This is a genomic window from Pseudoalteromonas sp. SG43-6, assembly GCF_014164365.1.
Lineage (GTDB): Bacteria > Pseudomonadota > Gammaproteobacteria > Enterobacterales > Alteromonadaceae > Pseudoalteromonas > Pseudoalteromonas rhizosphaerae.
In genome coordinates this window covers 57,672-115,342 of sequence record NZ_JACJEZ010000009.1, presented here as the reverse complement: position 1 = coordinate 115,342, position 57,671 = coordinate 57,672, and the positions used below count along the sequence as shown (strand labels likewise).

The following is a 57,671-nucleotide window of genomic DNA, read 5'->3' as shown; positions in this document are numbered from 1 at the left end:
CCCACTCACCTACCAGCTGTTCAGCTAATAATGAAATGGTTTTATTTTTATATATTAGATTCGTCGTATATGTTTCATCATCTTCAGTCGTCATTGTAACTGAACCGCTGTTGCTATTAACAACCGTTCGCTCTGTTGAACGCGTCACTTCGATGGTTCTAAACACATCGTTTTCAGCCAATACAGTAAAGCTGAATCCAGTTAAAACTACAGACTCTGAACTTTCTGCATCTGAATTTTGATAAATCGTAACTTTTTCAGCAAAGTCTAATGTATAAACGCCTGCATTTTCAGCCCAAGAGATCGCACTACTGGTATTAGAGCTAAACTGCCCGCTTCCATCAGCCCTTAAGCTAAGGTGGAATGCTGTATTGGTATGATAACGAGGTGAGTTAATAATATAATTACCCTCGAGCGTACCTGTTGCGCCGGTTACTAGAGCATCATCTTCTTTAATTTCTTTTTTGGTTTTTTCGATGATTTCAGGATCTTTCTCTATCACTTCTTCTTCAAACTGCTTCGCGACTTGTTCATTCGCAACAAGCTCCAGCGTGCTATTAATACCTTCAGGTAATTGATAATCTGGATTATCAACAACAATCTTAATAAGTGTTGCTAGCTGAATCTTCTCATCCGCATCAACATTTAACAGTGCGCTATTAAGCTCTTCTTCACTCGCAGGCTCTGTACCATCACGTGTTAAAAGTGCAAATTCAGCAGTGGTAACATTAGTGATATTGACACCAAAATTATCATTACTATCAAGCGTATTATCCTCGCCCGCTTGTGCTAAAAGCTTTTCAACTGAACTTAGCTGCGATACAAACTCAACACCTGGGTTTAAGGTATCTAGTCCTTTCGCTTTTACTCTTACCAACTTTTTAGTTGATGACTCATCGATATTTAAAACCGCTGTATAACGACCACTATCATTTGCTTGAACCTGGAACGATTCACCACCAACAACAATTTCAAGTTCAGCATTTGCAATTGGCTCATCAGTAACAAGCCCTGTTATGGTTACATTGGATACTTTACGCTTGATGAGCACCGCTTGAGAGGATGATGCTGAAGCACCATCATTATCAGTAACCGTTACAGTAAAATTAACCGTAATGTCTTCACTGATATCGGGGGAAGTAAAGCTCACTTCAGCACTGGAAAGACCATCACTGATAAAGTCAAAGCTCGCATCGTGGCTCCAACTATATGACGAAATTTCACCATCAGTATCATTTGCTGTCGCTTTAAGAGTGAATGTTTCTTGTTCTATTTGTTCATCTGCAGCCGTTAGTGTAACTATTGGGCCTTGGTTAACTGGGTCAACAGGTTTTGGCGTTGTACTACCGCTATCATCACCTCCGCCTCCACAGCCAGTTAAAAATAGCGCACTGGCTAGTAAGCCTATGCGTAGCTTTATTTCAAAAAAACCCATTTTATTCCCCTTTTAAATGGATGCTATTGAGGGAGCTGTGTTTAAATCATTTCCCTTTAATAATTTAAAAAAGCCTTAGCTTAATGTGGCTTTAAAATTTTGTTTTCGGTTCTTATAACTTTTTATATTTATACTTTAAGAATTACACCTCAGAAGCCTCAAGCTCGAATCATCATTCTCAAGTTATTAAATCTCCCAATCCCCTGATTCTCATAGGCTAATTATTCTTTCGTACACTAAAGATATTGATGCTGCGTAATTTGATGTGGTAAATGAAATTGAAATTAGCTAAGGAGTTTACGATGGTGCCTTTCATTGCTGATTAATTATTTTAATAGCATGAAGGAAGTTATCGCCTTTTCCATGGCAACTAATAACATATGTTAATTTTTTATTGGTAAGATTCTAGACTAAGAAAACTTTTCGTCAAGTGAAAATGAACAAAGGCTTAACAAAAACCCACATATTGTGGGTTTTTTTGCAACAAGTAGACTTTTAAACAGCTTGTTGAATAATCACGTTGTCTGCTTTTTTAGTGTAAGCAGGCATGCGATGGAAGTTCAAGTAACGGTATGTATCTGATGCTGTTGCATTGATCTTCGCAGCATATTCTTGATACTCAGCAGATGTTGGTAACCTACCTAAAATTGCAGCGATTGCAGCAAGTTCAGATGAAGCTAAAAATACGTTTGCGCCATTACCTAAACGGTTCGGGAAATTACGTGTAGAGGTAGACACAACTGTTGCTTGATCTGCAACACGTGCTTGGTTACCCATACATAGTGAACAACCTGGAGTTTCGATACGTGCGCCAACACGACCAAAAATACCGTAATAACCTTCTTCTGTAAGTTGGTCTTTATCCATCTTAGTTGGTGGAGCAACCCAAAGCTGAGTCGGTAATTGACCTTTAAAGCCATCAAGCAACTTACCAGCAGCACGGAAGTGACCAATGTTAGTCATACAAGAGCCGATGAATACTTCATCAATTTTCTCGCCTGCAACATCAGAAAGAAGACGCGCATCATCTGGATCATTTGGTGCACAAAGAACTGGCTCTTTAATTTCGGCTAAATCGATATCAACTATATGAGCGTACTCAGCGTCTTTATCAGCTTCCATAAGTTCTGGGTTAGCTAACCACTCTTGCATTGCTGTAACACGACGTTCAATCGTACGTACATCACCGTAACCTTCAGAGATCATCCACTTCAGCATCACAATGTTTGATTCTAGGTATTCAGAAATAGATTCTTTAGATAACTTAACAGTACAACCTGCCGCCGAACGCTCTGCAGATGCATCAGATAATTCAAATGCTTGCTCAACAGTTAGGTGCTCAACGCCTTCAATTTCTAGTACACGACCAGAGAATTCGTTAATTTTTCCTTTTTTCTCAACGGTTAATAAGCCTTGCTTAATACCGTAGTAAGGGATTGCATGTACTAGGTCACGTAATGTGATACCAGGCTGCATTTCGCCTTTAAAACGGACTAAAATTGATTCAGGCATATCAAGTGGCATTACACCAGTTGCTGCTGCGAATGCTACTGCACCCGACCCAGCTGGGAATGAAATACCTAATGGGAAACGTGTATGTGAATCACCACCAGTACCGACGGTATCTGGTAATAACATGCGGTTTAACCATGAGTGGATAATACCGTCACCTGGGCGAAGTGAAACACCGCCACGGTTCATGATGAAATCAGGAAGCGTATGGTGAGTATTTACATCAATAGGTTTAGGGTAAGCTGATGTATGACAGAAAGACTGCATTGTTAAATCTGCAGAGAAACCTAAACAGGCTAAATCTTTAAGTTCATCACGCGTCATAGGACCGGTTGTATCTTGCGAACCAACAGTTGTCATTTTAGGCTCACAGTATTGACCTGGGCGAATACCAGCAACGTTACATGCTTTACCAACCATTTTTTGCGCTAGTGTGAAGCCTTTATCAGAAACTTCTGTTGCTGTTGGTACTTTAAATACATCTGTTGCACCCAAGCCAAGAGATGTACGCGCTTTGTCAGTTAAACCACGACCAATGATTAGTGGGATACGACCACCAGCACGAACTTCATCTAAAATTACCTCAGATTTAAGTTCAAAAGTAGAAATAATTTCATCAGTACCGTGACGCTTAACAACACCTTCGTAAGGGAAGATATCGATTTGCTCACCCATGTTAAGTTCATCAACATTTAATTCGATTGGTAATGCGCCTGAATCTTCCATTGTGTTGAAGAAGATTGGCGCAATTTTATTACCTAAACATACACCGCCAACACGCTTGTTTGGTACAAACGGGATATCATCGCCCATAAACCAAAGTACAGAGTTAGTTGCTGACTTACGAGAAGAGCCAGTACCAACAACATCACCTACGTAGGCAAGTGGTAAGCCTTTCGTTTTTAGTTCTTCAAGTTGTGTAATTGGACCAACTTCACCAGCTTTATCAGGTGTAATACCGTCACGTTCAATTTTTAGCATTGCTAAAGCATGCAATGGAATATCAGGACGTGACCAGGCGTCTGGCGCTGGTGATAAATCATCAGTATTTGTTTCGCCTGTTACTTTGAATACCGTAACTGAGATTTTTTCAGCAACCGCAGGTTTATTGGTAAACCATTCTGCAGCAGCCCAAGATTCAATAATTTGCTTAGCGTATTCATTACCCGCTTTTGCTTTTTCTTCAACGTCATAAAATGCATCAAACATTAATAACGTATTTGCAAGACCTTTAACAACGATTGGCGCAAGCGCTTCTTCGTCAAGTAGCTCAATCATGGGGGCGATGTTGTAACCGCCAAGCATTGTGCCTAATAGTTCAGCTGCTTTTTCTTTTGAAATTAGTGGTGAAGTTGCCTCACCTTTAGCAACTGCGGCTAAAAAGCCAGCTTTGATGTAAGCTGCGTCATCCACACCTGGCGGCACGCGATTTACTAATAAGTCTAAAATAAACTCTTCTTCACCTGCAGGTGGTGTTTTAACTAGCTCGATAAGATCAGCCGTTTGCTGAGCATCCAATGGCGCTGGTACGATACCTAACGCGGCACGTTCTTCTACGTGTTTACGATAATCTTCTAGCACAATATTGCCCTCTTGGTGACGTGAAAGTATTCAGTAATACACATTCTCGCGAAAAATTACTCAATACTTATAGTATTCTGACGATTAATTATAAAGCTTTTAAATATAGATGAAAATCCGTGCAATCAAGCAAAATTCTATACTCATTATAAATACTGTGAATAACCAATTAGGAAAAAACCATTCACATGAATGTTAATTAACTGCGAATTATTGCTATTTTTTAGGCATAAAAAAACCCAGCATCTTGCTGGGTTTTTAATAAATCAAATGCTATTAACGCTTAACTTTCACGCGCTCAATTGACTTAAGGTGTGCTTCTACACGACGGTTTTCCGCGTGTGCAGCAGGTGTGTTGTCTGTATTTTTAAGACGCTCTTCGCCTAGACCAACAGTAGTAATACGATCTTCAGCAATGCCATCAGCAATTAGCTTAGCAGCAACTGCATCAGCACGCTTTTTCGATAACCACTTGTTATACTCAGCTTTACCAACAGCTGAAGAATGACCTTCAAGTAATACTGTTGTGTCTGTATGCTCTTTTAAGAAGCTAGCAACTTGGTCAATACCGCTGTCATATTTACCAGCAACTTTTGAGGCGTTGTTAGGGAATGTTACTAACAAGCTTTTAGTTACTTCACGGTCTTCATATAAAGTACAACCTGTACCATCAACAGCATCTGTCATTGGTGTGTTTGCACATTGGTCATCTGCATCAGGGATGTTATCACCATCGCTATCTACCGGGGCAACTGCTACAGGTACTACTGTAGCTGGAGCTGGAGCAGCTTTAACTGGCTCAGCAGCTGAACTTTGCTTGCCAAATAAATAGCTAAGACCAAGTTTAGCACCTACATCTGTGTAACCACGGTCAAGGCCTTGGTAAATAGATGTTTCAGCATTAAATGCAAAATTATCAGTGAAGTAATGTTGGTAACCAGCACCCACATTAGCAAAAGTTAGGTTTTCTGTAATATCGATTTTTTTAAGACCGAAAATACCATAGAAAGGGCCGCCGTTGATGTGATAAAGACCATCAATACCTAAACGGTCGCCGTCCATGCTTGTTGCGTTCATGGCAGGATTTGCATTTGAAATGTCAAAATCCATATCAGCATATTCTAGACGTGCACTCCAGTAATCGTTAAAACGATAACCAATTTCTGCACCCCAACCAGTTGAATCATCAACGTTGGTACCTGCGCTTCCACGGACATTTTCCCATGAAGCATCGTAATAATCGCCAAAAGCACCGATAAAGAAACCTTCTTTTTCAGCAGCGAAACTTGAAGCGCTAGTTGCAGCTAGTGCTAAAGCAATAGTAAGTGATTTTAATTTCATTGTTTCCTTCCCATTTTCACAATTAAAATTGTAGCTAAGAGACCCTAGCTCAATAAGTTTAACCATAGAGTACCGTATCTTTAGTTAATCATTACTTAACGAAAATATTTAAATGCATATTTTGCAATTTAACTATTTATTAAAATAAAGCGCCCTACATTATAGTTCAGATAAAAAACTTTACCTAACTTGCACATCTATCGATTGTCAGCATTGTAATTGCTATCACTGCAATTTCAGCCACAACGTTTCTAATATCTTTGGCTTTAATAATTTAAATGCTTAAGCTAATGAGTGCATTATATTGGTTAATTTTAAATCAACAAGTAGTTAAGCATATTTATTTCTTATAATTATTAATAAATAACAGCTTTTAACTAAAGATCTGGATGTATAAGTCACATCAATTCATTAATCGTCGCTCAATTTACGAACAATACGCCTAACAATCAGCACTGCGTTATTATGTTCCGCAGAATGTTTGGTAATTAGTATCCCCATCAACAGGCGGGGAGTACCAAAATGCAGGGCTTGCCAACAATTGGTAAGGCGACCTCAAGGCCGTTAAATATTCATCTAACATGCTGCTTTCACCAGTACTTTCATACTGCTGTATTATGCTTTCAACAATATGATTACGCGGGATCAAGCGTGGGTTGGCTTGGCGCATCAGCTGATAGCTTTGCGTATTTGTTCTGGCTAACCACTTAATAGACCAACCAGCCAAGTCACTCGGAATGGCAGTCTGACCTTGCAATGATTCTGTTAAGGAGTCAAAAGTATTGGTGTAATCAAGCTGATGGGTTTTCAGTAAAGTTAATAACTCGGATACTAATTCAGCATCGCCATCTTGATGACCATCAAAGCCCAGTTTTTTCGCCCACATCTGTGTAAAGGCTTGATGAAACTGCTCAGCAAAACCATTTATTAATGGGCTTAATAGCTCAACAGCCTGCTCTTCGTCATCGCTAATTAAAGGAATTAAACTTTCAGCTAAACGTGCACAATTCCAATTAGCAATATTAGGTTGATTGCCAAAAGCATAGCGACCTTGGCGATCAATAGAACTAAATACAGTATCAAAATCAAACTGATTCATCATTGCACAAGGGCCATAATCGATGGTCTCACCACTGACGAGCGTATTATCAGTATTCATTACTCCATGAATAAAACCAACGCGCATCCAGCTAACAATCAGGCTAACTTGCTTTTCAATTACCGCACTTAAAAATGCCAAATAACGCGCAGAGCCCGTAGACTTTATCTCAGGATAATGACGCTCAATAGCTAAATCAGCTAAGGCTTTTAAACCAGTCTCGTCACCTTGCGCAGCTAAATACTGAAACGAACCGACACGTATATGACTACTAGCAACGCGGGTAACAATGGCTCCTTGTTGTGGTGGTTGACGGTAAACTGTTTCACCACTGGCAACAACTGCCAAACAACGTGTCGTCGCTATGCCAAGCCCGTGCATTGCCTCACTCATTATATATTCACGTACCGCAGGACCGATTGCACAACGGCCATCACCTCCACGTGAAAATGGCGTAGCACCAGAACCTTTGAGTTGAATGTCCCAAAGCTGTTGCTGCTGATCAGTGACAGCCCCTAATAAATGTGCTCGCCCATCACCTAAACGCGGTGAAAAATGTCCAAATTGATGCCCTGAGTAACCTAATGCCACAGCAGCAACATCGCTGTTATTAAGATTACCAGAAAAAATTACCGCACGTTCTGATGTGACAACCTCAATATTAAGCTGCCTAGCTAACGTATCGTTCCACAGCAGTAAGTTTGGAGCAATAACAGCACTTGGCTGATCAGCCACAGCAAAATCATCAGCAATCTGGGTGTAACGAGCAACTAATTTCATAGTATTCCTTAAGCTTGGGTTGTTTGTATACCAACGCGATTATCGCCCACGCTGTATGCAACTAACAGACTGAGCTCTTGTAGGCTTAATCCGCTTTGTTGCTGCAATTCATTAAAAAAATGTTGAGCGCTGGTAAGTGACTTTTTAGTTTGTAAACCGCCATCAATTATCTTATGAGCACGGAGATAACTTTCTACATCACGCGATAATAAAAAAGTGTCTTTCCCTAAGGTTCGCAATGCATAAGGGCCGGTGTTACCACCTAAACGCGCCCCATGCTTTTTTAAATACCCCCACAAACCAATAATATCGTCGCTCGGCCAATCTGCAATAAACTGACTAAAACTGCCATGTTCACTTGCCACTTCATGGATCATATACGCATTTTCTGGGATCGTTTGCACTTTTTTAAAGTTACGAACGATTCGCTCATCGGTGGCTTTTTGCTCAAGCATATCTGGCGGCATCATTAATAATTTAGCCACACTAAAATCCCAAAATACTTCCCGAAAACCTGGCCATTTATTGTTGATCACTGACCAATAAAAACCACTTTGAAAAATTTTGCGGGTAAACTCTTCAAGCCATGCATCATCAGGTAAAGCAGTTAATTGCTTTGCATTTTGAGGGGCAACAAGTAAGTGCTGTAACATTACTTCGCTACCTTTTCGCTGTGCCGCTCGTTGATATATATCTTGAAATTTTTCCATTACTCACTACCACTACTTGTTATTACGCTTACTGTAACGCTATTTACGTTGTAAAAAAATGTCAGGAGCACATTGCAGCTAAAAATAAACTTAAAAATATCCAGCCTTGACACCTAGACGGCTAAAATGCTTTAATCTTTCGTATTACCCCTATTTAAGGTGTGAGTTTTAAACGATAAAACTTGCACCATGGGCTAGAAGAGGTGCGTTATTCAGGTAACGTATGTGAGGAGCACACACTCCAGTGATCATACGTGAGGGGAATTAACGCCGAGAAGTAACACTTTTTGTGAAGTTTTACTTCGGGCGACTGGGTTGAATCCCAGCGACTGTCACCAATAACAGCTTGGCTGTTAAAATATTTGGTGGAGAGCTTCTGGTCTTAGCGTAATAAGGCCATAGCGCCCTATTATATTAAGCCCATTCGCTCTTCGAATTATTCGTTCGAACGACGTTAATGTGGCTCCAATCATAAAAGCTTATTAACTCCTCGAATCACTTATAAGTTCGTGAGAGATGATCAATAACTTCAATTTAAATGACTACCCTTTGTGGACGGCACTCGTCACGCCATTTACTGACGCTGGTGAAGTCGACTATGCCACTCTTGATCAGTTAGTTGCACAGCAGCAAGTGACTAACAATGGTATTTTATTACTTGGTAGCACTGGCGAAGGCCTCGCACTAACACTCAAAGAGCAACAAGCGATTGTTGAACACGTGTGCCAATTAACGCCAACAGTACCACTGATGGTTGCAGTAGGCGGTATAAACCTAAAGCAACAAATTGCCTGGGTTGAATACTGTAATCAGTTACCCATTCATAGCTATTTACTGGGCACTCCCCTATACGCTAAGCCCGGCGTGGTAGGCCAAACACATTGGTTTGAAAGCTTACTTAATACCAGTAAACATCCTTGCATGCTTTATAACGTACCAGGGCGCAGTGCTGTTGATATTCCATCGGCCGTAATTAGCAACTTGAAAGACCATAAAAACTTGTGGGCACTCAAAGAAGCCAGTGGCGACATTGCTAAATTTGAAGGTTTTAGAAAAGTCGCACCTAATTTAGCTATTTTTAGCGGTGACGATGCACTGATGCCTTACTTTGCCCAGGCTGGCGCAAAAGGTTTAGTCTCTGTGGCTGCTAATGCATGGCCTGTGCAAACCCATGAGTTTGTAAAACGAAGTCTCAGCGGTCAACACCCCAATTTATTTGCCGACTGGTCACAAGCCATTCAAAGCTTGTTTGCTGTCGCAAACCCTATCCCCGTCAAAGTATTGATGCATTTACAAGGGCGAATTAACAGCCCGTACTTACGCCCACCTTTGACGCATCTTGAGTTAACGCAAACTGATTGTATTAACAACGCAAACAACACCATTTTATCTTGGCATTAAATACAGGTTTTTATAATGAGCTGGTTAGAACTACTAAATAATTTAGAATCGGGCGCAGTGCGCGCAGCAACACAAGACGACAACGGCCAATGGCATGCTAACGTTGCAGTAAAACAAGGTATTTTAGAAGCGTTTAAAAATGGCACTAATACCGAATTTCCAGGTGGCTTTGTTGATAAACACAATTTAGCACCACAAGGTTTTGCAGCCGATGCTGGAGTGCGTATGGTACCTGGTGGCTCAAGCGTTCGCCGTGGCGCACACGTTGCTAAGGGCACGATTATTATGCCACCAGCATATGTAAACATTGGTGCCTTTATCGACGAAGGCACTATGGTTGATAGCCACGCGTTAGTGGGGTCGTGTGCGCAAGTAGGTAAAAATGTACATTTAAGCGCTGCAGTACAACTAGGCGGTGTACTTGAACCTATTGGTGCAAGCCCGGTGGTGGTAGAAGACGATGCATTCATCGGTGCAGGTTGCGTGATTGTTGAAGGCGTAGTAGTGAAAAAAGGCGCGGTGCTCGCACCAGGTGTACGCTTATCAGCAACTATTCCTGTTTATGACTGTGTTAATGAGCGCCAGCTGGCTAAAGGCGAGCCTATTCCTGAATACGCGATTGTTATTCCAGGTTCTCGCCCAGCTTCTAATACTTGGGCTCGCGAGCAAGGATTAAGTATGTCGTGTGCATTAATTGTAAAATACCGTGATGAACAAAGTGATGCATCATTGCTGCTTGAAGAGGTTTTACGTTAATGAGCTTTTTGAGCACGCCAGTTAAAACCGCCATTGATGAGCTATCAACTGCGCTTGATACACCCTTTTTTATTTACGACCTTGATACATTAAACGCACACTTAACGCGGTTAGTGACGCAAACTGAGGTAAAACTGTGGTATGCCGTAAAAGCTAACCCATTATCTAAAGTCATTCAAAGCTTAGATAACGCGGGTTTTAACTTTGATGTGGCAAGCAAGGGCGAACTTGAGCAAGTACTTGCTCAAGGTATTAACAGCGAGCGCGTGCTCAATACAGGGCCTGCCAAAAGCCCAAAACAAATTAAACACTTTATTGCGCGCGGCGTACGTACCTTTGTTGCCGAAAGCCTTAATCAAGTACGCTGGCTTAACGAGCAAGCAAGCTTACAAAACTGTCAGTTACAGGTATTACTGCGAGTGCAATTACGCTGGCCTGAAGGGGAAAAAAACCCACTTGGTGGCGATAGCCTTACTCCATTTGGTTTAGGTTGCGATGAATGGCAAGCGCTAAATACTAGCGACTACCCAGCGCTTAATTTTGACGGTCTGCATATTTTTCAGTGGGGCAACATGCTTAGCAGCGACAAACTCGCTGAGCTGTGGACACAAATGATTACGCCGTTAACAAAGCTTGCCAACGACTTAGGTATTCACTTAAAAGTACTCGACTTAGGCGGTGGTTTAGGTATTCCTTACACTCTTGATGCACCAACCTTAAGTTGGGATGCGCTCATTGATGCATTAGCTAACATTAAACATGCCGCAGGCGTACAAGAACTCTGGATGGAGCTTGGCCGTTATGCTGTGGGCGAATGCGGTCATTACGCAACGCCTGTCGTTGAGCGAAAACTTAACTATGCCCAACAACAAGTGATCTTAAGCGGCGGTATTAATCATTTATTGCGCCCTGCAGTCACCAGCCAAGATTTCCCAGCACGATTATTACGAGACTCAACTGCTGCATACAAAACTATGAGCTTATATGGGCCATTATGTACAGCACTTGATTGCTTAGGTGAACACCAATTACCTAGTGATTTAAATGAGCAAGACTGGTTGGTGTTTAGCCAATGTGGCGCGTACGGCTTTACCGAAAGTATGCCGTATTTTTTATGTCATGAGCTAGCCGCTGAATACACATTACAAAATGGCGAGCTTAACTGTATTCGCACAGCTGAAGATGCCAACTACTACTTAAGGTAATTGAGATGAGTACGACTAAAGCTATAAGCCAAGAAAACATAGTAGTTGGTGAAGTTGCCAACGGCCTACCGCTCACAATTCCTGTCTATCGTTTAAAAGGCGATGGCACTGGGCCAAGTGTGTATGTGCAAGCTAATATGCACGGTGCAGAAGTACAAGGCAATGCGGTTATTTACCAATTACTTGAGCAGCTTAAGCATCTTGAACTCAAAGGCGATATCACCCTGGTGCCTTACGCGAACCCAATTGGTTGCAATCAAAAATCGGGCGAATTCACCCTTGGTCGTTTTGATCCAATCACCGGCACCAACTGGAACCGCATGTATCACTGCAATAGTAAGCTCGCGAGCCAATTTGCTGAGCAATATAGTGATGCCGATGAGCAAACCTTAAAAAGTGAGTTTAAAGCCGCACTGATTGATGAAGTAGACCAACAACTAAGCGGTCCAGCTTATCGCCTAACTACAGGCAAACGCATTGCACTTAACTTGCAAAAGTTGGCACACCAAGCTGATATCGTGCTCGACTTACACACAGGCCCCATTTCGAGTCAGCATTTATATTGCCCAGATTATGCCAAGGCCAGTGCCAACTACTTTAATATTCCTCATGTATTAATCATCCCTAATGATTTTGCAGGAGCAATGGATGAAGCAAGTTTTTGCCCATGGTGGCAATTAACCGAGGCATTAGCTCAACAAGGGCGTGAATTTAATGTTCAAGTTGAAGCTTTTACGGTCGAACTCGGCAGCCAAGAAAAAATCGATTTAACTGCGGCCCTTGATGATGCTAATAGTATTTTAAGTTACCTAAATCATAAGCAGGTATTCGTTGATGCCCCCTATCAGCCAAAAGTAATGAAGCGCTACGGCTGTGATTTAAATGATTACCTTGCTTACTATGCACCTATGGGCGGCATGGTTGAGTATATAGCGCCACTTGGCGGCCATATCAAAGCTGGCGAGCCGATTGCTAGAGTATTGCGAATGGAGCGCTACCTAGCAGAGCAACCATTACAAACCCTAACATTTGATTGTGACGCCATCGCGATTTTGCATTTTGCTTCAGCAAGCGTAAACCAAGGCACCGAACTATATAAATTCTTTACTAACGTATTTGAGCTTTAATTTTTATATCAAGCTCAACCCTTCTCATTGCGTGAGAGCACGACTATCCAATTGGAAAAAGTGCATTGAACAAGCGGCTTCGGCCGCTTTTTCTTTGTATTTATGGGCAAAAAGCGCCACAATCAACTAAGTTCAGTAACAATTCACTGATATTCAGTTAAAGTAAATGCTGGATAAATGTATGGGATAGGTATCTTAGTCGTTTTATGATACTGAAATTAGCCTATTCTCATTTACGAAAAACACAATAGCTACTCTCTATTTGATTTTATCAAAGGAATAATAATGACTTGGCACTATGGGATCCTATTTACTGCACTATTATCAAGCTCTGCATTCGCACAATCAGAATCAACAGCAAAAACCAACGAGCAAGATGATGATGTCGAGCTAGTAAAGCAATGTATTTTAAATGAGGCAATTGGCGGGGCTGGCGAGATGACGCTAGCACAACTGCGTGAAAAATGCTCATCACTTGATGAAAGCAAACAACTTACCGCACTCGATAAGCGCCAAGCACGCGAAGAAGTAAGTAAAGAAAACCGTAATGTTATTACCCCACACAAACGTAACTACATTTTACCTGTTTCTTATGTATCCCACCCAAACAATAGCTCGTTTGAAGCGTATGACGAACTAACCGGTGAAAAACAAGATGAACCACTCGATAACTTAGAAGCAAAATATCAGCTTTCAATTAAGGTACCTATTTTCGATGATTTTTCTGATGAAGACCAGGCTATATTTTTTGCCTTTACATTACAGTCATATTGGCAGCTTTATAACAAAGAAAGTTCCTCACCATTTCGTGAGACCAACTATGAGCCTGAAATTTTTTGGGTTAATTATTTAGATAAAAAGCACGTTCCATGGGGCGACGAAATGGCAGTAGTCCTTGGTATTTCGCATCAATCTAACGGTAATAGTCAGCCTGATTCGCGCTCATGGAACCGTATTTATGCAAACTTTTTGTGGGAAAACGATGGCTATGTGTTTAGCTTTAAACCTTGGTACCGTATTTCAGAAAGCGAGAAGGAAACGCCATTAGATCCAAGAGGTGATGATAACCCTGATATTTACAAATACATGGGTTACTTTGAATTTAGCGGTGCATATCGACTTAATGATCATGAATTTAGTTTTATGACCCGCAATAATTTAAATTCAGATAACCGCGGTGCAATTCAGCTTGATTGGTCATTCCCATTATGGGGCCGAGTTCGCGGTTACGCCCAATACTTCAACGGCTACGGTGAAAGTTTAATTGATTATAACGCTGACATAGAACGTATTGGCGTGGGTATATTATTAACTGATTTACTATAAAAAAAGGCCAAGCAATTGCTTGGCCTTATCTTTTGTTTGCTCTGAATTCTAACTACTTAATAATTCTAAATGTACCTTCAAACTCAGCAACCAGTAACTCACCATCGTAGATTTCCACTGGCACTACATAGCTCGCTTTACCTTCTGACTCTAACTCGGCTAATTTACCCTTACAGCCGCTTAAATCAACGCTGCCACGTGGGTCGTTATTAAGCGGTTTTAAATATTTAATATTAGCATCAGCTAACACAATATTACCTTCAAGCCCGGCTTCTTTGAGTGCTAAATAAGTCGCGCCCCAGCCGGTTAACGTCGCTAAACTATAAATAGAGCCAGCAAACATAGTGTTATGCAAGTTTAAGTTCGCATTTAAATCTGCACTGGTGGTAAATTGCCAATCAGTGTAACTTTCAACTTTAATGCCCATAGCATCGCTGATCGGAATAGATTCGCGCCAGGTATTTTGCAGAACTTGGGTCCAATTGGGATGGCGGAACCAGCCTGGCTCAGACGGTTTTTGTTTCACCATTTTCCAGTGTTGTACATCATCGTAAGCTAAGTGAGCCTTTTCTTTTAATTCATAACCATGACGTTTGTAAAATTCTAATGCTCGTTCACGAGCGAATAAAACTAACTCATCGGCGTCTTGAGTCCAGGCTATTTTCTCGAGCTCATGCAATAAACGGCTACCAATGTGTTGATTACGGTTATCTTGTGCAACGGCCATATAACGGACTTGCGCTTGTTGTTGATTATTAAAATGCAGTCGTGCAACACCTAACACTGCCCCCTCTTTATTTTTAATAAAGCGATGCTCAGCATCTTGCTCTAAATCATCCTGCTCAGAACCACGCGGTTCATTCCAAGGCGCGCGCAATACTTGCCAACGTAATTGATAATACGCTTGCCAATCTTCGCTACTTTGTGGTGTTGTCACCTGAAACATAATCACTCCTGTTGCTACCAAGGCCGCAAACGCTTGCTAATTCAAGATGCGTTTATCTAACTAAAAATGCGGTCAGTTATTATTTGCAAACTACCATACTCCATCTGGTAAAAACTTGGAATACGACTTTGGTGAGCAACGCAAAATAACTGCTTTACCTGTAAATCTTGATAGACATATTGGCACTTTAGATTGACTCGTCTATGCTGATGTAACTATGGAACATTTTTTTGAAGACAACGGGGCAGTAAAACACAGCTTTATCGAAGATTGTCACCGTATCGGGCAACTACTCTATTGGCACAAATATGGCGCCGATTGCATTCAGGTACGCCAACATAAGCAGTTACGTTGGTTATTGATCAACGAAACACTACAGTCAGTGGTCGAGAAAAGCAGCCCAAGCCATTTGCTGTTTCCGCATTTGCAATATTTAGCGCAATTATGGCAACCACTCCCGGCACCAAACGCCGTACTTGAACTGGGCTTAGGTGGCGGCGCTATCCGCAATTACTTACAACACACCTACCCTGATAGTCAGCTACTTTCTGTAGAGAAAAATCCGAATATCATTCATTGCTATAAGCGTTTTTTTGGTGGTGAGCATGCATCGAATTTACGCTGTTTTGATGCTGAAGCTGTATTAGAGCATGGCCCACAATACGATTGGATCATTCTTGACCTATTTAGCCAATTAGATGCGCCGTTATTTTTATACAAACACCGCTTTTATGAAAAACTGCGCTGTGCTTTAACTAAAAATGGCTATTTATTTATTAATTTTTTATCTGGTCATGAATCACAATTAAAGCAGTTAGAACATTTGCTGATCACCACTTTTGGTAAAATACCTGGCATCGAAAAAATTCCAGGTTATGCCAACAACATCGTGGTGATCAGAAAATAACTGCTAGCCTTAACTACACTGTTAAATTAAATGTCACCGGCCCATCATTACATAAACTGACTTGCATATCCGCAGCAAATTGCCCTGTAGCTACGCTTAACCCCATAACTCTAGCTTGGCTAACAAAGTATTCGTATAGCTCATTAGCTTGTGCAGGTGTGGCTGCTGATGAAAAACTTGGCCGCATGCCTTTTTTAGTATCTGCCGCCAGAGTAAATTGCGATACCACCAATAACTCACCTTGAATATCTTGCAGGCTTAAATTCATTTTGTCGTTTTCATCGCTAAATACGCGGTAATTGCTAACTTTATGTAGCAGCTTATCAGTGCTTTGTTGATCATCATGCTTTTCAACTCCAAGCAACAATAAAAGCCCCTGCTCAATTTGCCCAACCACCTGACCATCCACTTCAACTTTTGCGTGTTTTACGCGCTGAATTAATCCTTGCATCTATTCCTCGATAATTTGATACACATAAGATCGGCTGCACGCCGCACTGCCGCTAAATATACATTACTATCAACACCATGCCCAACACCATCTAAAATAAGTAACTGTGCGTTGAGTTGCTCAGCTAAATGCTGTACGGCATTAAAACGACACACTAAATCATGCCTGCCATGAATAAACCAAGTAGGAATTTTACTAATTTTTTTATAGTGTTCACCAATGAAGTTATCAGTAATAAAACACTGAGCAGTAAAGTAATGGACCATTAAACGCGCCATATTAAGCCCCAACTGTGGTGAACTTAACCCCCATTGATGTTGCTGTTTACCATGGCTTAATACGTTTTCCCATTGGCACCATAATTTAGCAAAGTGATTTGCATTAATTTGATTATCATCATTTAATTGCCGCCGATAAAACGCAAAAATGCTGGCAACATCAGGTAACTCCTGAGAAAAACGCGCATATAATTCAGGATAAAAATGTGCAGCAGCACCATGACGACTATATAGCCACTGAAAATCGGCTGAAGTAGCTAAAAACGTGCCTCGTAAAATTAACCCATGTACATGTTGAGTGTGTTCGATGGCATACAGCAAACACAGAGTTGCTCCCCACGAACCACCGCTTAACACCCACTTTTCTAGTCCTAAGTAAGTGCGTAAATAATCAAGGTCAGCGACCAGTTCTGTGGTTGTATTAGCGCTAGTTAAATGAGGCGTTGATTGCCCGCAGCCGCGTTGGCTATATAAAATAATACGATAACGGGTAGGATCAAAGAAACGGCAATTATCAGCATGTAAACCTACGCCGGGCCCGCCATGGCAAATTACCACCGGCAAGCCAGCTGGATCACCGAACTCTTGTACATGAATTTGGTGCCCACTTCCCACACTCAAATGAAAATCATGGTATGGGGTAATATTTGGATATAACTGCATAATGCCGATTCTCCTATCAGCGATGCAGTGAATTACTTATTAGCATCGCCCTCATCAAGGATAATATCGGGTGTATCTTCGATATTTTTAGGGCCAATACATACTGTAAACTCTGCACCGAGTAACACAACCACCCACGACAAATACACCCACACAAATAAAATTGGAATAGTTGCCACCGCACCATAAATCACTTCGTATGAAGGAAAGTGACTGATATAAAGCGCAAAACCTTTTTTAGTTAATTCAAACAACAAGGCTGCAAATAAAGCACCTGGTACTGCAGCTTTAAAAGATACGCGAGTATTAGGCACTAAAGTATAGAGCATAATAAAGCCAGCCATAGAAATTAAATAAGGCAGTAATTTTAATAAAAAGCCACTAAAGCCCGGAATCCCCTGATCGGCAAATGATACTAACGACACAATATATGAAGTAACACCAATACTTGCGCCTAATAACAATGGCCCTAAACTCAACACCATCCAATATACCGCGAAAGAAATCATCATTGGCCGCTTGGTTTTAATCCGCCAAATTCGATTCAGCGTCGCATCAACATTACGGATCAGTAGCAATGCTATCGCTGCGAGAAAACCAATACCTACAGCGGTCATTTGATTCGCATTACCTGCAAAAGATGTTATATGCTCTTTAATTACATCTGATGAGGTAGGCACAAAGTTAGTAAATAAAAAGTTTTCAATAGCAATACGGGTATCTTCAAAACCAGGAAAAGCCGAGAAAATAGCCACGCCAACTGCAATTAAAGGAACCAATGAAAGTAAGGTTACATAGGCTAAATAACCAGCATTTACAGTAATTTGGTCGTCAATGCAGCGATTAATATACTGCATCCACCACGTTGGCTGCTGACGTATAAGTACCCTCAACTGCTGTTTATAATGTGCGACCTTTTCATTCATAAAGTTAACTTTCTGCTAAAATAGTTTTGATTATCATAGCAATCCACCACATAATTTACAGCACTAACGGATTTAAAAAGGGATCTCGATGAAAAAACTGACTTTACTCAGCGCACCAATATTGGCCTTATCACTGGCTTTATCTGGCTGCCAATCTGCATATTACTCGGCTATGGAATCAGTTGGGGTGCATAAGCGTGACATTTTAGTGGACCGCGTAGAAGCAACTAAAGAGTCTCAAGAAGAGTCTCAAGAGGAATTCCAATCTGCACTTGAACGTTTAACAACATTGATTAACTTTGATGGTGGAGATGTTCAAGCAGCCTATGACCAACTCAATGATGACTACGAATCTAGCCTTGCGGCTGCTAATGACGTTACAAATAACATCAACAAAGTTGAAGATGTAGCTGAAGCATTGTTTGAAGAATGGAGCGATGAATTAGAACAATATTCTAACGCTTCACTTAAACGTGAAAGTAATAAAAAGCTCACCGCAACCAAACGTGACTTTGATAAACTGTTACGCTCTATGCGTAATGCTGAAAGCAAGATGGAGCCGGTACTGTCATCACTGCATGACAATGTTTTATACTTGAAGCATAACCTTAATGCACAAGCTGTATCAGCCATTCAAGGTGAATTCACTAATCTTAAGCGCAATATAAAAGTGTTAATGGATGATATGAACAAGTCGATTGCTGATTCAAATAAATTTATTGAGCAAATGAGTAAAGCAGGCTAAATCAGCCTGTGAGTTTGCCTGTCACTTATCAAGAGCGCTAGTTTGCTAGTCGCAGAGTAATCAAAGCCTACATTTATGTAGGCTTTTTTGTTGTTATATCTTGTTACTTTTTAAGTGTTATTTCATCTGCTATTTTTGCTACACTTTTACCTAATTAAAATTATAAAAACATAAAACAATGAAAATACATGCAGCTAGTTTAATTATCGCATCAAGTTTATTAGCTGCGTGTAGCACTGCCAATCATGTGCAAAGAATTGCAGGCGCTGATACTGTTGTGCCACTTCATCAAGAGGGTGAGCAGGCTGGGCGCTACCACAACCTCTATCCAGGGAAAAAAACCTATCCGATTAGCTGCGAAAGCGATTGTTACCCAAGTAATGCTAACTTGATATGTGAAACTCCGGGTGAAAACTGCCTCTATCAAGGCGCGCAACTAGCACCACAACTAAATACCGGCTACACAGTACGCTGGCTCGGTCACGCTGGGTTTATGATCAACACTCCTAACGGCCAGCAAGTTGTATTTGACCCAGTAAAAGCTCAATTTGATTCTCCGGTTGATTTAGCTTTTCGGCTTGCATCTGGGTTTTATCGTAAACCTGGGGACTGGCTTAGCGAAAGCGAACTTAACAATCTAGACGCAGTAATTTATTCTCATATCCATTACGATCACTTCAATAAAGCAGACATTGAAAGCATAGGTAATAAACCTCGCTACTTAACACCACTTGGTATGGCAGATAACTTTCCTACCGGTGGTTTTAATATTAGCGAAATGGCGTGGTACGCAAACACTAAAATTGATGATTTAACCATTCATGCGCTACCTGCACATCATTTTAGCGCCCGCGTGCTGGTACCTTTTATTTATGAAGATCGCGATAAAGATTTATGGAATGGCTGGTTACTTGAGCAAAATGGCAGCACTTTATTTTTTGCAGGCGATACTGGCTACTCCCAACATTTTAACGATATACAGAAAAAATATGGCGCTATCGATGTGTGCTTAATGCCAATCGCCTCGTACTACCATGAAGAAAACGGTAACTGGTATCGTTATGTACATACTACTCCTGAGGATGCCTTAACAGCCGCACAGGAGCTTAACTGTAAAGTTATAATACCTTGGGGCTATGGCAACTCAAGTTGGAAGATGGGCGATCACAGCAGCCATTCTGCATTGCTGCGCTTATTGCATATGTATGATGAAATGAAGTCACAAATCCCGCTGTATATTTTAAATGAAGGGCAAAGTGTCGCACTATAAAACGACACTTGGATACTCATACGATTGCTCTTCCGCCTTACATTCATCATCACCGAGAGAGCGATTTATTGGCCCAAGTAACATACTAAAAAAACCATTAATGATATTCGCTGTTTGATGTGTATCTGAACTATCAAGCGAGTGGTTCTGCACTTGCCGTTGCTGACTTTGTGCACTACCAACAACAAAGTCACAACCCGAGCTCATTACTTGCGAAGAAGTACAGCCAGATAACAACATAGCCACAATTATTCCTTTTATATTAATTCTAGTAGTGCCATTACTTTACCTGTTAACTGAGCGAGAAAATGTAAAAAACTGTATTCACTTACGATCCATTACTATCACTAATTTTATACCTGAACATTCTGTCTGTTGTTTTCAATTTTTGTTTCAGTCACTATTGAACCACAAACAAAATAAGAAACTTTGAGAATTAGATGAAAACAGCCGCGCTTACCTTAGGCCTATTAATGAGCAACGCCGCTATGGCTATCGATGTAGAGCATACAGCAACACCAATTACTATTGACGGTGTATCTGAAAGCGCATGGGACCAAGCAAAATGGCAGCCTATGCCTTTTCTTATGGATGGCACCTTGCCTGACTCAGATAAAGACTTTAAAGGCCGCTACAAGTTACTTTGGGATGAAAACTACCTGTATTTACAAGCCGATATTGTGGATGATGTACTAATTGATACCCATCCAGATCCTACCGATAAGTACTGGGACGATGATGCCTTAGAAGTGTTTATTGATAGCGACGCATCTGGCGGTAACCATCAGTTCAATCATACTGCGTTTGCCTATCACATTGGTCTTGATAACCAAGCTGCCGATTTCGGAGCTGATAAAAAACCCCATTTATACACAGATCATTTAATCAGCCACTGGCAACGAAACAGTACCGCCCCATATAACATCACATGGGAAGTAGCCATTAAGCTCTACCCGAATGATTTCCAAGAAGGCGCGCCAAACACCCCGCTTAAGTTAACGGCAAAACAAGTAATCGGCTTTATGCTCGCCTACTGCGATAACGACGGCAGTAAAATTCGTGAGCACTTTATGGGTTCGCATGAAGTACAACCCGTTAATGGCAGCCGCAACCTAGGCTATATCGACGCCAGCGTATTTGGAAAGGTTACGTTATTACCGAAAAAGTGATAGGAGTTGGCGAGTCAACTAGAGTAAAGTTAGCAAGTTAAGCAAGGTTGGGTTGAGCGCAGCGAAACCCAACGAAAAAATACCCCGCTAACAAAAACAGGGGCTTTGCATTATCAGCTACTTTAAAAGCCCTTCCTCTTTTACTGCTCATTTTCTTCTCCTTGTGCAAAAAAATCTTTAAGTCAGTTATTCACAAAGAGGATAAGAGGCGCTGCACTTTTAGAGGAAAGAGGTTATGTTGCATGGTTTATAAAATCTAGCGATTTTTACCTAATAGCTATACAAACACCAATCTAGCCAACTACGCTGTTCTAATCTGACAGCTGACCGCTTATAGCTTACAGCTCTTCCCCTCACAAACTTTACTCTCGCTAACTTTACTCTCGCTAACTAATAACCACAAAAAAGCCGCTGTATTTTGCAATACAGCGGCTTTTAAAATCAGCTTAATTTATAAGGTGATTATCCTTTAGGCGCACGACCAGCACGTTTACGTTCGTTTTCTGTAAGATGACGCTTACGGATACGAATGTTTAGTGGTGTTACTTCAACTAGCTCGTCATCATCGATGAACTCAAGCGCTTGCTCAAGTGAGTAGTTTAGGTGCGGAGAAAGCGTTTGCGCTTCATCAGTACCAGATGCACGTACGTTAGTTAACTGCTTGCCTTTAAGGGCGTTAACTGTAAGGTCGTTATCACGGTTATGAATACCGATAACCATACCTTCGTATACTTCAACACCGTGACCGATGAATAAGCGACCACGTTCTTGTAAGTTGAATAATGCGTTAGTAAGTGCTTTACCTGTTGCATTTGCAATCATTACACCGTTCTTACGAACACCGATCTCGCCACCTTTGTGCGGACCGTAATGGTCGAAAGTATGGTACATAAGACCTGAACCTGATGTAAGCGTCATGAAATCAGTTTGGAAACCGATTAAACCACGACTTGGGATCATAAAGTCTAAACGCATACGACCTTTGCCATCTGGCGTCATATTTGTTAGTTCGCCTTTACGAAGACCAATTTGCTCCATTACAGAACCTTGGTGCTCATCTTGACAGTCAATTGTTACTGTTTCAAACGGTTCTTCTAGAACGCCATCAACAGTACGTAAGATTACTTCTGGACGAGAAACAGCTAGCTCGTAACCTTCACGACGCATGTTTTCGATTAAGATACCTAGGTGTAATTCACCACGACCAGATACACGGAAGCTATCTGGGCTAGCAGTATCTTCAACGCGAAGTGCTACGTTGTGTACTAATTCTTTGTCTAAACGCTCACGGATATTACGTGACGTTACAAACTTACCTTCTTTACCACAGAAAGGTGAGTTATTTACAGAGAATGTCATTGTTACAGTTGGCTCATCAACACTTAGTGGTGGTAATGCCTCAACGTTGCCAGGGAAACAAACTGTATCAGAAATCTTAAGCTCACCAATACCTGTTACTGTAACGATGTTACCAGCGTAAGCTTTATCAGTTTCGATACGCTCAAGGCCTAGGTAGCTTTGTACTGCGCCAATTTTACCATTACGTTTAGTACCATCGGCACTGATAATAGTAACTTGTTGGTTAGGAGCAACAGAACCACGTTTGATACGACCGATACCGACTACACCAACATATGAGTTGTAATCAAGTTGCGAAATCTGCATTTGGAAGTCACCTTCAGGATCTGCATCCGGTGGTGATACTTCGTCAACGATCATCTTGAACATAGGTTCCATGTTGTCTGATGGCTCGTCTAAATCTAATGTTGCCCAGCCGTTGATTGCTGATGCATAGATTACTTTAAAGTCTAACTGTTCGTCAGTTGCGCCTAGGTTGTCGAATAAATCAAAGATTTGATCCATAACCCAATCAGGACGTGCACCTGGCTTATCAATTTTATTGATAACAACGATTGGCTTTAAGCCTTGCGCGAATGCTTTTTGCGTAACGAAACGCGTTTGTGGCATTGGACCTTCTTGAGCATCAACAAGTAGTAATACTGAGTCAGCCATCGAAAGTACGCGTTCAACTTCACCGCCAAAGTCGGCGTGTCCAGGGGTGTCTACGATATTGATATGGTAGTCATTCCATGAAATGGCTGTGTTTTTAGCCAAAATGGTAATACCACGTTCTTTCTCAATGTCGTTTGAGTCCATCACGCGCTCTTCGTTACCGCCGCGTGTTTCTAATGTACCTGATTGCTCAAGTAGTTTGTCAACCAATGTTGTTTTACCGTGGTCAACGTGCGCGATAATCGCTATATTTCTTAACTTTTCGATGCTCATATTTTTACTCAGAGAAATTAATTCTCAATGATCCTGCAAGATCTACGCACTCACCTGCGTTTTCACGAGATGTCCCAGCATAGGATTTAAAAGGGCGCATATTATCCCTCATTAATGACATGGATGAAAGTTTATCCAATATATATTTCACAACTTTCTTCATACTTCTAATAAGTATCTGTTTTATATATGACATTTTAATTAATTTAATTTTTCAATTTGTCACTATTTTGCTCATTCCTAGCTATTATTGTCATAATTTGGCAGTATTTGGTGAGTAAGTTAGCTTTATGTTGGTGTTTATAATCTATACAATTTAGCGCCAAAGAGAAGTGACCACACTGACGCACCAAAATGATCACAAGCCGATCCAATATGGTGCAAAACATATAGCAACTGGATGTATAACTTATTTTTTAACCTTAAAAAACAATGCACTATAAAAATGGCATAAAAGCCGCTTACTATAAAAGCAAAAGCAATTATGCAGCAAAATAAAACCCAACAGTTGGAGGACACATGTCACAATCGGTTTTAGATTTTATTAAAGAAAATGACGTTAAGTTCGTTGATTTACGCTTTACTGATACCAAAGGTAAAGAGCAACATGTTTCTATTCCTCATCACCAAGTAGATGAAGATTTCTTTGAAGACGGCAAAATGTTTGACGGTTCTTCAATTGCTGGTTGGAAAGGCATTAACGAATCAGACATGGTATTACTACCTGTTGCTGAGTCTGCTAAATTAGACCCTTTCACAGAAGAAGCTACTTTAATTTTACGTTGTGATGTTGTTGAACCTGGCACATTACAAGGTTATGAGCGTGATCCTCGTTCAGTTGCTAAGCGCGCTGAAGAGTACATGCGTTCTACTGGTATTGCTGATACCGTGCTATTTGGTCCTGAGCCAGAGTTCTTCGTATTTGATGACATCAAATACAAAACTGATATGTCAGGTTCAATGTACAAAATTGATTCTAAGCAAGCAGCTTGGAACTCAGATAAAAGCTACGAAGGCGGCAACACTGGCCATCGTCCAGGCGTGAAAGGTGGTTATTTCCCTGTTGCTCCAGTTGATGATTTCCAAGATTGGCGTTCAGCGACGTGTTTAGTTCTTGAAGAGCTAGGTCAAGTTGTAGAAGCGCATCACCACGAAGTGGCTACAGCTGGTCAAAACGAAATCGCAACTCGCTTTAACACTATGGTATTAAAAGCGGATGAAATCCAAGAAATGAAATATGTTATCCATAACATGGCTCATTTATATGGCAAAACAGCTACCTTCATGCCTAAGCCAATAGTTGGTGACAATGGTTCTGGTATGCACTGTCACCAGTCTTTAGCTAAAGACGGTGTTAACTTATTCGCAGGCGACAAGTACGGCGGTCTTTCTGAAGAAGCGCTTTACTACATCGGTGGTATTATCAAGCATGCTAAAGCAATCAATGCTTTTGCAAATGCGTCTACTAACTCGTACAAACGTTTAGTACCAGGGTTTGAAGCGCCAGTAATGCTTGCATATTCTGCACGTAACCGTTCTGCATCAATCCGTATCCCAGTGGTTCCATCAGAAAAAGGTCGTCGTATCGAAGTACGCTTCCCAGATCCAACAGCTAACCCATACCTTGCTTTCGCTGCAATGCTTATGGCTGGCCTTGATGGTATCAAAAACAAGATCCACCCTGGCGATGCAATGGATAAAGATTTATACGACTTACCAGCAGAAGAAGCAGCAGAAATCCCAACAGTTGCAACTTCACTACAAGAAGCGCTTGCGTCTCTAGATGCTGACCGTGAGTTCTTAAATCAAGGTGGTGTATTCACTAACGATTTAATCGATGCTTACATTGCGCTTAAGTCTAAAGAAGTTGAAAAGCTTAACATGACGACTCACCCTGTTGAGTTCGAAATGTACTACAGCTGTTAATTAGGCTGTAGAAAAATTATCTTATAGATAATATATGTGTGTTCTCAAGGCCCGTTCTGCGGGCTTTTTTTATGGCTAATTTTCCCATTCTCCACTAAAGTTTAATTAGTGCAAAAAATGCAAGGTGACAAGGTGAAAAAGACGCTTTTATTACTAGTAACTCTGATTTTAATCAGCTTTTATGGCTATTCTGGCGATAAGAAAATTTATTCTTGGAAAGATAAAAATGGCGTATCAGTATTTTCAGATACTCCTAAACCAGGTGCGCAAGAAATCAAGCTCACCAATCAAAGTTTGTCGATGCCGACTGTTGATACAAGCATTTTAGATGAACAGCAACCAGCGGCTGTGAAAAGCTATAAAGCGGTTATTTCTTCCCCTGCCGATCAAGGCACTGTTCGTGAAAATACCGGTTCAGTGTATGTAACTAGCCGTATAACACCACGCTTTGAGAATGGTTTTAAAATTCAACTACTAGTTGATGGCGCACCGTACGCAGAACCTAGCAATATCAGTACTTTTGCCCTGCGCGAGGTAAACCGTGGCGAACACACATTGCAACTGAAGCTATTTGACCCACAAGGCTATGTTGTCTCTGTTAGTCCAGTGAGCACATTTTATATGCATAGAGCATCGTCTTTATAAAAACCATGTATTTCTATCAAAGACCATAATTTACTTAAAATATTTGTGCTAAGCTGCTAATAATCATCAACGCACTAAAATGGTGCAATCATGCCCGATAATAAAAATTTTAACCCTGAGTTACTAACTAGCATTTGGCAAAACCTGTCAACGGCAGTGATCTTACTTGATCAACAATTCACCCTTATTTACGCTAATAATAGCGCCAGTGAACTGTTAGGATTAGGCCCTAAACGTATCCTCAATCAACCGTTTGACAGTCTTTTTAATTACCATTCCATTGACCTTAAACGCATTGCACAATACTCTTTGGTAGATGGTGTAGATTGCCACCAGCACAGAGCTGACGTGGTTTTTGTTGATTCTCGTCATGCCAAACTGGCAATTAGTTCGCGTCGCGTGAAGTTACAAAATGAGTATTTTATTTTATTCGAGTGTCGCCAAACCGATGATGAAATTCGCCACGATCAAGCTTCTAATCAAATGCATCAATATCAAGCAGCACGTAACCTAATTAGAGGGCTTGCTCATGAAATCAAAAATCCTTTAGGCGGAATTCGCGGAGCGGCGCAATTATTGCAGTATGAGGTTGATCAGCAAGAACGGGATGAATGTGCAGAATTAATTATTGAACAAGCCGATCGCTTACGAGAGCTTGTTGACAGGCTACTGGGCCCGAATCAATTACCACAAAAGTCATACGGTAATATTCATCAAACCTTAGAGTCTGTAATTAAACTAAGTACATTAGATAATTGCGCCAATATTAGCTTGGAAAAAGATTACGACCCAAGTATACCTGATGTCTATATTGACCAAGGTAAAATTCAGCAAGTAGTACTTAACATCGTTCGAAATGCACAACAAGCGTTAGTCGGTGGTGGCGTGATAAAAATTAAAACACGTATTAATCACCAGCAACGTCGCCCCGGAAAAGCCCCTAAAAAGGCACTGCTGATCCAAATTTCAGATGACGGACCAGGTATCGATTCCAGCATCAAAGAGACATTATTTTACCCGATGATCACCAACAAAGAAGGTGGTTCTGGCTTAGGTCTCTCGATTGCACAAACCTTGATCGATCAACACAACGGCTATATAGAATGCGATAGCTGGCCAGGTCATACAGAGTTTAATATATATCTGCCTTTTGCGGATTAATCGGTTTTTGGAGTTTGCATGAAAACAGTTTGGCTGGTTGATGATGATGCATCTATTCGCTTTGTACTTGAAAAAGCACTAACTCGCGCAGGATTTAATGCTGAAAGTTTTTCTAATGCACAAGACGTGCTGTCAGCATTAAAGTTTAGCCAACCTACGGTACTGGTGTCTGATGTACGTATGCCTGGTATGGATGGTATGGCATTATTAGAACTGATCGCTGAACAAAACCCAGGCTTGCCAGTGATCATCATGACTGCGCATTCAGATTTAGATTCAGCGGTAAATGCGTTTCAAAAAGGTGCTTTTGAATACCTAGCCAAACCATTTGATTTAAATGAAGCCGTTGCGTTAGTAGAAAGCGCGTGTCGCGCTAACTCAACTAAAAAAGTAAAACGTAAACCCGCACCACCTAAAAGTGCCCATATCATTGGCGAAGCGCCAGCCATGCAGGAAGTATTTCGGGCAATAGGTAAGCTGTCAGCATCAAGTATGAGCGTACTTATCAATGGTGAATCTGGCACCGGTAAAGAATTAGTAGCCAGTGCTTTACATAACCACAGCCCACGCAAAGAAAACCAGTTTATTGCCTTAAACATGGCAGCTATTCCAAAAGAGTTGGTTGAATCAGAGCTATTTGGCCATGAAAAAGGCGCTTTTACTGGTGCTGATAGCGTACGTAAAGGTCGCTTTGAGCAAGCCAATGGCGGTACGCTATTCTTAGATGAGATTGGTGATATGCCGCTGGATGTACAAACCCGTTTGCTGCGTGTTTTAGCTGATGGTGAGTTTTATCGTGTTGGTGGCCATCAAAGTATTAAAGTTGATGTCCGGATCATTGCCGCGACTCACCAAAACCTTGAAGACTTAGTAAAACAAGGCAAATTCAGAGACGATTTATTTCATCGCTTAAATGTTGTGCGCCTGCGCCTACCTGCACTGCGTGAACGTACCGAAGACATTGAACGCTTAGCACAGCATTTTTTACATAAAAGCGCCAAAGACTTACAAGTCGAAAGCAAAATTCTCAGCTCAAAAGCCACCGACTTACTACGCTTGTTCAACTGGCCTGGCAATGTTCGTCAACTAGAGAACACCTGCCGCTGGCTTACCGTTATGGCTCCCGGCGAGCTTGTGAGTGAGCAAGACTTACCTCCAGAGATCTTAGCAATTGACGAGACTCAACAAGAGGGTGATTGGCTTGATGCCTTTCAACAATGGCTTAACCTAGAGCTTAAGCAAGGCAAAGAAAACATCTGGCCTAATGTACAAGCGCAATTAGAAACCCGCCTAATTAAAACCGCATTGGCAAACTGTGCAGGACATAAACAAGAAGCCGCAGTAAAAATAGGCTGGGGCCGCAATACATTGACCCGTAAATTAAAAGAGCGCAATATCAACTAACTTCCCTGCTCAAACGAAGGAAAATAAGTTGAAGTTAATCGAGCATATTCCATTAATAAAGCAGATGGAGATACTTAATAGGCTGAGTTTTTTTAGAGAGTTCAGCCTCAATGAGCGCCAAGTATTACTGGAGTCATTCAGTCACTTATACTTGATCAATAAAGATCGCTTTGTGTTTAAACAGTTTGATAACGACAAACAACTGTATATCGTGCTCAGCGGCGCTATTGTGGTATTTAAACACAGTCATCTGATGGATTTAGGCACCATTGAACCAGGCGAATTTATTGGTGAAGGTGCGTTTATAAATAACCGCGAGCACAGCACCAGTGCTCGTGCTAAAAGCGATACCATAGTACTGGCGATTACCAGCGAAGCACTAATACGTTTACCAAATGTGATCCGCGAAAAAATTAAAGACCGCATTATCGAAGGGATGAGCGAGCGTATAGCCAAACTTAGTCACTACCTAGAATCACGGGGCTAATCCATATACACAACTTGCAGCGAGCAGTTTAACCAATGCGGCCCTGTAATGTGTGCGTTATAGCGAAATGTATCTGAGGGCTTTTCCCCAAAAGGAGTAGCAACCAAAGGGCTTAAATGCGTGTATGACTGCGAAGTATCTCTATAATTGATGACTAAATAATTTTCATAACGCTGCCAAACTAACTGAGCGCGGGCACCATTTAGTAAAGCAAATTCAACCAAGTTATCAACAAATCTAACTTTGAGACCATTGTAACGATCTTCAACGCAACCAGTAGTTCGCATTTGTTCTGGCACATCAAAACCTAGCTCTATTTGCTCACCACGCAAGTAAAAGCCAATATTGCCATTGCTATAATGATGATTTGCCGCCGACACATAGTGTATCTGTGGCTGATAGCCCATTGCTTGCATAATATCAGCAAGCTGCTCGGTTTCAGCTGTAAGTAACTTATCTTCGGAAGTTAACAGTGTCGCAGCGGCAAACTCTTTGGGGATTGGTAATTGAATAAACTGATACGGTAATGGTTGTTGCTGTAAGCGTATTGTTAGCTGTTGTTTTTCTAGCTCTGTTAACGCTTGCGTGTACACATATATTGTTGGTTGTTGGCACGCAGTTAGTAATAACAACATGCCAATTAAAATGCCATATTTCATAGTCACCTCGAATAGATTACAACTGTAGTCTATTCGAGGTGACTATTTATAGCAAGTTAATTCACTTGGCTATTGAGCCAAGCATCCACGCTTTTACGGGTATATAAAACATCCTTAAACAAGCGGTGTCGTTGAAACTCAAGTAGTTTTTCTTTGCTATTTTCACCACAACTTAATTGGCTGTGATTGTCGTTAAAACGTGAAATTAAAGAAAAACCACGATCTGACCTATCAGGCGCTTTTTTTACAATCTTGCTAAGTTCAGACCTTACATCATCAGCGGTCATAAACCCTGAACCCTCCAGGCCCATTAACTCTTTTTTCATGGCTGATCTAATACCCATTTTAAATCTCCAGTACTGCGGCATTTGTAATAAAATGACCAACTAAATATCGAATACGACACGAATAGCAAATTACAGGCCAGCTACTGACGCGGATACTACGCTTGAATTACTACCGTTTTTTTAAAGACGGTAGAAAATTCAAAAAAGTTTCAGGTTAATTCTATTTAATGCCCTGTATACTTTTGGCAGCTTGATGCAAAAGTCGCGCACAGCCTTTATACTACAGGCTGTGCCCTACCTTAATGAGATCAAACATGAACGACGAATATATTGAAATTGAATTAGAAGAAGAGCCAATTGAGCTATGCAAACTCTTAAAAGTTCTTGATTTAGTCGAAGGTGGCGGCCAAGCCAAAAACCTTATCACTGAAGGCTATGTTGGCGTTAACCATGAAATTTGTACAATCAAGCGGAAAAAATTATACAGTGGCGACATTCTTGAATTTGATGGTGAGCAATTTCAACTGACATTAAGCGAAAGTGCTATTCCAGCAGAGCGCGCTGTTACATCAACGCAACCTGAACCACAACAAAGTGCAGAGCCTGCTACTAACGCGCCTTCTAAAGCTAAGCGTAAACGTACCAAAAAACCAAAAGTGGATGAAAAAACAGGCCGTCGCCCTATTTCATTCGGCTAATCCAATTTAGACTACGTGCAACTTGTAAAAGTAGCCGTAGTCGCCTTTAATAACTTTTTAAATAATAGTTTAAAAGGTAATGTATGACTCCTCCGCACTGGTTAAAATCTGTCGCTTGGGCAGCCCTTATTTGGAACTTGCTAGGGGTAATTGCATTCATTATGCAAATGCTCATGACTCCAGACATGATAAGTAAACTCCCTATAGAACAACAAGCTGCATATTCAAACACACCAATTTGGTCAACTATTGCATTCGCTACCGCGGTTTTTGGTGGGGTATTAGGCTGTATTTTATTATTACTTAAAAAAGCCCTTGCTCGAGTGCTTTTTGCGCTCTCACTCGCTGGGATTTTTATCCAGCAATTTTATAATTTCATTGTTATTAATAGTATTGAATTACTCGGTGCCAGCGCGGTGTTTATGCCAATATTCGTAGTCGTAATTGCAATTATCCTGCTACTGCTAAGCCACAAAGGCAAACAGCAAGGTTGGCTACTGTAAAACACGCTATTGAGTTGCTATTGTTTTACTGCTGACGCTTGAAATATAAATTTTCAGCATCATATATACCCTATCACTTGTATAAAAATCGCGCAAAAACACACTGGTATGTACTTTGCATTTTAATTATTCAAAGAGAGGTTACATTTACCACTTAAGTACCATTTAAGGATATTCATCTAACTTAGGGGCACATAATGAACAATAGTTTTGACACCCAAAAACAACTCACTATCAACGGTGAGCAGTTTCATATCCATTCACTGCAAGGTTTAGGCGATAAAGCCAAGCGACTGCCGTTCTCGCTCAAGATCCTACTCGAAAACTTACTGCGCAATGAAGACGGCGTAAATATTAAAAAACAAGATATTGAAGCGTTGCTAAACTGGGATTCACAAGCCAAGCCCAGTGCTGAGGTAGCATTTACACCCGCCCGCGTGGTGATGCAAGATTTTACTGGCGTACCAGCAATCGTCGATTTGGCCGCAATGCGTGATGCTATGGAAAGACTTGGCGGCGATCCTGCGAAAATAAACCCATTATCCCCTGCGGAATTAGTTATCGACCACTCAGTACAAGTAGACGGTTATGGTGAAGATGGCTCATTTGATTTAAATGCCAAGCTTGAGTACGAACGCAATAAAGAACGTTATGAGTTTTTACGCTGGGGTCAAACAGCCTTTGATAACTTAAAAGTTGTGCCACCAGCAACGGGGATTGTTCACCAAGTGAATTTAGAATACCTTGCTCGCGTTGTCTTTAATGAAGAGCGCAATGGGCAAAGATTTGCTTACCCTGACACCTTAGTCGGTACTGATTCACATACCACTATGATCAACGGCTTAGGCGTACTTGGTTGGGGTGTAGGCGGCATTGAAGCAGAAGCTGCAATGCTAGGCCAGCCAATTAGCTTACTGATCCCGCAAGTGGTGGGTATGAAGCTCAACGGCCGTTTACCGGAAGGCACCACAGCGACCGATTTAGTGCTGACCGTTACTGAAATATTGCGTAAGCATGGCGTTGTCGGTAAATTTGTAGAATTTTATGGCGATGGCCTTGCTGATTTACCACTGGCCGACCGCGCAACCATAGCCAACATGGCACCGGAATACGGCGCTACCTGTGGTATTTTCCCTATTGATGATGAAACAATTAATTATCTTCGTTTAACCAACCGTGATGAAACACAGCTAAAACTGATAGAAGACTACGCAAAACACCAAGGCCTATGGCGTAACGATGGCGATGAAGCAAATTACACCGACAAGCTCGAATTAAATCTAAACGATGTAGTGCCAAGCCTTGCCGGTCCGAAACGCCCACAAGACAGAATTGCCCTTGATCAAGCTGGCGAAGTTATTGCCAATCATTTAAAAACCTTTCAAGATGAACGTCTTGCTAAACGCGACAATAGTGATGAACAGCAATCACGTATCGAAAGTGAAGGCCCTGTCACTAATCCTGATGAGCCAACCAACGAAGCGCAATTTATGGGCGCAGCAAAGGTTAACTTTAAAGGCCAAGAATTTGAGTTAAAAGATGGCGCTTGTGTAATTGCTGCCATTACTAGCTGTACCAACACTTCTAACCCAAGTGTGATTTTAGCTGCGGGCTTAGTCGCGCAAAAAGCTCGCCAATTAGGAATTAACGTAAAACCTTGGGTAAAAACATCACTGGCACCTGGCTCGCAAGTGGTCACTGACTACTTAGAAAAAGCAGGCTTGATGGACGATTTAGATGCCCTTGGCTTTAATTTAGTGGGTTATGGCTGCACTACCTGTATTGGTAACTCAGGTCCGCTTGCCGATGAGATCAGTGAGGCAATTCAACAGCACAAATTAGTAGTAAGCTCTATTTTATCGGGTAACCGTAACTTTGAAGGACGTATTCACCAAGATGTGAAAATGAACTTTTTAGCCTCACCACCTTTAGTTGTCGCCTATGCGATTGCAGGTCGTACAGATATCGATGTTTATAACGAACCACTTGCGCAAGATGCTAATGGTAACGATATTTACCTGAAAAACATTTGGCCTAGTGTCAGCGAAGTGAATGAACTGGTGAAAAAAACCGTCACTAAAGAAATGTTCGCTACCAGTTACGGTAATGTTTATAAGGGTGATGATCGCTGGCAACAAATCAAAATTCCTGATGGTAAACTTTATGACTGGGATGATGCCTCAACGTATATTAAAAAAGCGCCGTTTTTTGATGGCATGACGACAGAACCACCAGGCATCCCTACTATTACGGGTGCTCGCTGTTTAGCAAAACTTGGCGATTCCGTCACTACTGATCATATATCCCCTGCTGGTGCAATTAAAGCAAGCGCGCCTGCTGGCGAATACTTACAAGAAAATGGCGTAGATAAATCGCAATTTAACTCATACGGTTCTCGCCGTGGTAATCATGAAGTAATGATGCGCGGTACATTTGCCAATGTACGCTTAAAAAACTTGCTTGCACCAGGCACCGAAGGCGGTGTAACGCGCACTCAACCTGATGATGAGCTTGCCAGTATTTACGATGCTGCAATGGCGTATCAACAGCAAGGCGTGCCACTCGTTGTGCTTGCCGGTGCTGAGTATGGTACGGGTTCATCACGAGACTGGGCAGCGAAAGGTTCGCTATTATTAGGTATTAAAGCGGTCATTGCGCAAAGTTATGAACGTATTCATCGCTCGAACCTAATTGGCATGGGCGTGCTACCACTGCAATTTAAAGCAGGTGAGAGCCATGAATCACTGGGGTTAACAGGTCAAGAGCAGTTCGATATCGAAGGTCTCTACGATAAAACCAAGGAAGTTAGTGTCGTTGCCACCAATAGCGAAGGCAAAAAACTAAGCTTTAGTGCCGATGTCCGTATTGATACCCCCAAAGAGTGGGATTACTACAAACATGGCGGCATTTTACAGTATGTATTGCGTAATATGTTAACTAGCTAATTAATCTATAATATTAGGGCTTTGCAAAATTAATTTGCTTAGCCCTTAATTTTTTGATGTAAAACAAGTCAGCTTACTCATTATTAACTACACTTAATTCATCTTATCATTAATGCCTGCATACTATGACCGAGCAGAAGATCATCAAAGTACTAAAAGTATTTATTGTCCTTGGCATATGCCTTATTGTGACTGGACATTATTTATTAGTGTCTGATCTGTTTGGTGAACAAAATAGTATTCATGGCATTATTATCAGCGCCGCTTTTATTGCTATTGGGGTGCTATTTTCTCTGCCTACAAAAATTTACCTCACTATTGTTTTAATGAACATAGAGGCTGTACATGACCAACATGTATAGCAGCAAGGTCTTGCAATTAATCAAACCATTTAACACCTCTAAAACTTTATTAATAGCGGCACTTTTAGTGCTTTGCTTACCCACTCAATTACGTGCAAATGACAAATTGATTATTGCATCCGGTAATTTTGCACCTTATTTCATGCAAGATAACGTAACCGGTAATGGTTACTTCGATCAGCTTGTGGTTCAAGTGTTACGGATACAAGGCTATCAAAACCCGCAGTTGGTGCCGTTAAATAATGATGCTATTCAACGCTACTTCAACAATAAAGTCGCTGATATCGCGATCAACTATACGGCACAACCAGCTGCACACGCATTTACTTCTCGTTATCGTGTGCGATTTATGAACCGCGTGACCATGCTCCGTTCTGCATGGACCGAGAAAGTAACTACGCTGAACGATTTGAAAAATTTAAGAGTCGGTAGTTTTATAGGGGCGAGCGATATCTTTGGTGCTGAGTATAAAAACATGGCGACACAGGTATTCACTCACTATAGTGAAGTAGGAAATCAACAAGCCCTAAATAAACAGTTACTTACCAATAAGATCGATGCCCGTATCGGTGATTATTTAATGCTCTACTGGCATACATCAACAAACACCCAACTTGACCCTACAAGTTTTATATATCGCGATATTTTAAACTATCAAGGCTCTTACATTGTTTTTCAAGATAAGTCTGTCAGAGATAATTTTGATGAAGGCCTGACAAGGTTAGTTGCTTCAGGAGAACTAATGATAGCTACTGAGCGTTGGTTAAAAGCTTATAACCTGCCAATCATTAAGCAACAATTTTTTGTAACACAGCCCGAAAAAACACAGCAAAACAACGCTATTGAAGCAAATTAATGCGTCTCATCTAACGATTTAGTGCGATGCTCTAACTGTTCTTTCACTTGCTCTGCATCTTCAAACAGCTTTTTCATCACCACGGGATCATAAACACTGCTTGAGTTTGGCATTAAAGACATATTAGTTGTTTTTGAGGTACCTTTTAAAATAGACGTATCTTCTGCGGCAGTTACCGTAATATCACGCGGATCTAGAATTACTTTTTCACTTGTACCGTTAGGATTAGGCTGATCGGAGTAATGCCATTGCCCTTGCTGATCTTGCCATTTATAAATAACGGTCGTTACTACTGAGCTTTCATCGGTAATTGATTCAACAACTTTTTGACTAGTCTCACTGACCAATTTGGCAGCTATAGCAAAGGTGTCACTTGATAACTCAACCATTTGCTCTGTTAGCTGATTTGATTTACTACTAATACCATCACTGGTTAACCACGTTTGGCCATCGGGTCGTTGCAAGTAAAATAATGCCGCGACACTGATCAGCAATACCATAATCGCTAGGTACGCAAAATACTTCATCTTCAATCCTTTGAGTTAAATTTTTTCTTTCTATTTTCTTACTATCATTGATAGCGAGCTATGATTTTAGCTAGGTCACCATTATCTTTCAAGCTTTGTAAAAAATCATTAAATTCTTTTGCCCGCTTCTTGCCACGCTCAGTATGTGCAAATTGTAGCTGCAAAGGCGCCTCACCGACATTAAAAGCACTTACACCAAGAGCTGAGAATTTAGGGTATTTATTGACGTACCAATCAAAAACCGCGCGCGACATAATAGTAAAACGTCTACTAATATGGTTATCATTATAAAGACTCTGTAATACATCTAGATCCGAATAAAAGTTCTCACGATGTAGGATTTGATCACGTACCAATGGCTCATATTCAGGATATACATAACCAAAGCGCCCTAGCAGTACACCATTATGCAGCACTTTTTCATCTTGAAAATCACTGGGGTTTGCACCATGGGTCACCACCATGACATCTTCAACCATCACAATTTCTTGACTCCAATAATACTTATGGGCTGTCAAGAGCCAACTTTCAGATTCCATACGCGCATCAACCTCACCATTACAAACCATTTTCTCCGAGCGCATTTCAGGGACATATGTATACTCAATAGTAAGGGAGTGCTGCTCAGCAAACTGGGTTATTAACTCATTCAACAGTCCTTTTTTAGCGCCTCCAATAATGTGATATGGGGGATAATTCTCATCAGGTAACGCAACACGAAAGGTGTCAGCAAAAGAGTGGTTTGGAAAAAATAAAAACAAGATAGCAAAGTATCTATTCATCAATGATGCACACAAAGCTAATGGCTACTTACTTTATACTGTAGTCAAAAAAATAAAGCACAGCTAGTAGGCTGCGCTTTAGGAATTTAATGATAACCGTAAGATTAGATCCCATCACCATCAATGTGTAGGCCACATTCGCGGTTTAGACCAAAAAAACGGGTCTCTTCTTCGGTCATACCTGGCTCTAGTTTACGCGTAGTATGCACATCGCCCATTGACACATAACCTTGCTCCCATAATGGGTGGTATGGTAAGTCATGTTTAGTCAGGTACTGATAAACATCGCGATTTGACCATTCAATGATTGGATAAACCTTTACCGTGCCACGGCTAATTTCAACAACTTGCTTGTCAGCACGTGTCGATGATTGGTCACGACGCAAGCCGCTAAACCAAGTACCTGCATTTATATCTTTTAATGCGCGAGTCATTGGCTCAACTTTATTAAGCTGGTTATATTGTTTAATACCCGCTTCGCCTAGCTCCCATAACTTACCAAACTTGGCTTCTTGCCAAGCTGGGCTTAACTGCGACTTATACACTTTCAAATTTAGTGATAAGCGTTCGGTCATTTGCTCAATAAACTGATAAGTCTCTGGAAATAAATAACCTGTATCAGTTAGCACCACTGGAATATCGGCTTTTTGTGACGTTACTAAATGCAACATTACCGCGGCTTGAATACCAAAGCTTGATGATAAAAACTGCGTATCTGGCAAGTTTTCCAGTGCCCATGCTACACGCTGTTCAGCGCTCATATCTTTTAATATGCCGTTAGCATCAGCAAGCAGTGTTACTTGGCTTTCTTTATCAAGCTGTAAAATGTTTTTAAATTCACTCATAGTAAATTCCAAACCTTAGCAAGCGCGAACGCTTGCTTTTAAATTAAGCGTAGAAATCGGTGACTGAGACTTTAACTTCAGCAACAATGCCTTTACGGATCACAAAATCACCAAAACATTCGCCGTCGTTACGCTCACTTGCCCATTGACCTATTAATTTATCAAAGGCCTCTAAATACACGTCTTCACCGACGTTCTCTAAATACAACTTAGGAATACGAGTACCTTCAAGATTGCCACCTAAGTAAACGTTATATTTGCCAGGTCCTTTACCCACCAACCCTGCTTCAGCCAACATTGCGCGGCCACAGCCATTCGGGCAACCAACAACACGCATGATAATACTATCATCAGGAATACCGTGTTTAGCAAGCAGCGCTTCAGTTTTTTCAATTAAGCTTGGTAAATAACGCTCGGCTTCCGCCATCGCTAAAGGGCAAGTCGGCAGTGAAACACAGGCCATTGAGTTTTTTCGCTGCTCTGAATCTTTGTCATCAATCAAACCGTGTTCACGCGCTATTTTTTCAATTATTGCTTTTTGATCAGCAGGCACACCGGCAATGATCAAGTTTTGATTTGCCGTCATACGAAAATCACCTTGGTGAATTTCAGCAATTTTACGACAACCTGTTTTCAGTGGTTTACCCGGAAAATCTAAAATACGACCACTTTGGATAAATAAGGTTAAGTGATGCTTACCATCAATACCTTCAACCCAACCAATGCGATCGCCACGATGAGTAAACTCATAAGGGCGGCTTGGTGCAAATTTAACCCCTGCACGTTGCTCTACTTCCGCTTTAAATACATCAGTACCTACACGATCTAAGGTGTATTTAGTTTTTGCATTTTTACGGTTTGAGCGATTACCCCAGTCGCGCTGTACAGACACCACATGCTCAGCAATTTTTAGCGTATCTTCGAGTGCGATAAAACCAAAATCATCGGCTTTACGTGGATACGTTGCAGTATCACCGTGGGTCATAGCAAGGCCACCACCTACTAGCACGTTAAAACCAACTAATTTACCGTTATCAGCAATCGCGACAAAGTTTAAGTCATTCGCATGCACATCCACTTCGTTGTTCGGTGGAATAGTCACTGTGGTTTTAAACTTACGTGGTAAGTAAGTTGAACCTAAAATTGGCTCTTCTGTGGTTTCGCTTTTTTCGCCGTTTAGCCAAATTTCAGCATACGCTTTAGTTTTTGGTAACAAGTGCTCAGAAATTTTCGCTGCCCACTCATACGCTTCTTGATGCAGCTCAGATTCAACCGGATTAGTAGTGCATAGTACGTTACGGTTTACATCACCCGCTGTTGCGATAGAGTCAATGCCCACGCTATCCAACATTTGGTGCATGCCTTTTATATTTGGCTTTAACACACCATGAAACTGAAACGTTTGGCGAGTTGTTAAACGAATACTACCGTAGCTGGTTTTTTCATCAGCGAACTTATCAATTGCTAACCATTGCTCTGGCTTGATGATACCGCCAGGCATACGTGCACGTAACATGACGTTGTGTAATGGCTCAAGCTTTTGCTTAGCACGCTCACCACGAATATCACGGTCATCTTGCTGATACATACCGTGGAAACGAATTAACTGAAAGTTATCCGCAGTGAAACCACCGGTGATCTCATTTTTTAAGTCTTGTTCAATTGTGCCACGTAAAAAGTTACTTTCTCTTTTCAAGCGCTCGTTATCAGAAAGCTTTACGTTTTTATCTTGTTCGCTCATGTTTAATCCTAAATTTGTTACAGTGACGGCTGTTAGCTTTTAATAAAATAAACAACGTGCGCTTAGTACACGTCTTTCTGATAGCGGTTAGCGCTGCGCAAATCTTTCAAGTATTGATCTGCATCTTCATAGCTCTTACCTGTGTTCTCGCTAATAATATCAACCAACGCATTGTGCACGTCTTTTGCCATTCGATTAGCGTCACCACAAATATATAAATGCGCGCCCGCTTCTAGCCATGCAAATACGTCTTTGCTGTTTTGGCGTAGCTTGTCTTGCACGTAGACCTTCTCTGCTTGGTCACGGCTAAACGCCACATCAACTTTACTTAGTAGCCCTGATTTTAAGTAACCTTGAATTTCTACTTGATATAAGAAATCTTGGGTAAAGTGTGGGTTACCAAAGAATAACCAGTTTTTACCGGATGCTTCGCGGGCATCACGTTCTTGTAAGAAAGCACGGAACGGCGCAATACCAGTACCAGGGCCGACCATGATCACTGGCGTTTCGTCGTTAGCAGGTAAACGGAAGTTATCGTTATGCTCGCTATATACTTTTACTCTACAGCCTTCTTCGGCACGACGTGCTAAATAACCCGAACAACCACCTAAGTGCTCACTACCGAATGCCTCAAATTCAACTAGACCAATGGTTAAATGCACTTCATCTTCAACCTCAGCTTGGCTTGAAGCGATAGAATATAAACGCGCTTGTAGTTTGCGTAGGCAATCAACTAAAGTTTGTGCTTCAAGCTTGGCTGGATTTTGGCGGATCACATCATAGATTTGACGAGGCTCGATGTATTCACGCATTGCCACTTTATCTTCAACCAGCTTTAATAACTCAGGTGTGCCTGTCGCTATCGCGTACTTTTCCACAAAACCTGGGTATGATTGAGTCAGCTCTAACTTTTCAATTAAGGCATCACGAATGCTTAGCTCTTCATCAGCGATTTTAACTTGGCTTGCAGCATCAATTTGCGTCAGTGTCAGTACTTCATCAACCAGTGCTTCATCATTTAAGAAGTACACACCCAGCGAGTCACCCGGTGTGTAAGTAATATCAGACCCTTCCAGTGAAATCTCAACATGGCGCACATCTTTGGTTGAATCTCGACCGGTGATCTTTTGCACTAGGCTAAGCTCTGCTGGAAATGGGTTTTGCTTGGTATATTGGCTGGCAGCTGTTGCTGGTGTACCAAATGACACCACTTGCCCACCTGTTGCGCCTTGCTGTGCTTTTAAATCAGGTTCAAATGCATCAAGTGCTCCGCTGATCCAGCTGGCGGCTTCATCATCGTAATCAACGTCTAAATCAGCACGCTGGTAAATGGTTTCTGCACCGAGCTTATTTAAGCGCTGTTCAAAGTCTTTTGCTGTTTGACAGAAGAACTCATAGCTTGAATCACCTAAACCTATAACCGCAATTTTAACGCCATCAAGCTTAGGTGCTTTTTTGGTTGCTAAAAACTCATGTAATGTTTCGGCATCTTCCGGCGGCTCACCTTCACCGTAAGTAGAAACAACGACAGTTAAGAATTTTTCTTTTTTCAGGGCCGTTGGTTTGTAATCAGCCATGCTAACTAACTTAACAGCTAAACCACGAGACTCCGCTTGCTCTTTGAGCTTAGTCGCTACACCTTTTGAATTACCGGTTTGTGAGCCATATAAAATGGTCAATGCAGCTGCATCTCCAGCACTTGGCGCAGCACCTACAACACCACCTAAGGCCGCCGTATTGGCATTCGCAGCAAGATAGCCACTTACCCAAGCTTGCTGAATTGGATTAAGCTCAGCCACTAAACCTTGCAGCTTTTGTACTTGCTCTTGCGATAGCGGACTTGCCGCGGCATTGAGTTGACCTAACAACATGAATTAATTCCCCGTAACCCTGAAAGTTATCTGCAAAATGATCACTGATTACAGTAATCACTTTGCCTAAAATTTGTGTCGCCTTTAAGGCAAATAACTCAGGCCCTAAAGATTTCTCTGAGTGTGAAGAATAACGGGGTACGCGCCAATAAAAAAAGAATAGAATCTGCTTTGTTATTCCATTTAGTTATTAATTTATAAATTAACCAGTAAAAACAGATTAAAAGGTAAAAATAACTGCTGATGATTTCAGCACCACGCTTAGCCGATCAGGAATATCATACAAAAATTTATTCACTTCATTTTTTTCAAAATACAAATTAACTTTTTTGCAACAAATCTTGAGTAGCCTATAGTGGATTTGGCCACATTCTGTGCGCCGACTATAAATACAATAAGGAAACACTATGTCACACGGGGCATATAGAAAACTCATACTCAGCAGTGCTATGTTAGCTACAGCACTTCCCTGCATGGCCAGCATTAATAATGGTGACTTTGAAAACTGGTCAAGTAATAGCCCAAACGGCTGGAGTACGATTGACTCAGGCATTACACTATCAGCTTCAAATACCATAGTGAATTCAGGAGCTCTTGCTGCAAAAGTAGTGGTTAATACCGCTAGTCAAAGCAATACTGATTTACTGCAAGAAGTTACTGTTGAGGCCGGCAAAAGCTACTTATTCTCAAGCTGGGTTTATCACACCGAAGGCGGCATTAAAGCGCGCTTAATTGCCGACGGCTATCAAGGCTATTCAAATCCAGCGTTATTAAATCAGTGGCAACAAATAAGCTATACATATACAGCAACCAGCAATGCTACGATTACCGTGGGCCTGCGTTTTTACGATGTCAGCGGCTTTGATGGCAGTGAAACTATTTATGTGGATAGTTTTACACCAGGTTCTAGTGATACCACCCCACCGCCACCAGTCGGTTGTGCTGATAACACCGTTAACTTAGCACTGACAACTGATAACTATGGCGAAGAGACTAGCTGGCAAATCACTAACGCCCAAGGCATAGCAGTTGCGTCAGGTGGCAGTTATAGTGGCAACAACAGCTATACAGAGCAAGCTTGCTTAGTTGATGGCGATTACACATTTAGTATTTTTGATAGTTACGGCGACGGTATTTGCTGTTCATTTGGTAATGGTAGCTACGCGCTAACATCTGCCCAAACAACATTGGCTAGCGGCAGTAGTTTTCAAAGCAGTGAAGCAACTCCCTTTATACTTGGTGATAATACCAACCCAGAAACGCCGCCCAGCGAGCCAACTGGCTACTATGTTACAGTACAAGGTTTAACGGGCTATGCACTTAAAACCGCGCTTTATAACATTATTAAAGGTCACAACTCACAAGGTTATTCAGCTATTTGGAGTTTTTACGATCTTGCTTCACGGGATAAGTACTTTGAAAATGACAATTCAATACTCGATCGCTATTCAGAAAATCCCACCGGTCAAGACAGCTATAACTATGTCGCTGTAAGTGATCAATGCGGCACTTACAATAGTGAAGCTGATTGTTATAACCGCGAACATTCATTTCCGAAAAGTTGGTTTGGCGGCACAAATGAGCCTATGAACTCAGACGTACATCATATTTTTGCAACCGATGGTTATGTTAATTCAAAACGTAGCAATTACCCATTTGGCGAAGTAGGCAGCGCCAGTTTCACCTCAAGCAATGGCAGTAAACTTGGCAGCGCAGCAAGCTCGATTAATTACTCAGGCACAGTATTTGAGCCAATCGATGAGTTTAAAGGTGACTTTGCTCGCGCCTACTTCTATATGGCAACCCGCTACGAAAACGTCATTGGTACTTGGCAAAACAACACCACGGCTAGTAATGCCGTGCTTAACGGCTCTAGTAACCAAGTGTTTGAGAATTGGGTAGTGACTATGTTGGTTAATTGGCATAACGACGATCCAGTCAGTCAACTTGAACTAGATAGAAACCAAGCCGCTTATGAGCATCAAGGCAACCGCAATCCATATATCGATCATCCAGAATTTGTTGAGATGATTTGGTAAAGGTCAGCGGTCAGCGGGCTGCGGGCTGCGGGCTGCGGGCTGCGCAGAAAAACATCAGCCTTTGCATTTGCAAAGGCTTTTTATTATCTCAATCGGCACATTCTTTTTATTATAATAGATTAGAGACTTATGATTTAACAAAACCTTCCTACCTATTAAATAGGTGGATAGTTGATAATTGATAGATTCTCTACAGAAAATTGGCTTATAAGAAAACTAACTATATGAGGATATACATTTGAGCCGAACCATGAGCTAAACAATTGCTCAATAAAAAAACAACATAGTAAGACTAAGCCCCCCACCAATCTCCTAAGGAAATAATTTGGATGAGAGTCTTCTTCTTTTATTTGTGGCTTTTCTTTGTGAATATTAAATGTGATGACATTGCAGTTTTTATAAATGTGAATATTGTTTTTTTCTTGCATAAGATTTCCTTGTTTATTACAGGCACAACTAAACCCACATTAAGGTTACCTTGATGTGTATTGTTAATTTTTGTTTGAAGTAGAGCTGTGCTTATGGGCTATAGAAATGATACATTACGGTTGGATAACTTAGAGCTCTTTTTAATTAGCACCTCCTTTCTTGATTAATTTGATATATAACTTAATTGATTACTTATTTAAGCCTTATTACCACTTGATGGAACCATTATAAACCCAAAAGAAGAATTTGTCAAATAACACATATCACCACCCAAAGTCAAATATAAAAGACATTAAAAATCAACACTTTAAAAATTAACTGTTATTCACATATTAATAACATTCCTTTGTAGTACTATAAATATAATGCAAGTGTATTCGTGGCGTTATTTTCTCTTTGTTGTCCTAGACTCAACCCAAGCTCCGGTGGGAAAATTTACTCCGCGCTGACGGCTGAAAGCTTACCGCTAAAAGCTGCTCCAAACGCAAAAAGCCCCAGCTAATGCCGGGGCTTTTTATAAAACAGACTTAATTAAAAATTAAGCTTGTTTTGGACTAGAAATAACGTCTACTAATGTCCAAGACTTAGTCTTAGAGATTGGAGCGCATTCACGGATAGTAACAACGTCACCCGCTTTTGCTGTGTTATTTTCGTCATGTACGTGTAATTTAGTCGTACGTTTGATGAATTTCCCATAGATTGGGTGCTTCACGTAACGTGCGATAGCGATAGTGAAAGATTTTTCCATCTTGTCGCTGATTACAGTGCCTTGAAGAGTACGAATTTTATCACTCATTATTGACCTGCCTTCTGGTTAATAACTGTTTTTACACGCGCGATATCGCGACGTACTGTTCTTAGCGTGTGAGTTTGAGCTAACTGACCAGTGCTTGCTTGCATGCGCAGGTTAAACTGCTCACGAAGAAGACCTAGAAGTTCAGCATTAAGCTCTTCTACGCTTTTATCTTTTAGTTCGCTTGCTTTCATCACATTACCGTCCGAGTTACGAAAGTTGTTTTGAATGGCAGTTTACGAGCAGCAAGGTCGAATGCTTCACGAGCAAGCTCTTCAGAAACACCTTCCATTTCGTAAAGTACTTTACCAGGCTGAATTTCAGCAACCCAATATTCAACAGAACCTTTACCTTTACCCATACGAACTTCAAGAGGCTTTTCTGTGATCGGTTTGTCAGGGAAGACACGGATCCAGATTTTACCTTGACGTTTCACGTGACGTGTCATGGCACGACGAGCTGCTTCGATTTGACGAGCAGTCATGCGGCCACGGCCAGTAGCTTTCAAACCGAAAGTACCGAAGCTTACTTTGTTACCGTTTTGCGCTAAACCACGGTTGCGGCCTTTGTGCATTTTACGGAATTTTGTACGTTTTGGCTGTAACATTACTCGCTACCTCTACTTAGCACTTTTTTTGGCTTTCTTTGGTGCGCGTTTAGCTGGCTTCTCTTGCTCTTGTACTAGTGGTAAACCACCAATAACTTCGCCTTTGAAGATCCAAACTTTAACACCAATGATACCATAAGTGGTTAAGGCTTCAGAAGTTGCGTAGTCGATATCAGCACGAAGAGTATGTAGAGGTACACGACCTTCACGATACCATTCTGAACGTGCGATTTCTGCGCCGCCAAGACGACCGCTAACTTCAACTTTGATCCCTTTAGAACCGATGCGCATTGCATTTTGTACCGAACGCTTCATAGCGCGACGGAACATAACACGACGCTCTAGTTGAGAGGCAATGCCGTCTGCTACTAGTTGTGCATCTAGTTCTGGTTTACGTACTTCAGAAATATTGATCTGAGCAGGTACACCAGCAATCTTAGTTACCGCTTGACGTAATTTTTCTACGTCTTCGCCTTTTTTACCGATAACAACACCCGGACGAGCCGTGTGAATTGTTACGCGGATTGATTTTGCTGGACGCTCAATAACGATTTTAGACACAGAAGCCGCTTTCAATTCCTTAGTAAGGAATGTACGTACTTTGTGATCGCCAAAAAGCTGTGCAGAGAAATCTTTTGAACTCGCGTACCAGGTAGAAACCCAAGGTTTAGATATACCTAGGCGAATACCAGTAGGATGAACTTTTTGTCCCATTACTTATACTCCTAGCTATCTGAAACCACAACAGTGATGTGGCTTGTACGCTTAAGGATGCGGTCTGCGCGTCCTTTAGCACGTGGCATAATACGTTTCATTGTTGGACCATCGTCCACAAAGATCGTTGTTACACGTAGCTCATCAATGTCAGCACCTTCGTTATGCTCTGCGTTAGCAATAGCAGACTCAAGTACTTTCTTAACTAATACAGCCGCTTTCTTAGGGCTGTACGCCAGGATTTCTAGTGCGCGATCGACAGGTAACCCGCGGATCTGATCTGCAACTAGACGTGCTTTTTGCGCCGAACCAGAGGCGAATTTATGTTTAGCTAATGCTTGCATTTATCATTCCCCTCTTAACGTTTCTTCGCTTTCTTATCCGCAGCGTGGCCACGGTAAGTGCGAGTTGGTGCAAATTCACCTAGTTTGTGACCGATCATTTCGTCAGAAACGAAAACTGGTACATGCTGGCGACCATTATGGACAGCAATGGTCAATCCGATCATGTTAGGTATGATCATTGAACGACGGCTCCAAGTTTTAATTGGCTTCTTGTCACCGCTTTCCAAAGCTTTCTCTACCTTCTTCAGCAAGTGTAGGTCTATAAAAGGACCCTTCTTGAGAGAGCGTGGCATGGCTATTCCTCAATATTACTTAGTACGACGACGTACTATAAATTTATCCGTACGCTTGTTCTTACGCGTCTTAGCACCTTTAGTCGGCTTACCCCATGGAGACACAGGATGACGACCACCAGATGTACGACCTTCACCACCACCGTGTGGGTGATCAACCGGGTTCATGGCAACACCACGAACTGTCGGACGAATACCACGCCAGCGATTTGCACCTGCTTTACCAAGTGAACGAAGCATATGCTCAGCATTGCCTACTTCACCTAGCGTCGCACGACAATCTGATTCAACTTTACGAACTTCGCCTGAACGAAGACGTAATGTTACATACTGACCATCACGAGCAAGGATTTGAACGTATGCACCAGCAGAACGTGCGATTTGCGCACCTTTACCTGGTTTTAATTCTACGTTGTGAACAGTCGAACCTACAGGCATATTGCGCATAGGTAATGCATTACCAGGCTTGATTGGTGCATCAACACCAGACTGGATTGCATCACCAGCTTTTAAGCCTTTTGGTGCGATAATGTAACGACGCTCACCGTCTGCATATAATACAAGTGCGATGTTTGCGCTACGATTTGGATCATATTCTAAACGCTCAACAGTGGCTGGAATGCCATCTTTAGTACGTTTAAAATCGATTAAACGGTAATGCTGCTTATGACCACCACCGATATGACGAACCGTAATACGACCATTGTTATTACGACCACCTGATTTAGAGTTTTTCTCTAATAGTGGTGCGTATGGCTTGCCCTTATGTAGATCTGGGTTTACCACTTTAACTAGGTGACGACGACCCGCAGAAGTTGGCTTACACTTTTGAAGTGCCATAATTCTAACTCCCCTTATTACTCGGCGCCGCCGACAAAGTCTAGTTCGCTGCCTTCTTTAAGAGTAACGTAAGCTTTTTTCCAGTCGCTACGACGACCGAAACGTGCGCCAGTACGTTTTGTTTTACCCTTAACATTAAGTGTGCGAACACCAGTTACTTCCACTTCAAAAAGCTTCTCTACAGCTGCTTTAACTTCAGCTTTAGTTGCGTCATTTACTACTTTGAAAACGATAGTGTTGTTTTCTTCAGCAGCAATAGTGCTTTTTTCAGAGATATGTGGAGCAAGGATCACTTTTAAAAGACGTTCTTCACGAATCATGCTAGCGTCTCCTCAAGTTGCTTAACAGCAGCTGCTGTAATAAGTACCTTATCGAAAGCGATTAAGCTTACAGGGTCGATACCAGCTACATCACGCGTGTCAACCTTGTACAGGTTACGTGCCGATAAAAATAGATTCTCATCTACTTCTTCAGTTACGATTAGAACATCTTTAAGCTCAAGTTCTTTAAGCTTAGCAACTAGTTCTTTAGTTTTTGGTGCTGCTAGAGCAAAACTTTCAACAACGATTAAACGCTCTTGACGAACTAATTCAGATAAAATGCTTTTGATCGCACCGCGGTACATTTTACGGTTTACTTTTTGGCTGTGGTCTTGTGGTTTAGCTGCGAAGCTAACGCCACCTGAACGCCAAATTGGACTACGGATTGTACCAGCACGTGCACGGCCAGTACCTTTTTGAGCCCATGGTTTTTTACCACCACCGCTTACTTCAGAACGTGTCTTCTGAGCACGAGTACCTTGACGAGCACCTGCTGCGTATGCAACAACTACTTGATGTACTAATGCTTCGTTAAACTCACGTCCAAAAGTAGCTTCAGAAACTTCAAGACCGCCAGAAGCGTCTTTAATTGCTAATTCCATCACTAAATCTCCAGGACTTATGCTTTAACAGCAGGTTTAACGATAACGTCACCGCCGATAGCGCCAGGTACTGCACCTTTAACTAAAAGCAAGTTACGCTCAGCGTCAACGCGTACTAGTTCTAAGTTTTGAGTCGTTACACGCTCAGCACCCATATGACCGGCCATTTTCTTACCTTTAAACACCTTACCAGGTGATTGGTTTTGACCGATTGAACCAGGAGCACGGTGAGATAGAGAGTTACCATGTGTAGCGTCTTGCATGCTGAAATTCCAGCGCTTAACACCACCTTGGAAACCTTTACCTTTAGAAGTACCGGTTACGTCAACTTTGTTGATTTCGTTGAATAATTCAACAGTAAGCTCAGCGCCTACTTCAAAATCGCCTTCACCACCATTTAGGCGGAATTCCCACAGACCGCGACCCGCTTCAACACCAGCTTTAGCGAAGTGACCCGCTGTTGCTTTGTTTACACGGCTTGCTTTTTTAGTGCCTGCGGTTACTTGAAGCGCGTTATAACCGTCTGTTGCGTCAGATTTGATCTGAGCAATGCGGTTAGGTGTCGCTTCAATAACTGTCACAGGGATAGATACACCATCTTCAGTGAAGATACGTGTCATACCCACTTTACGACCGACTAGACCTAATGCCATTTTCCTAAAACCTCTCTAATCTTTCGATTAACCCAGGCTGATTTGAACATCAACACCAGCAGCAAGATCTAAACGCATAAGTGCGTCAACAGTCTTGTCAGTTGGTTCTACGATGTCGATCAGACGTTTATGGGTGCGGATCTCGTACTGATCACGCGCATCTTTATTAACGTGCGGTGATGTAAGTACAGTAAAACGTTCAAAGCGTGTAGGTAGTGGAATTGGACCACGTACTTGTGCGCCAGTGCGTTTCGCAGTTTCCACGATTTCCGCCGTTGATTGGTCAATCAAACGGTGGTCAAAAGCTTTTAGGCGAATACGAATGCGTTGATTTGACATTCTTAAACCTCAATATAAAGAGCATTTAAAAGAGCATAAAAAAACGACCGAAACAATCTTAAAAACATAAGATGCCGGTTGTTGATTTATATCTACGTTGAGTTCCAAATCGGAACTCCTGTTTTATTAGCTTGAAATCCAAGCTTAATGTTCCTTCCAAGTTCCCGGGGGAATTTTGAAAGCCTGCGTATTATAGTGATATTGGTGATAAATGCAACAACTATTTCAAACTACCAGAATGAGGATTATTTATACTGTAAAAAAGGGTTGTCACTATGTCGTCATTACTGGGAATTTACTATAGTTAGGAAGCCATGCAATCGGACTTGGCACTAATGATAATGGTCAGTCCAGTTTTTAATTGTTATTATTCATCCTTATTTTGCTTTTATCTCTTAATCCTTAACCTTGGTGAGTTGATGCGTATTTTTAATTATTGCTTGAATTTTGTGTCTATGGTGATGAATCGCCTATTTGTGAAAAGCAAAGTACTGCCCGAGAACCCAATTGAACAATACGGTCTTAATCCCGCCTACCCTACTTTTTATATAGTTAAACTTAATGCTCGCTCAGATTTAGCGGCTCTTGACCGAGTTTGTAAAAATTACAATCTGCCCAGACCAACTGAACAACAGCTGTTGGGTAATGCAGAGTTAGACCGCTTTATTGGCCTACAAAATCCACCACCACTGTTTGGCAGCCAAGCGAAGCCAACTGACGCGCTAAACCAGGGTAAACAAATAATTGCTCAACTATTTACCAGTGGCGAAAAAAACGTGCAAGTCATTCCGGTCACTATTTTATGGGGTCGTAATCCAGGTAAAGAAAAACCAGGTTTAGGTACGCTGGTTTCGCACTCACTTACACCTAGCTGGTTTCGTAAGTTTTTTGTATTACTGTTTTCAGGGCGTGATAACTTTATACGCTTTAGTCAACCGTTGGATTTATCGTTATTAGTAAATGAAAAAGCCGATGTTGATGAGTTACCTCATAAATTACTTCGCGTCGCTAGGGTGCATTTTCGTCGTCAAAAATTGGCGGCAACGGGCCCTAAAATGCCCTCACGCGAGCAACTATTTAATTCATTGTTAGCATCACCGACTATAAAAAAAGCAATTAACGATGAAGCAAAAAGCAAAAAAATCAGCCATGAGCAAGCACGGCAAAATGCGTTAAAGCTATTAGATGAGATTGCTGCTAACTACAGTGATGCCACCATACGTGTTGCAGATCGTGTATTAACCTGGCTATGGAATAAGCTCTACAACGGCATTGATATAAAATACACCGAACAAATCCATGATCTAACCAATAAAGGTCATGAAATTATTTATATGCCGTGTCATCGCAGCCACATGGATTACTTATTACTTACCTACTCGATTTATCATCTTGGTTTAGTACCGCCACATATTGCTGCTGGTATTAACTTAAACTTCTTCCCAGCAGGCGGCATATTCCGCCGCAGTGGCGCATTTTTTATCCGCCGCTCATTTGCTGGCAACAAGCTTTACTCTGCTGTATTTAAAGAGTATTTAAGTCAGTTGTTTATCAAAGGTTACTCAGTTAAGTTTTATACTGAGGGCGGACGTAGCCGTACCGGGCGTTTACTACCACCAAAAACAGGTATGTTGGCGATGACACTACAAGCTATGTTACGTGGTATTGATCGCCCTATTTCGATTGTGCCGGTGTACATTGGTTATGAACACGTCATGGAAATAAATACTTATCTGAAAGAACTCGCAGGTGATGATAAAAAAGGCGAGTCGATTTTCGGTATTTTCAAAGCCATTAAAAATCTCAAAAACTATGGCCGCGGCTATTTGAATTTTGGCGATCCGATTTCGGTTAATCAATATTTAAATGAGCATCAACCTGATTGGCGTGAATCTATTCACCCAACTGATGTACAAAAACCACAATGGCTTGGTCCGCAAGTGGCGACTTTAGCGGATAAAGTGATGGTTAATATTAATAGTGCCGCCGCGCTTAACGCAGTTAATTTACTGGCAATGATCTTACTGGTAAATGATAAGCAAGCATTGAGCAAACCTAAATTGTTAGCACAACTAGACTTTTACTTACATTTACAACGTAGCGCTAGTTACAGTGAAAAAATCACCACCCCAGATGAAACTTCATCACAGTTACTCGAACATGCTTTAAAGTTGAATAAATTTGACGTTATAAGCGATGAGTTTGGCGAGATTATCGCGATTAACGATAAAGAGAAAATCCTCTTTAACTACTACCGTAATAATATTCTTCATGTGTTTGCCGTACCAAGCTTACTGGCACTGCATATATTTAAAAGCCATAAAACGACAGTATCGCAGTGCCAAAAATTGGTTAACTGTTTTTACCCGATGTTTGCTAAAGAATGGTTTTTACACGAACTTGATGAAAATTATATCACCCGCATACTGGCCAGCTTTGTAGATCAAGATTTAATAGAAATTGATGGTGATAACATAAAAATCACCAACAGTAATGATTGCTTAGCCAAGCTGGAAATTCTAGGTCGTGCGCTTAGCTTAACCCTGCAACGCTACGCCATTGTGATTGGCTTTATTCAAACCAGTAAAGAAATTGAACGCGCAGAACTTGAACGCGAAAGCCAAGTATTAGCGCAGCGCTTAGGTACCTTGCATGGTATTAAGACTCCTGAGTTTTTTGACAAAAAAGTATTGGTAGGCTTTATTAGCAACTTGCGCGAACAAAATTTAATTAGCGAAACCGAGAATGGCTTACAGGGCAGTACTGAACTTTGTGAAGTGTATATTCATCTTAAAGCCTTGCTGCCAGCGCGAGTCTGGCAGTCAATTAGTGATATTGTGCAAGGACAATGTAAGCAAAAATAACTGCAAGCGGCATATTAACGCTGACGCATTACACCTTCTTGGATCGTTGAGGCAACTAAATTGCCTTGACGGTCAAAGAACTGACCACGCACCAACCCCCGCCCTGAGCTCGCACTTGGGCTATCAATGGTATATAAGATCCAATCATCCATTCGAAACGGACGATGAAACCACATCGCATGGTCAATTGTTGCTACTTGCATGTTTGGCTGCATAAACGAGACACCATGGGGCTGTAGAGCCGTTGGTAAAAACTCAAAGTCAGACGCATACGCCAATAAATAGTTATGAATACGTTGATCATCTGGCATCTCGCCATTGGCTTTGAACCAAATATGTTTAACCGGCTCCATTACCTCTGGCTTAAATGGGTTATGAAAGGTGACCGGACGCATTTCAATCGGCATTTCGCGAATAAACTTATTGCGGATCACCTCAGGTATATGAGATGCGTGCTCTTGATAAAACTCCAGTGATGAGCGCAGCTCCTCAGGAGCAGGTACATCCGGCATAGTAGCTTGATGCGACAAGCCATCTTCAGCACCTTGAAATGATGCCGTCATATAAAAAATAGGTTTTCCATATTGAATAGCACTAACTCGGCGAGTACTAAAGCTCTTACCATCACGGATCGTTTCAACATCGTACACAATTGGCTTTGCAGCATCACCAGGGCGTAAAAAATAAGAATGCAGTGAATGAACAATACGGCCTTCCGGTAAGGTTTCTTTAGCTGCAGACAGTGCTTGGCCCATGACTTGACCACCAAATACCGCACGAAAACCCAAATCTTGGCTTTGCCCTCGATACAAGCCCTGCTCTATTTCTTCTAACGTTAATAACGACAATAAATCATCTAAAACTTGGCTCATAGTTGCTCCTCAATCCCATTTAGATTTTAATGATACTATAGACAAGTATGATGTAAATATTTCAAGGATCCTAGTTATGGCGTATTGGTTATTTAAAACTGAACCCGATGCATTTTCAATCGACGATTTAAAAAGCGCCCCTGCACAAACCACTGCATGGGAAGGTGTGCGCAACTACCAAGCCCGTAATTTTATGCGCGAGGGCGTAAAGCTCGGCGATTTAGTAATGATTTACCATTCTAGCTGTAAACACGTCGGCGTTGCAGGTATCGCAATAGTGACTGCTGAAGCCTACCCAGATCCTTGCCAGTTTGATTTAAGCAGTGATTATTACGATCCTAAATCAACCTGTGATAAACCGAGATGGGTTGTGGTTGATGTAACCTATCAGCAGCATTTAAATAAATTAGTCAGCTTAAAAGCGATTAAAGAAAACGACGCCATCACCGAAATAGCTCTAAAAAAAGGTGGTCGATTATCGGTAATGCCAGTGACTAAAGCGGATTGGCAAGCAATTATAAAAATGGCAGAGTAACAACAATAATTTGCTGCTAATACATCACGTTTTCCTTCTTTTTCCAAATTTGCTAAAATAGTTGGCTTGTTTTAGTTAGGGGGTTAGATGAAATTACTGTATTGGTTAGATGAGTGGTTAACTCTACCTCAAGATGAACAGCAAACCAGATTACCTATCTCTGGAGGCGATTTACTTGGCGATGTTTTTGTTAAGTATCACTTTATTGATATAAATAAGCCTTTATTGTTCACCTTTTCTCCTGCAGGTACTAATTACCAAGAGCATGATCTCAATGATGATTTTAGCCCTTGGGGATTTCAACTAGCGCAAAAACAACATGTGAATGTTATTTCTTTTCAGCACTTAGGAATAAGTAATTGGTTTAGACACCGTAATTTACTGTTTTTCCTCGAGCAACTCGCTCCCTTGCTAACACCCTTTACCCAGAGATTAGGCTACGGCTTAAGCCGAGGTGGCTTTGCTGTGGGTGCATTTGCTAATTTACTAAAGCTAGATAAGGTACTGTTATTTCACCCTGTTAGCACCAAAAATAAAGCACTTGCTCCTTGGGATGACCGCTCAAGTACCGATATAGCACAACAATTCGATTGGGAGCAAGATTACCACGATCTCGATTTAGGCAATGCTAAAGGCTATATAATTTACGACCCGACCAATCGTATTGACCGTGGCCATGCTAAGCGCTATTCGCAACTAACCCACTTACGCGTGTTTGGTATGGGTCACAGTACCCATGCCACCTACCTAAATAAATTTGGCTTTTATAAACAAGTGGCCGTCGACTTTATTAGCCATCAACAAGTCGATATTGCGCAATTTCGCCTACAAACCAAAACCCTGCGCTTTAAAGAAGACTATTATAGAAGGCTCAACAAGGCGAATGCTAAATCGGCACACCGCCAAGTATTATTAAGCAAAGCGCACAACATACTAATTGATGAAAAAGCAGCGCATGTGCAAGAGCATCAAGCAAAAATTGATATTCAACCATTGATTGATGTCGCGCTAAAGCACCAAGATAAACACCCTAAGGATGCCATTCAGCTGCTGGAAGTTGCTCAGCAACTTGCCCCTGATGATCCTTTAGTGGAGCACAAACTAAAACAGTTAAAATAAAAAACCGTGCTTGTTTAATCAAGCACGGTTGGCAAATTTATATGTAAACTGACAACTCAATTTTAGCCTTTCTTTTTCTTGGTAGTTTTCTTTTTGTGCCCGTGCTTGGGCACTATCGTAAAATACATCACCAGTGCAAGCCAGGAGAAAAGGATAATGCCGATTAACCAGCCATTTTTTTCATGACCTTGCGTGCGCTTACTGTTAAGCACAATTACCACAGGTAAAATATAAGCACTCAAAAGTAGAATTAAAAACGCCACTTCATTCATTACTTAGCAAGCCCCTGCCAATCGACTTCGCTGCTTAAAACACGATCAACCGCGATGTAATGTAAAATATCACCACTGTTAACCGGATAATCCAGTGGTGGATTTAAATCCATATTTTGCGCACTCAAGTTGTGAGCAACACCAAGTAAAATAGCATCATGGTCGTGTTTAAAATGATGAAATAATTTACCAAATTCCATTACCGCTAAATCAGCAGGAATAGCTAAACTAAACTGGGTATCACCATGCAAAGTAGATAATAATTCCTCTTGTACACGACTTGAGCCGGGGTCTTGCATTGAACGTACTAGAATTTCGGCTGACTTAGCCGTTGAACATTCCACGTTGTAACAATGTTCTAGTAGCATTTCGACTTTACTCTCATCGTTAAAGTGCGCACTAATATGGCAGTCATCTTTCACTAATTTACTAATGCGCAGGGCGGTGGTAAAAGTTTCGTCGTCGTCTTGCCCGTCAATAATAATTTTATCTGCCAGTTTAATTGCGACCCTTTCCAGCTCGCTTAAATCTGTAAAACTAGTTAAGCGCACAAAATCAACATGGGCATTAGCTAAAAACGGATGCTCCATTGACTCTGTGACCGCAAGCAAAATTCGTCGATCCAAACGCTTTTGGTCAGCGAGAATATAATCAATCATTTTTTTAGTACGAATTTGATGCCAGCCAAAAATAATAATGTGATTGTGAAAATGTGCAAAACTTTTATCACCCGTCATAGCGCGCCTAATTAAATAAGTAACTGTTTGCCCTGTTTTACCTAACAGGACACCAAATAAAGCTAAACCAAATGGAATTTGCAGTATCGCCACAATCCATCTACCCAGATCTGTAGTTGCACTAAAATCACCATATCCTACCGTTGAGGTAGTAACGATATAGTAATAAACAAAGGTGCTAACGGGCCTTAGTGCGGCTTCTCCTGCGAAGATTAACAACAACCAGATCAAGACCATATGTAATAATGTAGCAATAGCGACAGCTTGCCAACTAACCTGATCAATATGATTTCTGACTAGTAAAAATAATCGTTTAAATATAAAAGGCATGCCCACACTTGGTTATTCAGCTATCAATTATCCGATAAGTTACTGTAATGCTGAAATGAAGGCAATGCTTGAAATACCTTTGAGGATCAAGATTATTATCTAGACTGCTTTTTTAAAGTAGAACAGTGTAAGCTATACTTGAATTATTAATTATAAAGTCGAGCGTGTTATGTCAGGTGTATTAGCTTCTGTTGATCAACGAACTCAACTCGTTGGTGAAAATCGCTTAGAGTTATTATTGTTTTATTTGCACAGTCGTCACTTGTTTGCTCTTAATGTCTTTAAAGTTAAAGAAGTAGTGAAACTGCCGCATCTTAGTATCATTCCACATGCCCATCCTAAAATATCAGGCGTGGCCAATATTCGTGGTGAATCAATCCCTGTTATTGATTTACGCCAAGCGATTTGCATGTCTGCGGCTAAGAATACTGAAGATAGTAACTTAGTGATCACTGAATACAATCGTACAGTACAAGGGTTTTTAATTGGTAAGGTTGATCAAATCGTTAATATGACATGGTCAGATATAATGCCACCGCCTTCCTCTATCGGTAAAAATCATTATCTAACTGCGCTCACTAAAATTCAACGTGATGGCCAAGAGCAGTTAGTAGAGATCATTGATGTAGAAAAAGTACTAGCAGAGATTATTGAGTACGAAGTGCAAATCTCTGATGAGGTACTTGACCAAAGTATCGTAAACGAATTTGTTGGCCGAAAAATACTCCATGCTGACGACTCACCTACAGCACGAAAACAAGTGAGCGATACATTAACGCAGTTGGGTATTGAGATTATCCCAGCCAGTAATGGTCTTGAAGCACTCAATATGCTTAAAGCCTGGGCTGATAAAGGCATGGACGTAGAAAAAGAATTACTGATGGTGATCACCGATGCAGAAATGCCAGCAATGGATGGTTATCGCTTAACGCACGAGATCCGTAACGATAACCGCTTAAAAAATCTGCATGTGGTACTTAACACATCCCTCAGTGGCAGCTTTAACCAAGCCATGGTCGAGAAAGTGGGTTGCAATGCGTTTTTATCTAAATTTCAACCAGACTTACTCGTAGAAGAAGTACAAACACGTTTAAAAGCGGTCCTCGCACCACAGAAATAGCACTGTATCTAAGCGTGGCTTATGCCACGCTAGTGCTTGAATTAACGTTTGTTATAATGACGAAGAAATACGCGATTTAATACCACGACTACAACTCTATTTGCCAATTAAACGCTTTCGTGATTAATTGGCAATATGTAGCAATAATCAAAACACACAATCATTATGCTAAATCATGTTGCCAAACCGTTCACTAAATTAGTGGAACGTTACCTACCCGATCCATTTATTTTTGT

57 protein-coding genes and 1 riboswitch (2 of these 58 cut by a window edge) are annotated in these 57,671 nt (G+C 41.3%); of the genes, 25 read left to right on the top strand and 32 right to left on the bottom strand.

What is annotated here, in order from left to right:
• From H5201_RS06030 to H5201_RS06010, 5 genes are all read right to left on the bottom strand, one after another.
• A protein-coding gene (locus H5201_RS06030) for a PKD domain-containing protein (protein WP_182783933.1) crosses the window boundary here: on the bottom strand, positions 1-1,435 show its 5' end (the start). The gene continues 4,088 nt to the left of window position 1, outside the view; the window shows 1,435 of its 5,523 coding nt (coding positions 1-1,435); it begins with the start codon at positions 1,433-1,435; the stop codon falls past the left edge of the window.
• 495 nt (positions 1,436-1,930) lie between these two features.
• Positions 1,931-4,528, bottom strand: a complete 2,598-nt coding sequence (gene acnB, locus H5201_RS06025) for a bifunctional aconitate hydratase 2/2-methylisocitrate dehydratase (protein WP_149980473.1) — start codon at positions 4,526-4,528, stop codon at positions 1,931-1,933.
• A gap of 276 nt (positions 4,529-4,804) precedes the next feature.
• On the bottom strand, positions 4,805-5,869 hold the full coding sequence (locus tag H5201_RS06020; protein WP_182740387.1) for an OmpA family protein: 1,065 nt from the start codon (positions 5,867-5,869) through the stop codon (positions 4,805-4,807).
• 463 nt (positions 5,870-6,332) lie between these two features.
• Positions 6,333-7,748 carry a YdiU family protein gene (locus H5201_RS06015; protein ID WP_149980471.1) on the bottom strand — a complete coding sequence of 472 codons (1,416 nt, stop codon included), beginning with the start codon at positions 7,746-7,748 and terminating at the stop codon, positions 6,333-6,335.
• 8 nt (positions 7,749-7,756) lie between these two features.
• Complete coding sequence (locus tag H5201_RS06010; protein WP_182783931.1) at positions 7,757-8,458, bottom strand: DNA-3-methyladenine glycosylase I; 702 nt, start codon at positions 8,456-8,458, stop codon at positions 7,757-7,759.
• 190 nt (positions 8,459-8,648) lie between these two features.
• Positions 8,649-8,842, top strand: a riboswitch (Lysine riboswitch).
• A 132-nt stretch (positions 8,843-8,974) separates the two neighbouring features.
• Between H5201_RS06010 and dapA the strand changes: the two genes are divergently transcribed.
• The 5 genes from dapA (at position 8,975) to H5201_RS05985 (ending at position 14,273) form a co-directional block, all read left to right on the top strand.
• Positions 8,975-9,859 carry a 4-hydroxy-tetrahydrodipicolinate synthase gene (gene dapA, locus H5201_RS06005; protein WP_182783928.1) on the top strand — a complete coding sequence of 295 codons (885 nt, stop codon included), beginning with the start codon at positions 8,975-8,977 and terminating at the stop codon, positions 9,857-9,859.
• A gap of 15 nt (positions 9,860-9,874) precedes the next feature.
• Entirely contained in the window at positions 9,875-10,615 is a 741-nt protein-coding gene (locus H5201_RS06000; RefSeq protein ID WP_182735693.1) for a 2,3,4,5-tetrahydropyridine-2,6-dicarboxylate N-succinyltransferase, read from the top strand.
• Positions 10,615-11,820, top strand: coding sequence for a PLP-dependent decarboxylase (locus tag H5201_RS05995; protein WP_182740384.1), 1,206 nt, complete (start codon positions 10,615-10,617; stop codon positions 11,818-11,820). Before H5201_RS06000 ends, H5201_RS05995 begins: the two co-directional genes overlap by 1 nt.
• A gap of 5 nt (positions 11,821-11,825) precedes the next feature.
• Positions 11,826-12,947, top strand: a complete 1,122-nt coding sequence (locus H5201_RS05990; protein WP_182783926.1) for a succinylglutamate desuccinylase/aspartoacylase family protein — start codon at positions 11,826-11,828, stop codon at positions 12,945-12,947.
• Between the two features lie 285 nt (positions 12,948-13,232).
• The gene (locus H5201_RS05985; protein WP_149980465.1) at positions 13,233-14,273 is read left to right on the top strand and encodes a phospholipase A; all 1,041 of its coding nucleotides are present in this window, start codon (positions 13,233-13,235) and stop codon (positions 14,271-14,273) included.
• Positions 14,274-14,325: 52 nt separating this feature from the next.
• Here H5201_RS05985 and H5201_RS05980 read toward each other — a convergent pair whose 3' ends face one another.
• Positions 14,326-15,219 (bottom strand): bifunctional GNAT family N-acetyltransferase/hotdog fold thioesterase, encoded by an 894-nt coding sequence (locus H5201_RS05980; protein WP_182783924.1) that lies wholly within the window; start codon positions 15,217-15,219, stop codon positions 14,326-14,328.
• A gap of 217 nt (positions 15,220-15,436) precedes the next feature.
• Here H5201_RS05980 and H5201_RS05975 point away from each other — a divergent pair, with 217 nt between their 5' ends.
• On the top strand, positions 15,437-16,126 hold the full coding sequence (locus H5201_RS05975) for a spermidine synthase (RefSeq protein WP_182718985.1): 690 nt from the start codon (positions 15,437-15,439) through the stop codon (positions 16,124-16,126).
• A 13-nt stretch (positions 16,127-16,139) separates the two neighbouring features.
• Here the strand turns inward: H5201_RS05975 and dtd are convergent, their stop codons facing one another.
• From dtd to H5201_RS05960, 3 genes are read right to left on the bottom strand one after another with little or no spacing between them, the layout of a single operon-like run.
• Positions 16,140-16,577: a D-aminoacyl-tRNA deacylase gene (dtd, locus tag H5201_RS05970; RefSeq protein WP_149980463.1), complete on the bottom strand. Its 438-nt coding sequence runs from the start codon at positions 16,575-16,577 to the stop codon at positions 16,140-16,142.
• Positions 16,565-17,518 (bottom strand): alpha/beta fold hydrolase, encoded by a 954-nt coding sequence (locus tag H5201_RS05965; RefSeq protein WP_182783923.1) that lies wholly within the window; start codon positions 17,516-17,518, stop codon positions 16,565-16,567. Before H5201_RS05965 ends, dtd begins: the two co-directional genes overlap by 13 nt.
• A gap of 32 nt (positions 17,519-17,550) precedes the next feature.
• On the bottom strand, positions 17,551-18,444 hold the full coding sequence (locus H5201_RS05960) for a virulence factor BrkB family protein (RefSeq protein ID WP_145237963.1): 894 nt from the start codon (positions 18,442-18,444) through the stop codon (positions 17,551-17,553).
• A gap of 88 nt (positions 18,445-18,532) precedes the next feature.
• Here H5201_RS05960 and H5201_RS05955 point away from each other — a divergent pair, with 88 nt between their 5' ends.
• Together H5201_RS05955 and H5201_RS05950 are read left to right on the top strand one after the other, a co-directional pair.
• A complete protein-coding gene (locus H5201_RS05955) occupies positions 18,533-19,189 on the top strand; it encodes a DUF2959 domain-containing protein (RefSeq protein WP_182783921.1) in 657 nt (218 codons plus the stop codon).
• 178 nt (positions 19,190-19,367) lie between these two features.
• A complete protein-coding gene (locus H5201_RS05950) occupies positions 19,368-20,459 on the top strand; it encodes an MBL fold metallo-hydrolase (RefSeq protein WP_182783919.1) in 1,092 nt (363 codons plus the stop codon).
• Here H5201_RS05950 and H5201_RS05945 read toward each other — a convergent pair.
• Positions 20,454-20,699: a hypothetical protein gene (locus H5201_RS05945; RefSeq protein WP_182783938.1), complete on the bottom strand. Its 246-nt coding sequence runs from the start codon at positions 20,697-20,699 to the stop codon at positions 20,454-20,456. The genes H5201_RS05950 and H5201_RS05945 overlap by 6 nt on opposite strands.
• A gap of 200 nt (positions 20,700-20,899) precedes the next feature.
• On the opposite strand from H5201_RS05945, the gene H5201_RS05940 reads away from it, so the two are divergent.
• A complete protein-coding gene (locus H5201_RS05940) occupies positions 20,900-21,628 on the top strand; it encodes a CBM9 family sugar-binding protein (RefSeq protein ID WP_182783917.1) in 729 nt (242 codons plus the stop codon).
• A 462-nt stretch (positions 21,629-22,090) separates the two neighbouring features.
• Here the strand turns inward: H5201_RS05940 and typA are convergent, their stop codons facing one another.
• Entirely contained in the window at positions 22,091-23,914 is a 1,824-nt protein-coding gene (gene typA / locus H5201_RS05935) for a translational GTPase TypA (protein ID WP_145237948.1), read from the bottom strand.
• A gap of 519 nt (positions 23,915-24,433) precedes the next feature.
• On the opposite strand from typA, the gene glnA reads away from it, so the two are divergent.
• The 5 genes from glnA to H5201_RS05910 all read left to right on the top strand — a co-directional run bounded on the left by glnA (position 24,434) and on the right by H5201_RS05910 (position 29,537).
• Positions 24,434-25,840, top strand: a complete 1,407-nt coding sequence (gene glnA, locus H5201_RS05930) for a glutamate--ammonia ligase (RefSeq protein ID WP_182718979.1) — start codon at positions 24,434-24,436, stop codon at positions 25,838-25,840.
• A gap of 132 nt (positions 25,841-25,972) precedes the next feature.
• Positions 25,973-26,485, top strand: coding sequence for a DUF4124 domain-containing protein (locus tag H5201_RS05925; RefSeq protein ID WP_310736929.1), 513 nt, complete (start codon positions 25,973-25,975; stop codon positions 26,483-26,485).
• Between the two features lie 90 nt (positions 26,486-26,575).
• On the top strand, positions 26,576-27,646 hold the full coding sequence (gene glnL, locus H5201_RS05920; protein WP_145237942.1) for a nitrogen regulation protein NR(II): 1,071 nt from the start codon (positions 26,576-26,578) through the stop codon (positions 27,644-27,646).
• A gap of 18 nt (positions 27,647-27,664) precedes the next feature.
• Positions 27,665-29,050: a nitrogen regulation protein NR(I) gene (ntrC, locus tag H5201_RS05915; RefSeq protein WP_145237940.1), complete on the top strand. Its 1,386-nt coding sequence runs from the start codon at positions 27,665-27,667 to the stop codon at positions 29,048-29,050.
• A 28-nt stretch (positions 29,051-29,078) separates the two neighbouring features.
• Complete coding sequence (locus H5201_RS05910; protein WP_145237937.1) at positions 29,079-29,537, top strand: cyclic nucleotide-binding domain-containing protein; 459 nt, start codon at positions 29,079-29,081, stop codon at positions 29,535-29,537.
• Here H5201_RS05910 and H5201_RS05905 read toward each other — a convergent pair.
• Positions 29,534-30,196 (bottom strand): hypothetical protein, encoded by a 663-nt coding sequence (locus H5201_RS05905; protein WP_145237934.1) that lies wholly within the window; start codon positions 30,194-30,196, stop codon positions 29,534-29,536. The genes H5201_RS05910 and H5201_RS05905 overlap by 4 nt on opposite strands.
• Before the next feature lie 56 nt (positions 30,197-30,252).
• Positions 30,253-30,540: a hypothetical protein gene (locus H5201_RS05900; protein WP_182783915.1), complete on the bottom strand. Its 288-nt coding sequence runs from the start codon at positions 30,538-30,540 to the stop codon at positions 30,253-30,255.
• Positions 30,541-30,797: 257 nt separating this feature from the next.
• Between H5201_RS05900 and H5201_RS05895 the strand changes: the two genes are divergently transcribed.
• The 5 genes from H5201_RS05895 (at position 30,798) to H5201_RS05875 (ending at position 35,847) form a co-directional block, all read left to right on the top strand.
• Positions 30,798-31,181, top strand: coding sequence for an RNA-binding S4 domain-containing protein (locus H5201_RS05895; protein ID WP_182783913.1), 384 nt, complete (start codon positions 30,798-30,800; stop codon positions 31,179-31,181).
• Positions 31,182-31,264: 83 nt separating this feature from the next.
• Positions 31,265-31,684, top strand: coding sequence for a hypothetical protein (locus H5201_RS05890; protein WP_149980456.1), 420 nt, complete (start codon positions 31,265-31,267; stop codon positions 31,682-31,684).
• A 197-nt stretch (positions 31,685-31,881) separates the two neighbouring features.
• The gene (gene acnA / locus H5201_RS05885) at positions 31,882-34,629 is read left to right on the top strand and encodes an aconitate hydratase AcnA (protein ID WP_182761257.1); all 2,748 of its coding nucleotides are present in this window, start codon (positions 31,882-31,884) and stop codon (positions 34,627-34,629) included.
• Between the two features lie 125 nt (positions 34,630-34,754).
• Entirely contained in the window at positions 34,755-34,991 is a 237-nt protein-coding gene (locus tag H5201_RS05880; protein WP_149980454.1) for a hypothetical protein, read from the top strand.
• Positions 34,975-35,847: an ABC transporter substrate-binding protein gene (locus H5201_RS05875; protein WP_182783911.1), complete on the top strand. Its 873-nt coding sequence runs from the start codon at positions 34,975-34,977 to the stop codon at positions 35,845-35,847. Before H5201_RS05880 ends, H5201_RS05875 begins: the two co-directional genes overlap by 17 nt.
• Here H5201_RS05875 and H5201_RS05870 read toward each other — a convergent pair.
• The 5 genes from H5201_RS05870 to H5201_RS05850 form a co-directional block, all read right to left on the bottom strand.
• Positions 35,844-36,374, bottom strand: coding sequence for a DUF4124 domain-containing protein (locus H5201_RS05870; RefSeq protein ID WP_182783909.1), 531 nt, complete (start codon positions 36,372-36,374; stop codon positions 35,844-35,846). The genes H5201_RS05875 and H5201_RS05870 overlap by 4 nt on opposite strands.
• Positions 36,375-36,418: 44 nt before the next feature.
• Entirely contained in the window at positions 36,419-37,156 is a 738-nt protein-coding gene (locus tag H5201_RS05865) for a transporter substrate-binding domain-containing protein (protein WP_182718972.1), read from the bottom strand.
• A 104-nt stretch (positions 37,157-37,260) separates the two neighbouring features.
• Positions 37,261-38,001 carry a phosphoadenylyl-sulfate reductase gene (locus H5201_RS05860; RefSeq protein ID WP_182740371.1) on the bottom strand — a complete coding sequence of 247 codons (741 nt, stop codon included), beginning with the start codon at positions 37,999-38,001 and terminating at the stop codon, positions 37,261-37,263.
• A gap of 43 nt (positions 38,002-38,044) precedes the next feature.
• Positions 38,045-39,742 (bottom strand): assimilatory sulfite reductase (NADPH) hemoprotein subunit, encoded by a 1,698-nt coding sequence (gene cysI, locus H5201_RS05855; RefSeq protein WP_149980449.1) that lies wholly within the window; start codon positions 39,740-39,742, stop codon positions 38,045-38,047.
• Between the two features lie 62 nt (positions 39,743-39,804).
• Positions 39,805-41,613, bottom strand: a complete 1,809-nt coding sequence (locus H5201_RS05850) for an assimilatory sulfite reductase (NADPH) flavoprotein subunit (RefSeq protein WP_182768007.1) — start codon at positions 41,611-41,613, stop codon at positions 39,805-39,807.
• Positions 41,614-42,020: 407 nt separating this feature from the next.
• On the opposite strand from H5201_RS05850, the gene H5201_RS05845 reads away from it, so the two are divergent.
• Complete coding sequence (locus H5201_RS05845; RefSeq protein WP_182783907.1) at positions 42,021-43,652, top strand: endonuclease; 1,632 nt, start codon at positions 42,021-42,023, stop codon at positions 43,650-43,652.
• A gap of 967 nt (positions 43,653-44,619) precedes the next feature.
• Here the strand turns inward: H5201_RS05845 and rpsQ are convergent.
• From rpsQ to rpsJ, 11 genes are read right to left on the bottom strand one after another with little or no spacing between them, the layout of a single operon-like run.
• Positions 44,620-44,877, bottom strand: coding sequence for a 30S ribosomal protein S17 (rpsQ, locus tag H5201_RS05840; protein ID WP_016709053.1), 258 nt, complete (start codon positions 44,875-44,877; stop codon positions 44,620-44,622).
• Entirely contained in the window at positions 44,877-45,068 is a 192-nt protein-coding gene (gene rpmC, locus H5201_RS05835; RefSeq protein WP_054552371.1) for a 50S ribosomal protein L29, read from the bottom strand. The genes rpsQ and rpmC overlap by 1 nt, the downstream gene beginning before the upstream one ends.
• On the bottom strand, positions 45,068-45,481 hold the full coding sequence (gene rplP, locus H5201_RS05830) for a 50S ribosomal protein L16 (RefSeq protein WP_002957890.1): 414 nt from the start codon (positions 45,479-45,481) through the stop codon (positions 45,068-45,070). Before rplP ends, rpmC begins: the two co-directional genes overlap by 1 nt.
• A 12-nt stretch (positions 45,482-45,493) precedes the next feature.
• Positions 45,494-46,195, bottom strand: a complete 702-nt coding sequence (gene rpsC, locus H5201_RS05825) for a 30S ribosomal protein S3 (RefSeq protein ID WP_054206128.1) — start codon at positions 46,193-46,195, stop codon at positions 45,494-45,496.
• An 11-nt stretch (positions 46,196-46,206) separates the two neighbouring features.
• Positions 46,207-46,539 (bottom strand): 50S ribosomal protein L22, encoded by a 333-nt coding sequence (gene rplV, locus H5201_RS05820; RefSeq protein ID WP_004588690.1) that lies wholly within the window; start codon positions 46,537-46,539, stop codon positions 46,207-46,209.
• A gap of 14 nt (positions 46,540-46,553) precedes the next feature.
• On the bottom strand, positions 46,554-46,832 hold the full coding sequence (gene rpsS / locus H5201_RS05815; RefSeq protein WP_010561269.1) for a 30S ribosomal protein S19: 279 nt from the start codon (positions 46,830-46,832) through the stop codon (positions 46,554-46,556).
• A 15-nt stretch (positions 46,833-46,847) separates the two neighbouring features.
• Positions 46,848-47,672 carry a 50S ribosomal protein L2 gene (rplB, locus tag H5201_RS05810; RefSeq protein ID WP_007376192.1) on the bottom strand — a complete coding sequence of 275 codons (825 nt, stop codon included), beginning with the start codon at positions 47,670-47,672 and terminating at the stop codon, positions 46,848-46,850.
• 17 nt (positions 47,673-47,689) lie between these two features.
• Positions 47,690-47,992: a 50S ribosomal protein L23 gene (gene rplW, locus H5201_RS05805; RefSeq protein ID WP_054206127.1), complete on the bottom strand. Its 303-nt coding sequence runs from the start codon at positions 47,990-47,992 to the stop codon at positions 47,690-47,692.
• A complete protein-coding gene (gene rplD / locus H5201_RS05800; RefSeq protein WP_054206126.1) occupies positions 47,989-48,594 on the bottom strand; it encodes a 50S ribosomal protein L4 in 606 nt (201 codons plus the stop codon). Before rplD ends, rplW begins: the two co-directional genes overlap by 4 nt.
• 17 nt (positions 48,595-48,611) lie before the next feature.
• Entirely contained in the window at positions 48,612-49,247 is a 636-nt protein-coding gene (rplC, locus tag H5201_RS05795) for a 50S ribosomal protein L3 (RefSeq protein WP_054206125.1), read from the bottom strand.
• A gap of 27 nt (positions 49,248-49,274) precedes the next feature.
• Entirely contained in the window at positions 49,275-49,586 is a 312-nt protein-coding gene (gene rpsJ / locus H5201_RS05790) for a 30S ribosomal protein S10 (RefSeq protein ID WP_002957900.1), read from the bottom strand.
• 419 nt (positions 49,587-50,005) lie between these two features.
• Between rpsJ and plsB the strand changes: the two genes are divergently transcribed.
• On the top strand, positions 50,006-52,450 hold the full coding sequence (gene plsB, locus H5201_RS05785; RefSeq protein WP_182783905.1) for a glycerol-3-phosphate 1-O-acyltransferase PlsB: 2,445 nt from the start codon (positions 50,006-50,008) through the stop codon (positions 52,448-52,450).
• A gap of 14 nt (positions 52,451-52,464) precedes the next feature.
• Here the strand turns inward: plsB and tesB are convergent, their stop codons facing one another.
• Positions 52,465-53,322, bottom strand: coding sequence for an acyl-CoA thioesterase II (gene tesB / locus H5201_RS05780; protein ID WP_145237887.1), 858 nt, complete (start codon positions 53,320-53,322; stop codon positions 52,465-52,467).
• A gap of 76 nt (positions 53,323-53,398) precedes the next feature.
• Here tesB and H5201_RS05775 point away from each other — a divergent pair, with 76 nt between their 5' ends.
• Complete coding sequence (locus H5201_RS05775; protein WP_182718560.1) at positions 53,399-53,857, top strand: EVE domain-containing protein; 459 nt, start codon at positions 53,399-53,401, stop codon at positions 53,855-53,857.
• An 87-nt stretch (positions 53,858-53,944) separates the two neighbouring features.
• Positions 53,945-54,976: a cytosolic protein gene (locus H5201_RS05770; RefSeq protein WP_182783903.1), complete on the top strand. Its 1,032-nt coding sequence runs from the start codon at positions 53,945-53,947 to the stop codon at positions 54,974-54,976.
• Between the two features lie 62 nt (positions 54,977-55,038).
• Here the strand turns inward: H5201_RS05770 and H5201_RS05765 are convergent, their stop codons facing one another.
• Positions 55,039-55,248 (bottom strand): hypothetical protein, encoded by a 210-nt coding sequence (locus H5201_RS05765; protein WP_182783901.1) that lies wholly within the window; start codon positions 55,246-55,248, stop codon positions 55,039-55,041.
• A complete protein-coding gene (locus tag H5201_RS05760) occupies positions 55,248-56,315 on the bottom strand; it encodes a potassium channel family protein (RefSeq protein ID WP_182718559.1) in 1,068 nt (355 codons plus the stop codon). Before H5201_RS05760 ends, H5201_RS05765 begins: the two co-directional genes overlap by 1 nt.
• A gap of 169 nt (positions 56,316-56,484) precedes the next feature.
• Here H5201_RS05760 and H5201_RS05755 point away from each other — a divergent pair, with 169 nt between their 5' ends.
• Together H5201_RS05755 and H5201_RS05750 are read left to right on the top strand one after the other, a co-directional pair.
• On the top strand, positions 56,485-57,435 hold the full coding sequence (locus H5201_RS05755; RefSeq protein ID WP_149980441.1) for a chemotaxis protein CheV: 951 nt from the start codon (positions 56,485-56,487) through the stop codon (positions 57,433-57,435).
• Between the two features lie 165 nt (positions 57,436-57,600).
• On the top strand, positions 57,601-57,671 hold the start of the coding sequence (locus H5201_RS05750) for a short-chain fatty acid transporter (RefSeq protein WP_182718558.1). Its footprint extends 1,243 nt past the window's final position; 71 of the gene's 1,314 nt are visible here — the first part of the coding sequence; it begins with the start codon at positions 57,601-57,603; its stop codon lies off the right edge, out of view.

Excerpts from the sequence above, each read along its gene's own strand:
- H5201_RS06020 (WP_182740387.1), bottom strand. The coding sequence starts at position 5,869 with ATGAAATTAAAATCACTTACTATTGCTTTAGCACTAGCTGCAACTAGC.
- H5201_RS06015 (WP_149980471.1), bottom strand. The coding sequence starts at position 7,748 with ATGAAATTAGTTGCTCGTTACACCCAGATTGCTGATGATTTTGCTGTG.
- H5201_RS06010 (WP_182783931.1), bottom strand. The coding sequence starts at position 8,458 with ATGGAAAAATTTCAAGATATATATCAACGAGCGGCACAGCGAAAAGGT.
- dapA (WP_182783928.1), top strand. The coding sequence starts at position 8,975 with ATGATCAATAACTTCAATTTAAATGACTACCCTTTGTGGACGGCACTC.
- H5201_RS06000 (WP_182735693.1), top strand. The coding sequence starts at position 9,875 with ATGAGCTGGTTAGAACTACTAAATAATTTAGAATCGGGCGCAGTGCGC.
- H5201_RS05995 (WP_182740384.1), top strand. The coding sequence starts at position 10,615 with ATGAGCTTTTTGAGCACGCCAGTTAAAACCGCCATTGATGAGCTATCA.
- H5201_RS05990 (WP_182783926.1), top strand. The coding sequence starts at position 11,826 with ATGAGTACGACTAAAGCTATAAGCCAAGAAAACATAGTAGTTGGTGAA.
- H5201_RS05985 (WP_149980465.1), top strand. The coding sequence starts at position 13,233 with ATGACTTGGCACTATGGGATCCTATTTACTGCACTATTATCAAGCTCT.
- H5201_RS05980 (WP_182783924.1), bottom strand. The coding sequence starts at position 15,219 with ATGTTTCAGGTGACAACACCACAAAGTAGCGAAGATTGGCAAGCGTAT.
- H5201_RS05975 (WP_182718985.1), top strand. The coding sequence starts at position 15,437 with ATGGAACATTTTTTTGAAGACAACGGGGCAGTAAAACACAGCTTTATC.
- dtd (WP_149980463.1), bottom strand. The coding sequence starts at position 16,577 with ATGCAAGGATTAATTCAGCGCGTAAAACACGCAAAAGTTGAAGTGGAT.
- H5201_RS05965 (WP_182783923.1), bottom strand. The coding sequence starts at position 17,518 with ATGCAGTTATATCCAAATATTACCCCATACCATGATTTTCATTTGAGT.
- H5201_RS05960 (WP_145237963.1), bottom strand. The coding sequence starts at position 18,444 with ATGAATGAAAAGGTCGCACATTATAAACAGCAGTTGAGGGTACTTATA.
- H5201_RS05955 (WP_182783921.1), top strand. The coding sequence starts at position 18,533 with ATGAAAAAACTGACTTTACTCAGCGCACCAATATTGGCCTTATCACTG.
- H5201_RS05950 (WP_182783919.1), top strand. The coding sequence starts at position 19,368 with ATGAAAATACATGCAGCTAGTTTAATTATCGCATCAAGTTTATTAGCT.
- H5201_RS05945 (WP_182783938.1), bottom strand. The coding sequence starts at position 20,699 with ATGTTGTTATCTGGCTGTACTTCTTCGCAAGTAATGAGCTCGGGTTGT.
- H5201_RS05940 (WP_182783917.1), top strand. The coding sequence starts at position 20,900 with ATGAAAACAGCCGCGCTTACCTTAGGCCTATTAATGAGCAACGCCGCT.
- typA (WP_145237948.1), bottom strand. The coding sequence starts at position 23,914 with ATGAGCATCGAAAAGTTAAGAAATATAGCGATTATCGCGCACGTTGAC.
- glnA (WP_182718979.1), top strand. The coding sequence starts at position 24,434 with ATGTCACAATCGGTTTTAGATTTTATTAAAGAAAATGACGTTAAGTTC.
- glnL (WP_145237942.1), top strand. The coding sequence starts at position 26,576 with ATGCCCGATAATAAAAATTTTAACCCTGAGTTACTAACTAGCATTTGG.
- ntrC (WP_145237940.1), top strand. The coding sequence starts at position 27,665 with ATGAAAACAGTTTGGCTGGTTGATGATGATGCATCTATTCGCTTTGTA.
- H5201_RS05905 (WP_145237934.1), bottom strand. The coding sequence starts at position 30,196 with ATGAAATATGGCATTTTAATTGGCATGTTGTTATTACTAACTGCGTGC.
- H5201_RS05900 (WP_182783915.1), bottom strand. The coding sequence starts at position 30,540 with ATGGGTATTAGATCAGCCATGAAAAAAGAGTTAATGGGCCTGGAGGGT.
- H5201_RS05895 (WP_182783913.1), top strand. The coding sequence starts at position 30,798 with ATGAACGACGAATATATTGAAATTGAATTAGAAGAAGAGCCAATTGAG.
- H5201_RS05890 (WP_149980456.1), top strand. The coding sequence starts at position 31,265 with ATGACTCCTCCGCACTGGTTAAAATCTGTCGCTTGGGCAGCCCTTATT.
- acnA (WP_182761257.1), top strand. The coding sequence starts at position 31,882 with ATGAACAATAGTTTTGACACCCAAAAACAACTCACTATCAACGGTGAG.
- H5201_RS05880 (WP_149980454.1), top strand. The coding sequence starts at position 34,755 with ATGACCGAGCAGAAGATCATCAAAGTACTAAAAGTATTTATTGTCCTT.
- H5201_RS05875 (WP_182783911.1), top strand. The coding sequence starts at position 34,975 with ATGACCAACATGTATAGCAGCAAGGTCTTGCAATTAATCAAACCATTT.
- H5201_RS05870 (WP_182783909.1), bottom strand. The coding sequence starts at position 36,374 with ATGAAGTATTTTGCGTACCTAGCGATTATGGTATTGCTGATCAGTGTC.
- H5201_RS05865 (WP_182718972.1), bottom strand. The coding sequence starts at position 37,156 with ATGAATAGATACTTTGCTATCTTGTTTTTATTTTTTCCAAACCACTCT.
- H5201_RS05860 (WP_182740371.1), bottom strand. The coding sequence starts at position 38,001 with ATGAGTGAATTTAAAAACATTTTACAGCTTGATAAAGAAAGCCAAGTA.
- cysI (WP_149980449.1), bottom strand. The coding sequence starts at position 39,742 with ATGAGCGAACAAGATAAAAACGTAAAGCTTTCTGATAACGAGCGCTTG.
- H5201_RS05850 (WP_182768007.1), bottom strand. The coding sequence starts at position 41,613 with ATGTTGTTAGGTCAACTCAATGCCGCGGCAAGTCCGCTATCGCAAGAG.
- H5201_RS05845 (WP_182783907.1), top strand. The coding sequence starts at position 42,021 with ATGTCACACGGGGCATATAGAAAACTCATACTCAGCAGTGCTATGTTA.
- rpsQ (WP_016709053.1), bottom strand. The coding sequence starts at position 44,877 with ATGAGTGATAAAATTCGTACTCTTCAAGGCACTGTAATCAGCGACAAG.
- rpmC (WP_054552371.1), bottom strand. The coding sequence starts at position 45,068 with ATGAAAGCAAGCGAACTAAAAGATAAAAGCGTAGAAGAGCTTAATGCT.
- rplP (WP_002957890.1), bottom strand. The coding sequence starts at position 45,481 with ATGTTACAGCCAAAACGTACAAAATTCCGTAAAATGCACAAAGGCCGC.
- rpsC (WP_054206128.1), bottom strand. The coding sequence starts at position 46,195 with ATGGGACAAAAAGTTCATCCTACTGGTATTCGCCTAGGTATATCTAAA.
- rplV (WP_004588690.1), bottom strand. The coding sequence starts at position 46,539 with ATGCAAGCATTAGCTAAACATAAATTCGCCTCTGGTTCGGCGCAAAAA.
- rpsS (WP_010561269.1), bottom strand. The coding sequence starts at position 46,832 with ATGCCACGCTCTCTCAAGAAGGGTCCTTTTATAGACCTACACTTGCTG.
- rplB (WP_007376192.1), bottom strand. The coding sequence starts at position 47,672 with ATGGCACTTCAAAAGTGTAAGCCAACTTCTGCGGGTCGTCGTCACCTA.
- rplW (WP_054206127.1), bottom strand. The coding sequence starts at position 47,992 with ATGATTCGTGAAGAACGTCTTTTAAAAGTGATCCTTGCTCCACATATC.
- rplD (WP_054206126.1), bottom strand. The coding sequence starts at position 48,594 with ATGGAATTAGCAATTAAAGACGCTTCTGGCGGTCTTGAAGTTTCTGAA.
- rplC (WP_054206125.1), bottom strand. The coding sequence starts at position 49,247 with ATGGCATTAGGTCTAGTCGGTCGTAAAGTGGGTATGACACGTATCTTC.
- rpsJ (WP_002957900.1), bottom strand. The coding sequence starts at position 49,586 with ATGTCAAATCAACGCATTCGTATTCGCCTAAAAGCTTTTGACCACCGT.
- plsB (WP_182783905.1), top strand. The coding sequence starts at position 50,006 with ATGCGTATTTTTAATTATTGCTTGAATTTTGTGTCTATGGTGATGAAT.
- tesB (WP_145237887.1), bottom strand. The coding sequence starts at position 53,322 with ATGAGCCAAGTTTTAGATGATTTATTGTCGTTATTAACGTTAGAAGAA.
- H5201_RS05775 (WP_182718560.1), top strand. The coding sequence starts at position 53,399 with ATGGCGTATTGGTTATTTAAAACTGAACCCGATGCATTTTCAATCGAC.
- H5201_RS05770 (WP_182783903.1), top strand. The coding sequence starts at position 53,945 with ATGAAATTACTGTATTGGTTAGATGAGTGGTTAACTCTACCTCAAGAT.
- H5201_RS05765 (WP_182783901.1), bottom strand. The coding sequence starts at position 55,248 with ATGAATGAAGTGGCGTTTTTAATTCTACTTTTGAGTGCTTATATTTTA.
- H5201_RS05760 (WP_182718559.1), bottom strand. The coding sequence starts at position 56,315 with ATGCCTTTTATATTTAAACGATTATTTTTACTAGTCAGAAATCATATT.
- H5201_RS05755 (WP_149980441.1), top strand. The coding sequence starts at position 56,485 with ATGTCAGGTGTATTAGCTTCTGTTGATCAACGAACTCAACTCGTTGGT.